The organism is Arthrobacter flavus, assembly GCF_039526005.1.
In the GTDB taxonomy this organism is placed as follows: Bacteria; Actinomycetota; Actinomycetes; order Actinomycetales; family Micrococcaceae; genus Arthrobacter_D; species Arthrobacter_D flavus.
Map to the genome: position 1 here is coordinate 216,133 of NZ_BAAAIJ010000047.1, position 56,376 is coordinate 272,508.

Annotated in this window: 57 protein-coding genes (2 of these 57 cut by a window edge); 21 read left to right on the plus strand and 36 right to left on the minus strand. The window is 63.5% G+C overall.

All coding sequences use genetic code 11. The features are described 5' to 3' along the window. Nucleotides 1-346 carry the 3' portion of a VOC family protein gene (locus ABD059_RS11085; protein WP_343879968.1) on the plus strand. It extends 92 nt beyond the left edge of the window, so 346 of the gene's 438 nt are visible here — the last part of the coding sequence; its start codon lies beyond the left edge, outside the window; its stop codon occupies nucleotides 344-346. A gap of 6 nt (nucleotides 347-352) precedes the next feature. On the opposite strand, the gene ABD059_RS11090 is transcribed toward ABD059_RS11085, so the two are convergent. Beyond that, complete coding sequence (locus ABD059_RS11090; RefSeq protein ID WP_343879970.1) at nucleotides 353-784, minus strand: hypothetical protein; 432 nt, start codon at nucleotides 782-784, stop codon at nucleotides 353-355. 156 nt (nucleotides 785-940) lie between these two features. Here ABD059_RS11090 and ABD059_RS11095 point away from each other — a divergent pair, with 156 nt between their 5' ends. The 3 genes from ABD059_RS11095 to ABD059_RS11105 are packed head-to-tail and all read left to right on the plus strand — an operon-like array spanning nucleotide 941 to nucleotide 3,949. After that, complete coding sequence (locus ABD059_RS11095) at nucleotides 941-1,891, plus strand: 1,4-dihydroxy-2-naphthoyl-CoA synthase (RefSeq protein WP_343879972.1); 951 nt, start codon at nucleotides 941-943, stop codon at nucleotides 1,889-1,891. A 7-nt stretch (nucleotides 1,892-1,898) separates the two neighbouring features. Then, nucleotides 1,899-3,032 (plus strand): AMP-binding protein, encoded by a 1,134-nt coding sequence (locus ABD059_RS11100; RefSeq protein ID WP_343879974.1) that lies wholly within the window; start codon nucleotides 1,899-1,901, stop codon nucleotides 3,030-3,032. A gap of 32 nt (nucleotides 3,033-3,064) precedes the next feature. After that, entirely contained in the window at nucleotides 3,065-3,949 is an 885-nt protein-coding gene (locus ABD059_RS11105; protein WP_343879976.1) for a 1,4-dihydroxy-2-naphthoate polyprenyltransferase, read from the plus strand. A 52-nt stretch (nucleotides 3,950-4,001) separates the two neighbouring features. On the opposite strand, the gene ABD059_RS11110 is transcribed toward ABD059_RS11105, so the two are convergent. Further along, entirely contained in the window at nucleotides 4,002-4,298 is a 297-nt protein-coding gene (locus ABD059_RS11110; protein WP_343879978.1) for a DUF4229 domain-containing protein, read from the minus strand. A 30-nt stretch (nucleotides 4,299-4,328) separates the two neighbouring features. Here ABD059_RS11110 and ABD059_RS11115 point away from each other — a divergent pair, with 30 nt between their 5' ends. Continuing rightward, nucleotides 4,329-4,742, plus strand: a complete 414-nt coding sequence (locus ABD059_RS11115; protein ID WP_343879980.1) for a PLD nuclease N-terminal domain-containing protein — start codon at nucleotides 4,329-4,331, stop codon at nucleotides 4,740-4,742. A gap of 114 nt (nucleotides 4,743-4,856) precedes the next feature. Here ABD059_RS11115 and ccsB read toward each other — a convergent pair whose 3' ends face one another. From ccsB to ABD059_RS11140, 5 genes are all read right to left on the minus strand, one after another. After that, nucleotides 4,857-5,882 (minus strand): c-type cytochrome biogenesis protein CcsB, encoded by a 1,026-nt coding sequence (gene ccsB / locus ABD059_RS11120; protein ID WP_343879982.1) that lies wholly within the window; start codon nucleotides 5,880-5,882, stop codon nucleotides 4,857-4,859. Beyond that, nucleotides 5,882-7,615, minus strand: coding sequence for a cytochrome c biogenesis protein ResB (gene resB, locus ABD059_RS11125; protein ID WP_343879984.1), 1,734 nt, complete (start codon nucleotides 7,613-7,615; stop codon nucleotides 5,882-5,884). Before resB ends, ccsB begins: the two co-directional genes overlap by 1 nt. Nucleotides 7,616-7,647: 32 nt before the next feature. Then, entirely contained in the window at nucleotides 7,648-8,361 is a 714-nt protein-coding gene (locus ABD059_RS11130; RefSeq protein ID WP_343880557.1) for a cytochrome c biogenesis CcdA family protein, read from the minus strand. A 99-nt stretch (nucleotides 8,362-8,460) separates the two neighbouring features. Beyond that, entirely contained in the window at nucleotides 8,461-9,075 is a 615-nt protein-coding gene (locus ABD059_RS11135; protein ID WP_343879986.1) for a TlpA family protein disulfide reductase, read from the minus strand. Nucleotides 9,076-9,112: 37 nt separating this feature from the next. Continuing rightward, complete coding sequence (locus ABD059_RS11140) at nucleotides 9,113-9,790, minus strand: histidine phosphatase family protein (protein ID WP_343879988.1); 678 nt, start codon at nucleotides 9,788-9,790, stop codon at nucleotides 9,113-9,115. A gap of 183 nt (nucleotides 9,791-9,973) precedes the next feature. Between ABD059_RS11140 and ABD059_RS11145 the strand changes: the two genes are divergently transcribed. Continuing rightward, on the plus strand, nucleotides 9,974-10,522 hold the full coding sequence (locus tag ABD059_RS11145; RefSeq protein ID WP_343879990.1) for a YceI family protein: 549 nt from the start codon (nucleotides 9,974-9,976) through the stop codon (nucleotides 10,520-10,522). A gap of 147 nt (nucleotides 10,523-10,669) precedes the next feature. Further along, complete coding sequence (locus ABD059_RS11150) at nucleotides 10,670-11,311, plus strand: hypothetical protein (RefSeq protein WP_343879992.1); 642 nt, start codon at nucleotides 10,670-10,672, stop codon at nucleotides 11,309-11,311. Nucleotides 11,312-11,346: 35 nt separating this feature from the next. Here the strand turns inward: ABD059_RS11150 and ABD059_RS11155 are convergent, their stop codons facing one another. Next, nucleotides 11,347-12,063: a redox-sensing transcriptional repressor Rex gene (locus ABD059_RS11155; RefSeq protein ID WP_343879994.1), complete on the minus strand. Its 717-nt coding sequence runs from the start codon at nucleotides 12,061-12,063 to the stop codon at nucleotides 11,347-11,349. A 130-nt stretch (nucleotides 12,064-12,193) separates the two neighbouring features. After that, nucleotides 12,194-12,451: a glutaredoxin family protein gene (locus ABD059_RS11160; RefSeq protein WP_343879996.1), complete on the minus strand. Its 258-nt coding sequence runs from the start codon at nucleotides 12,449-12,451 to the stop codon at nucleotides 12,194-12,196. Between the two features lie 103 nt (nucleotides 12,452-12,554). Here ABD059_RS11160 and ABD059_RS11165 point away from each other — a divergent pair, with 103 nt between their 5' ends. Continuing rightward, a complete protein-coding gene (locus tag ABD059_RS11165; RefSeq protein ID WP_343879998.1) occupies nucleotides 12,555-13,379 on the plus strand; it encodes an HAD family hydrolase in 825 nt (274 codons plus the stop codon). Between the two features lie 63 nt (nucleotides 13,380-13,442). Here ABD059_RS11165 and ABD059_RS11170 read toward each other — a convergent pair whose 3' ends face one another. The 4 genes from ABD059_RS11170 to ABD059_RS11185 form a co-directional block, all read right to left on the minus strand. Continuing rightward, complete coding sequence (locus ABD059_RS11170; protein ID WP_003792170.1) at nucleotides 13,443-13,541, minus strand: 30S ribosomal protein bS22; 99 nt, start codon at nucleotides 13,539-13,541, stop codon at nucleotides 13,443-13,445. Nucleotides 13,542-13,730: 189 nt separating this feature from the next. Then, nucleotides 13,731-13,943, minus strand: a complete 213-nt coding sequence (locus tag ABD059_RS11175) for a helix-turn-helix domain-containing protein (RefSeq protein WP_343880000.1) — start codon at nucleotides 13,941-13,943, stop codon at nucleotides 13,731-13,733. Between the two features lie 184 nt (nucleotides 13,944-14,127). Further along, nucleotides 14,128-14,589: an ArsR/SmtB family transcription factor gene (locus ABD059_RS11180; protein ID WP_343880002.1), complete on the minus strand. Its 462-nt coding sequence runs from the start codon at nucleotides 14,587-14,589 to the stop codon at nucleotides 14,128-14,130. A 33-nt stretch (nucleotides 14,590-14,622) separates the two neighbouring features. Then, on the minus strand, nucleotides 14,623-15,822 hold the full coding sequence (locus ABD059_RS11185) for an acetoin utilization protein AcuC (RefSeq protein ID WP_343880004.1): 1,200 nt from the start codon (nucleotides 15,820-15,822) through the stop codon (nucleotides 14,623-14,625). Between the two features lie 129 nt (nucleotides 15,823-15,951). On the opposite strand from ABD059_RS11185, the gene ABD059_RS11190 reads away from it, so the two are divergent. Further along, entirely contained in the window at nucleotides 15,952-17,364 is a 1,413-nt protein-coding gene (locus ABD059_RS11190; RefSeq protein WP_343880006.1) for a TrkH family potassium uptake protein, read from the plus strand. After that, complete coding sequence (locus tag ABD059_RS11195) at nucleotides 17,357-18,025, plus strand: potassium channel family protein (protein WP_343880008.1); 669 nt, start codon at nucleotides 17,357-17,359, stop codon at nucleotides 18,023-18,025. The genes ABD059_RS11190 and ABD059_RS11195 overlap by 8 nt, the downstream gene beginning before the upstream one ends. 16 nt (nucleotides 18,026-18,041) lie before the next feature. On the opposite strand, the gene proC is transcribed toward ABD059_RS11195, so the two are convergent. From proC to trhO, 6 genes are all read right to left on the minus strand, one after another. Then, nucleotides 18,042-18,887, minus strand: coding sequence for a pyrroline-5-carboxylate reductase (proC, locus tag ABD059_RS11200; protein WP_343880010.1), 846 nt, complete (start codon nucleotides 18,885-18,887; stop codon nucleotides 18,042-18,044). Nucleotides 18,888-19,214: 327 nt separating this feature from the next. Then, nucleotides 19,215-20,054, minus strand: a complete 840-nt coding sequence (locus ABD059_RS11205; protein ID WP_343880559.1) for a sugar phosphate isomerase/epimerase family protein — start codon at nucleotides 20,052-20,054, stop codon at nucleotides 19,215-19,217. Continuing rightward, nucleotides 20,042-21,052, minus strand: coding sequence for a Ppx/GppA phosphatase family protein (locus ABD059_RS11210; RefSeq protein WP_343880012.1), 1,011 nt, complete (start codon nucleotides 21,050-21,052; stop codon nucleotides 20,042-20,044). Before ABD059_RS11210 ends, ABD059_RS11205 begins: the two co-directional genes overlap by 13 nt. Nucleotides 21,053-21,142: 90 nt before the next feature. Continuing rightward, nucleotides 21,143-23,905 carry a type I DNA topoisomerase gene (topA, locus tag ABD059_RS11215; protein WP_343880014.1) on the minus strand — a complete coding sequence of 921 codons (2,763 nt, stop codon included), beginning with the start codon at nucleotides 23,903-23,905 and terminating at the stop codon, nucleotides 21,143-21,145. A gap of 232 nt (nucleotides 23,906-24,137) precedes the next feature. After that, entirely contained in the window at nucleotides 24,138-25,775 is a 1,638-nt protein-coding gene (locus tag ABD059_RS11220) for a DUF7059 domain-containing protein (protein ID WP_343880016.1), read from the minus strand. Next, nucleotides 25,772-26,698 carry an oxygen-dependent tRNA uridine(34) hydroxylase TrhO gene (gene trhO / locus ABD059_RS11225; RefSeq protein ID WP_343880018.1) on the minus strand — a complete coding sequence of 309 codons (927 nt, stop codon included), beginning with the start codon at nucleotides 26,696-26,698 and terminating at the stop codon, nucleotides 25,772-25,774. The genes ABD059_RS11220 and trhO overlap by 4 nt, the downstream gene beginning before the upstream one ends. 98 nt (nucleotides 26,699-26,796) lie before the next feature. Here trhO and ABD059_RS11230 point away from each other — a divergent pair, with 98 nt between their 5' ends. Both ABD059_RS11230 and ABD059_RS11235 read left to right on the plus strand, forming a co-directional pair. After that, nucleotides 26,797-27,447 carry a GNAT family N-acetyltransferase gene (locus ABD059_RS11230; RefSeq protein WP_343880019.1) on the plus strand — a complete coding sequence of 217 codons (651 nt, stop codon included), beginning with the start codon at nucleotides 26,797-26,799 and terminating at the stop codon, nucleotides 27,445-27,447. A 48-nt stretch (nucleotides 27,448-27,495) separates the two neighbouring features. Beyond that, on the plus strand, nucleotides 27,496-29,829 hold the full coding sequence (locus ABD059_RS11235; RefSeq protein ID WP_343880021.1) for a DEAD/DEAH box helicase: 2,334 nt from the start codon (nucleotides 27,496-27,498) through the stop codon (nucleotides 29,827-29,829). Nucleotides 29,830-29,892: 63 nt separating this feature from the next. Here ABD059_RS11235 and ABD059_RS11240 read toward each other — a convergent pair whose 3' ends face one another. The 7 genes from ABD059_RS11240 to ssd form a co-directional block, all read right to left on the minus strand. Further along, nucleotides 29,893-30,285: an Rv3654c family TadE-like protein gene (locus ABD059_RS11240; protein ID WP_343880023.1), complete on the minus strand. Its 393-nt coding sequence runs from the start codon at nucleotides 30,283-30,285 to the stop codon at nucleotides 29,893-29,895. Then, the gene (locus ABD059_RS11245; protein WP_343880025.1) at nucleotides 30,282-30,770 is read right to left on the minus strand and encodes a TadE family type IV pilus minor pilin; all 489 of its coding nucleotides are present in this window, start codon (nucleotides 30,768-30,770) and stop codon (nucleotides 30,282-30,284) included. Before ABD059_RS11245 ends, ABD059_RS11240 begins: the two co-directional genes overlap by 4 nt. Before the next feature lie 7 nt (nucleotides 30,771-30,777). Continuing rightward, nucleotides 30,778-30,996 (minus strand): DUF4244 domain-containing protein, encoded by a 219-nt coding sequence (locus tag ABD059_RS11250; protein ID WP_343880027.1) that lies wholly within the window; start codon nucleotides 30,994-30,996, stop codon nucleotides 30,778-30,780. A gap of 187 nt (nucleotides 30,997-31,183) precedes the next feature. Next, entirely contained in the window at nucleotides 31,184-31,609 is a 426-nt protein-coding gene (locus tag ABD059_RS11255; RefSeq protein ID WP_343880029.1) for a type II secretion system F family protein, read from the minus strand. A gap of 193 nt (nucleotides 31,610-31,802) precedes the next feature. Next, entirely contained in the window at nucleotides 31,803-32,594 is a 792-nt protein-coding gene (locus ABD059_RS11260; protein WP_343880031.1) for a type II secretion system F family protein, read from the minus strand. Continuing rightward, complete coding sequence (locus ABD059_RS11265) at nucleotides 32,591-33,802, minus strand: TadA family conjugal transfer-associated ATPase (protein WP_377959548.1); 1,212 nt, start codon at nucleotides 33,800-33,802, stop codon at nucleotides 32,591-32,593. Before ABD059_RS11265 ends, ABD059_RS11260 begins: the two co-directional genes overlap by 4 nt. Then, nucleotides 33,799-34,878: a septum site-determining protein Ssd gene (gene ssd, locus ABD059_RS11270; protein WP_343880033.1), complete on the minus strand. Its 1,080-nt coding sequence runs from the start codon at nucleotides 34,876-34,878 to the stop codon at nucleotides 33,799-33,801. Before ssd ends, ABD059_RS11265 begins: the two co-directional genes overlap by 4 nt. Nucleotides 34,879-35,042: 164 nt before the next feature. Here ssd and ABD059_RS11275 point away from each other — a divergent pair, with 164 nt between their 5' ends. After that, nucleotides 35,043-36,758, plus strand: coding sequence for a bifunctional 3'-5' exonuclease/DNA polymerase (locus ABD059_RS11275; protein WP_343880036.1), 1,716 nt, complete (start codon nucleotides 35,043-35,045; stop codon nucleotides 36,756-36,758). Between the two features lie 172 nt (nucleotides 36,759-36,930). Continuing rightward, entirely contained in the window at nucleotides 36,931-38,274 is a 1,344-nt protein-coding gene (locus ABD059_RS11280) for an NAD(P)-binding domain-containing protein (RefSeq protein ID WP_343880038.1), read from the plus strand. Here the strand turns inward: ABD059_RS11280 and ABD059_RS11285 are convergent. Genes ABD059_RS11285 through ABD059_RS11295 form a run of 3 tightly spaced genes read right to left on the minus strand, consistent with a single transcriptional unit; the run spans nucleotide 38,271 to nucleotide 41,119 of the window. Further along, nucleotides 38,271-38,930 (minus strand): NUDIX hydrolase, encoded by a 660-nt coding sequence (locus ABD059_RS11285; RefSeq protein WP_343880040.1) that lies wholly within the window; start codon nucleotides 38,928-38,930, stop codon nucleotides 38,271-38,273. The two genes, ABD059_RS11280 and ABD059_RS11285, sit on opposite strands and share 4 nt — an antisense overlap. Beyond that, a complete protein-coding gene (nth, locus tag ABD059_RS11290) occupies nucleotides 38,927-39,733 on the minus strand; it encodes an endonuclease III (protein ID WP_343880042.1) in 807 nt (268 codons plus the stop codon). The genes ABD059_RS11285 and nth overlap by 4 nt, the downstream gene beginning before the upstream one ends. A gap of 9 nt (nucleotides 39,734-39,742) precedes the next feature. Continuing rightward, the gene (locus ABD059_RS11295; RefSeq protein ID WP_343880044.1) at nucleotides 39,743-41,119 is read right to left on the minus strand and encodes a hypothetical protein; all 1,377 of its coding nucleotides are present in this window, start codon (nucleotides 41,117-41,119) and stop codon (nucleotides 39,743-39,745) included. A gap of 289 nt (nucleotides 41,120-41,408) precedes the next feature. Here ABD059_RS11295 and acs point away from each other — a divergent pair, with 289 nt between their 5' ends. From acs to ABD059_RS11315, 4 genes are all read left to right on the plus strand, one after another. Further along, nucleotides 41,409-43,373: an acetate--CoA ligase gene (gene acs / locus ABD059_RS11300; RefSeq protein WP_343880046.1), complete on the plus strand. Its 1,965-nt coding sequence runs from the start codon at nucleotides 41,409-41,411 to the stop codon at nucleotides 43,371-43,373. A 151-nt stretch (nucleotides 43,374-43,524) separates the two neighbouring features. Further along, complete coding sequence (locus tag ABD059_RS11305) at nucleotides 43,525-44,871, plus strand: MFS transporter (protein ID WP_343880048.1); 1,347 nt, start codon at nucleotides 43,525-43,527, stop codon at nucleotides 44,869-44,871. Between the two features lie 63 nt (nucleotides 44,872-44,934). Then, nucleotides 44,935-45,405 carry a type II 3-dehydroquinate dehydratase gene (gene aroQ, locus ABD059_RS11310; RefSeq protein WP_343880050.1) on the plus strand — a complete coding sequence of 157 codons (471 nt, stop codon included), beginning with the start codon at nucleotides 44,935-44,937 and terminating at the stop codon, nucleotides 45,403-45,405. 14 nt (nucleotides 45,406-45,419) lie between these two features. Beyond that, the gene (locus tag ABD059_RS11315; protein WP_343880052.1) at nucleotides 45,420-47,150 is read left to right on the plus strand and encodes an ABC transporter ATP-binding protein; all 1,731 of its coding nucleotides are present in this window, start codon (nucleotides 45,420-45,422) and stop codon (nucleotides 47,148-47,150) included. A gap of 68 nt (nucleotides 47,151-47,218) precedes the next feature. On the opposite strand, the gene ABD059_RS11320 is transcribed toward ABD059_RS11315, so the two are convergent. The 4 genes from ABD059_RS11320 to ABD059_RS11335 form a co-directional block, all read right to left on the minus strand. Next, nucleotides 47,219-48,160 (minus strand): ABC transporter permease, encoded by a 942-nt coding sequence (locus ABD059_RS11320; RefSeq protein ID WP_343880054.1) that lies wholly within the window; start codon nucleotides 48,158-48,160, stop codon nucleotides 47,219-47,221. Further along, nucleotides 48,157-49,161 carry an ABC transporter permease gene (locus ABD059_RS11325; protein WP_343880056.1) on the minus strand — a complete coding sequence of 335 codons (1,005 nt, stop codon included), beginning with the start codon at nucleotides 49,159-49,161 and terminating at the stop codon, nucleotides 48,157-48,159. The genes ABD059_RS11320 and ABD059_RS11325 overlap by 4 nt, the downstream gene beginning before the upstream one ends. Before the next feature lie 89 nt (nucleotides 49,162-49,250). After that, entirely contained in the window at nucleotides 49,251-50,948 is a 1,698-nt protein-coding gene (locus ABD059_RS11330; protein ID WP_343880058.1) for an ABC transporter substrate-binding protein, read from the minus strand. Between the two features lie 349 nt (nucleotides 50,949-51,297). Beyond that, the gene (locus tag ABD059_RS11335; protein ID WP_343880060.1) at nucleotides 51,298-52,482 is read right to left on the minus strand and encodes a MarP family serine protease; all 1,185 of its coding nucleotides are present in this window, start codon (nucleotides 52,480-52,482) and stop codon (nucleotides 51,298-51,300) included. 247 nt (nucleotides 52,483-52,729) lie between these two features. Here ABD059_RS11335 and ABD059_RS11340 point away from each other — a divergent pair, with 247 nt between their 5' ends. After that, entirely contained in the window at nucleotides 52,730-53,407 is a 678-nt protein-coding gene (locus tag ABD059_RS11340) for a Crp/Fnr family transcriptional regulator (protein WP_019483148.1), read from the plus strand. Nucleotides 53,408-53,638: 231 nt separating this feature from the next. Continuing rightward, the gene (locus ABD059_RS11345; protein ID WP_343880062.1) at nucleotides 53,639-54,472 is read left to right on the plus strand and encodes a bacteriorhodopsin-like; all 834 of its coding nucleotides are present in this window, start codon (nucleotides 53,639-53,641) and stop codon (nucleotides 54,470-54,472) included. 43 nt (nucleotides 54,473-54,515) lie between these two features. Here the strand turns inward: ABD059_RS11345 and ABD059_RS11350 are convergent, their stop codons facing one another. From ABD059_RS11350 to sp36, 3 genes are read right to left on the minus strand one after another with little or no spacing between them, the layout of a single operon-like run. Next, nucleotides 54,516-55,436 (minus strand): NUDIX hydrolase, encoded by a 921-nt coding sequence (locus ABD059_RS11350; protein ID WP_343880064.1) that lies wholly within the window; start codon nucleotides 55,434-55,436, stop codon nucleotides 54,516-54,518. A gap of 5 nt (nucleotides 55,437-55,441) precedes the next feature. Further along, nucleotides 55,442-55,924, minus strand: a complete 483-nt coding sequence (locus tag ABD059_RS11355; RefSeq protein WP_343880066.1) for a RidA family protein — start codon at nucleotides 55,922-55,924, stop codon at nucleotides 55,442-55,444. Beyond that, nucleotides 55,921-56,082, minus strand: a complete 162-nt coding sequence (gene sp36 / locus ABD059_RS11360) for a Sp36 family protein (protein ID WP_343880068.1) — start codon at nucleotides 56,080-56,082, stop codon at nucleotides 55,921-55,923. Before sp36 ends, ABD059_RS11355 begins: the two co-directional genes overlap by 4 nt. 36 nt (nucleotides 56,083-56,118) lie before the next feature. Here sp36 and ABD059_RS11365 point away from each other — a divergent pair, with 36 nt between their 5' ends. After that, nucleotides 56,119-56,376: the 5' end (the start) of a transglycosylase domain-containing protein gene (locus ABD059_RS11365; RefSeq protein ID WP_343880070.1), read on the plus strand. The gene runs 2,037 nt beyond the window's last position; the window shows 258 of its 2,295 coding nt (coding positions 1-258); it begins with the start codon at nucleotides 56,119-56,121; its stop codon lies beyond the right edge, outside the window.

Genomic DNA, 56,376 nt, shown 5'->3' on the forward strand with positions numbered 1-56,376 from the left:
CACTGATCAGACCTTCATCGACGACGTGCTGGCCAAGGGCTGGGCCCAGCCGGACGAGCTCATCGTGCACAAGGGGGTGCGCGTGTGGCGCGACGGCGCAGCCATCTGCCGTCCCGGGGAGGACCGGAACAAGGGCAGGCTACGGATGCTCTTTCAGCCTGTACCTGAACCGAAGACTGTCAAGAACCGCTGCCACCTGGACATCAACCTCGACGGTGACGATAAGGACGAGCTCAGGGCTCGGCTTGAGAGCCGGGGCGCCCAGTTCCTCTACCAGGCGAACCAAGGCCCCCATGTTTGGTACACGATGGCCGATCCTGAAGGCAATGAGTTCTGCATCGGGTGAGGGGTCCTAGCCTCGAACGGCGCGCTGGCGCAACAACATGATGGCGGCCGCGAGACCACCGACAGCAGCGACGCCCGCCGCAACAGGGGTTGCCGCGTCCGGCCGACCGGTAGGCGTGACCACTCCGGTGTCGACTCCGCCCACCGGCAGCTGGCCCACCTGAGGTGCGGGCGCCGGGTCAGGGGATCGAAAATCTATAAAGCAGGGGTACGTTCCATCGGGAAACACGATGGACCCTGGGTTCACGGCGCATAGGTTGGTTCCGTCAGCGGCGATCACGCCACCGGTAACAAAGGTGACGGTGTCCGGGTCTACTACCGTCGCCTGGTCGAACGGGACGAACACGGTGTCGTCCGTTGCTGTCGCCGCGCTCGACGTGCCAAGGACCATTGCCGACGACGAGACTGCAACGATTGTCAGCATCTTGGTGAGTTTCACGGCGCTCCCTTCGGCGGCTACCCCCTCCGGCCAGCCATCATGCGCCTAGCTAACCAAACCCCGAAAAAATGCGCCAGCACCCCGGATAAAGAGACCACAGGCCCGCCTGCGGATTCTCTTCACGCCAAGGGCTCGGCACAAAGCTAGACTCGACGGGTGACTATCGACCTTCCCCCTCAGGTTTCTGACCTCTTTGACCCTGCCCGCTGGCGACTTGTCTCCGGGTTCGGCGATCTGGAGGACATCACCTACCACCGACAGGTCGAGCGAAGCGCGGGTGGCGAGGTCAGCGACCTGCCGACCGTCAGGATCGCCTTCAACCGGCCAGAGGTGCGCAACGCGTTCCGCCCCGGGACCGTCGATGAGCTGTACCGGACGATGGACCATGCGCGCATGACCTCCGACGTCGCCACCGTGCTGCTCACCGGTAACGGGCCGTCCCCGAAGGACGGCGGCCATTCGTTCTGCTCGGGCGGTGACCAGCGGATCCGCGGCCGCGATGGCTACCGGTACGCCGACGGCGAGACCAGCGAAAGTGTCGATCCGGCCCGGGCCGGCCGGCTCCACATTTTGGAGGTGCAGCGGCTGATGCGAACCATGCCGAAGGTGGTCATCGCCGTCGTCAATGGGTGGGCGGCCGGCGGCGGGCACAGTCTGCACGTAGTGGCTGACCTGACCATCGCCTCGCGCGAGCACGGAAAATTCAAGCAGACGGATGCCACGGTGGGAAGTTTCGACGCCGGTTACGGCTCAGCGTTGCTGGCCCGCCAGATCGGGCAGAAGAAGGCTCGCGAAATCTTTTTCCTCGCCCGCGAGTACTCGGCCGAGGAGATGGTCGCGATGGGCGCGGTCAACGAGGCCGTAGACCACCATCAGCTGGAGAACACGGCACTGCAGTACGCTGCGGACATTGCGCGCCAAAGCCCGCAGGCGATCCGCATGCTGAAATTCGCGTTCAACCTGGCCGACGACGGCCTCGCAGGCCAGCAGGTTTTTGCCGGCGAAGCGACGCGGATGGCGTACATGACCAACGAAGCCGTCGAGGGTAAGGAAGCCTTCCTGGAAAAACGGGCCCCCGACTGGTCCGCTTACCCCTACTACTTCTAGGCCAATCATGGAACTGCTACCGATCCACACCCCGCCGGAGGCTGACCCCCAGGCCCTCCTCACCCCGCTGGCCGCCGCGCTAGCCGGCGAAGGCCCTGCCATCGCGCCCCACGCGGACCCGGGCCAGCGCTTCGACGGTGAGCTACCGAACGATGAGATCGCTGCCGTGCTCAGCACGTCGGGTTCGACCGGCATCCCGAAGCAGACGATGCTCAGCGTCGATGCGTTGGCCGCGTCGGCGATGGGCACAGCGCTCGCGCTGAAGGCAGAGGGACAGTGGCTCCTCACCCTGCCCGTGCACTATGTGGCAGGCTTCCAGGTGCTGGTCCGGTCGCTGTACGCCGGCACCCGTCCGTGGGCGATGGACCTCAGCGCGCCGTTCAGCGCGGAGGCTTTCACTGCGGCCGCCGGCGAGCTCACCGACAAGGTCCGGTTCACGTCGCTGGTCCCTACCCAGCTGCACCGTCTGCTCCAGGACCCACGTCCTGAAACGCTTCAGGTGCTGCGCCGTTTCAACGCCATCCTGCTGGGCGGCGCCCCCGCGTCCGGTACTCTCCGCAGCGAAGCGCGCAAGCACGGGCTGAACCTGGTGCTCACGTATGGCATGAGTGAAACCTGCGGTGGTTGCGTGTACGACGGCGTCCCCTTGGAAGGCGTGGACCTCCTCTCCGAGGATGGCCGGCTGTGGATCAGCGGACCGGTACTCGCCGATGGCTACCTGGGGCAGTCCGAGCTCAGCGCCGACCGGTTCCAGTTCAATTCCGGCCGCCGCTGGTTCAAGACCGACGACGCCGGCAGCCTCACCGATGGTGTCCTGAGCCTCACCGGACGCGTGGATGATGTCATTGTCACCGGCGGGCTAAAGGTCTCAGCCGAAGCCGTCGCGTCGGCGATCGAAGGGTTCCCAGGCGTTCAGGAAGCACTGGTGCTGGGCATCGAAAGCGCCGAGTGGGGCACTGAAGTGGCCGCCGTCGTCGTCGGCCACGTGAACCCGGATGAGGTGCGCCAACATGCGAAAGCAGCCCTCGGGTCGCACGCGGCGCCCCGGATCATTCTGACCCTCGGGTCGCTCCCTCTCCTTCCCAACGGCAAACCTGACCGGCTGGCGGTTCGAGCTTTGCTCGAACGCGCCGGCGCCTGACCCACCACTCCCCAGACGAAAAGGACTGCATTGTGGCTACTGCCGCACAATGGCTTGAGGGCGCACGCCCGCGAACCCTCCCCATGGCGATTGCCCCGGTAATCGTCGGTTGCGCTGCGGCGTTCGACCTTGAGGCCTTCAAACCAGTCAACGCCCTGCTGGCGGCAGTGGTCGCTGTGATGCTGCAGATCGGGGTCAACTACGCCAACGATTACTCCGACGGCGTCAGAGGCACCGACGCCGACCGGGTGGGCCCCCTGCGGCTCACCGGTTCCGGCGCCGCCCGTCCCGGGCAAGTGAAGTGGGCTGCCTTTGCCTGCTTTGCGCTGGCCATGGTCGCTGGAACAAGCCTGATTGTGCTCTCGCAGACCTGGTTCCTGCTGCTGGTGGGAGTGGGCTGCGTGGCTGCTGCCTGGGGCTACACGGGCGGACGCAACCCCTACGGGTACATGGGACTGGGCGATGTGTTCGTGTTTGTCTTCTTCGGTCTGGTCGCAACGCTCGGAACCACCTACACGCAGGCGGGCCAACTGAGCGCTGTGGCCTGGATTGGGGCCATCAGCACCGGAATCATTGCCATGGCACTCCTGATGGCCAACAACGTTCGAGACATCCCCACAGACCGTGAAGCCGGGAAAATCACGCTCGCCGTCCGGCTGGGCGATACCCCGGCACGAATCACCTACGTGATGATGCTCGCCGTGGCGCTCCTCCTGCCCCTGTTCCTGGTGTACGACTACCCGTGGGTGCTCCTGGTGCTTTTACTCGTCCCCGCCTGCCTGATGCCGAGCTGGCTGATGCTCAAGGGCAAGAAACGTCGAAGCCTGATCCCGGTCCTGAAGATGACCGGGCTGATCAACCTAGGGTTCAGCGTGCTTTTCGGGGCCGGAGTGGTCCTGACCACCGTACTGGCCTGACCACTGTACCGGCAGGCGTAAGTGCCCGCTAGGCGCCCGGTAGCGGTTTCCCTCAGGGGCGGGGTTTGCGGTCTGCGTTAACCGTGGCGTTGGGGTCGTAGGAGTCCTCGGCGGCGGCGTCGTCGAGCTCGGAAAGGTTGCGCTGCGGTGGCGCACCGTCCCTGAACCGGCGTTGCAGCGACGCCGACGCGGCGTCGCGCATCTCCCTGAAGAACAGGTAGGTCACGCACCAGGCCAGGATCGCCGCGATCACTGCGGAGAAGATGGCGCCAAGGCCGAGCCAGTAGGAAATGACGAAGAAAACCACGACGAGGCCGAGGCGGAGGGCAGTGAATTTGAAGAAGGGCACTCATCAAGTTTACTCGCCTACAATTGATAGATGCCTCGCCTGTTGTTGTTTCTCATCCTCGTTGCAGTTGCCGTCATCGTCTACGCACTGATCGACTGCATCATGACCAAGGCGCACTCAGTGCGCAGCCTGTCCAAACCCGCGTGGATCGTCACGATCGTCCTGGTTCCCCTGCTCGGTGCAGGGCTCTGGTTCCTGTTCGGTCGCTCCCGCCCCGCCAGCCCCCGTGGGCGGCCCCGTCCCGCCCCCAGGCATCCCACCGCCCCGGATGACGATCCCCAGTTCCTTCGGAACCTTGAGGCGAAGCGGCGGCAGGACGCCCGCGAGAAGGAGCTGCGCCGAAAGGAGCAGGAACTCCGCGCGGCGCAGGAGAAGAAGGCCCACGAAGACAAGCAGAAGAACGACGGCGACACCGACTCCGAACCGGGTAGCCAGACCGCCTGACTCCGGGGTTACCCACCACCACAGCCCCGCGACCGGCGGGGCACACAAAAAAAGTGCAGCCACGCCGTCGGCGTGGCTGCACTTTTGTCCTGGTTGAACTGTTCCGGACCCGGTCTAGGCGTAGCTGTGCAGGCCCGAGAAGTAGATGTTCACGATCGTGAAGTTGAAGACGATGCACAGATACCCGATGATGCAGAGCCAGGCTGCTCGGGTTCCGGTCCAGCCGCGGGTTGCCCGCGCGTGCAGGTAGCCGGCGAATACCACCCAGATGACGAAGGTCCACACTTCCTTGACGTCCCAGCCCCAGTACCGGCCCCAGGCCTCTTCGGCCCAGATCGCCCCAGCCATCAGGGTGAAGGTCCACATCACGAAGGCGATGGCATTGATCCGGTAGGACAGGTTCTCCAGGCTGAGCGCCGACGGGACCAGGCGCATAAACGGGGCGCGGTCGGTGCCCCCAGCGGAAAGCCTGCGGATCCTGCTGGTCTGGATAAGCTGCAACACCGACATGGCGAACGTCAGGGTGAACAGCGCAGAAGCCACCACCGCGACCGATACGTGGATGACGAGCCAGTAGCTCTGCAGGGCAGGAACCACGTTGCCTGCCGGTGTGAAGAATCCGATCGTCGCCGCGCACAGCATCACCAGGGTGAGGCCGACGACGAAGGTCCCGAGGAAACGAAGGTCCTTACGGATCAGGACCAGCAGAAAGACCACCACGACAACGAGTGCTCCGGTGGTACAAAACTCGTACATGTTGCCCCAGGGCACCCGGTTCGTTGCAAGGCCCCGCGAGATGACACCGGCAGCGTGGATCAGTGCCGCAATCACCGTCAGCACGACGGCGATTCTCGCGAGCTTCCTCCGGCCCGCGTAGTCCATGGTGTCGTCGGCGGTAGCGTCACCGGCAACGCCGGTTGAACCTGCACGGGCGCCTGGGCGGCTACTCCGGTCTGCGCCTACCAGAACCATCTGGTCAGCTTCCTGCGCGGCGGCGAGGTTTTCCTCGACCGCTCGGATCCGCTTGCTGCTCTTCACCAGGTCAAGCGTGAAGACAATGAAAGCGACAGTGTAGGTCAGGGCCGCGAGCAGCATGAAACGCTCGCTGAACTCACCCAGAGCCTGGTTGATGGTTTGCATTAGCTGTCCTTACCGTTTCCTACCTGGTGTGATGCGTGTTCGGTGGCCGTACTGTCTGTGGCGTCGGTGGTGGTTTCGCCATTGCCTGCTGGCTGATCGATTCCATTTTGCTCCTCGGCCGGCTCATCCACCAGCCATTGCGCGCGGAGCGCCTTCTCGATCGCGGCGCCCTCGCCGGTCAGGCGGTGATCTTCGCCGCGGGCCAGCAGCCCGTACTCGACCATGGTGCGCCCGTCCTCGTGGGTGCCGGTCCGCACCCAGACCCGGCGGCGTCCGATGAACAGCGACGCGCTTAGGCCCGCAAGTGCCAGTGAGGAGAAGACCAAGGCTCCCAGCTGGCCCGGATCGTGGCGGATATCGACCGCAATGTAGCGGTCCAGGCCGTCAAAGGAGACGGACCCCTTACCGTCTGGCAAGTCATAAGTCTGACCGGCACCGAGGACGATTCCGCCTTCGTCGCTGGTGCGGCTGTTGAGCTCCGTCAGGCCCTCCGTGTCGAGCACGTACACGCTGCGCGGTTCGCCGTCGTCGAGGCCAAGGTCTCCGTAGTAGGAGTTGAGGTTGAGCTGGGGGTTGAACGGATCCGGGTCGCGGGAGAAGGCAACGCCGTCCTCGCCGACAAAAGCGGTGGGGAGGAAGAACCCGACAAATCCCAGCTGGTCTGGGGCGGCGTCGGGAGCCTTGATCACTATGAGGGAGGTGAAGAGCCCGTCCTGCGGGATGGTGACAACCGGACCCTGCATGGCGATGTCGCCGTTGCCGTCACGGACCGTCACTATCGGTGCGTACCCGTTGCCGACCAGGTAGACGCCCGTGCCACCGATCTTCAGGGGTGAGTTGACCTTCAGGACCTGCTCGACCTCGTCGGCCTCCGGCCCATCCTTGGTGGTGACGTTGGCGGTGAAGTCAAGCGGCTGGCCGTAGTGGGTTTCCTGCCGGTCGAACTGGACGTCAAAATTGTCGAGTCGCAGCGAATATGGTTCAAGCTGGTCAGCGCTGAAATTGGCCCCGGGGGTGAACGCGTCGTACCCCACCAATGTGTTTACGAAGCTGTCGCCTTCGACGATGATCTTTTGCCCGCTGTAGCCAAAAAGGCCGCCGACGGCGACTGACACCAGAACACCGATGAGCGAGAAGTGGAAGATGAGGTTGCCGACCTCCTTGAGGAAACCACGTTCGGCTCCCACTGAGGGCTGGGCCGACTCGGCGTCCCGGAGGTCGACCCGATAACCGCGCTTCTTCAGTAAGGCAGCGGCGTCGGCGGCTGCGGACGCCGCAGTGAGCCGGGAGCCGTGGGCTTGCGCTCCGGCGGGGAGCACGATGGTGCCGTAGATCGGCATCCGGGAGAGTTTCCGGGGCGTTCGGGGCGGTTTCGACCTCATGGCGCGGCCATGAACCAAAGTCCGCGGGATGACGCAGCCAATCAGGGACACGAAGAGCAGCAGGTAAATCGCCGAGAACCAGACCGAGCTGTAGACATCGAACAGCTGGAACCAGTCGAGGATCGGCCCGGTGTCCGGGTTGTCCTGAATGTACTGGGTGACCACTGCCGGGTTGGCTGGACGCTGCGGGAACAGCGATCCGGGCACAGCGGCGACGGCGAGGAGCAGTAACAGGAACAGGGCAGTGCGCATGCTGGTGAGCTGGGTCCAGCCCCACCGCAGGCTGCCGAGGAGGCCGAGGGCCGGGAGAGCGACGTCGGGTTTGCCGCCGTCGGGAGTGTCGGGGGTCATTGTCTGCCCCCTTTCGTTGGGATCAGTTGTCATTAGATGGGGAGGGTCACCCCGCCGAGCCAGTTCTGCAGTTCATTGATCCACAGGGTCCAGACACCGGTAGCCATGAGCAGGCCAACGACCACCAGCATCCCGCCGCCGAACCGTTGCAGGGACAGCCGGTGTTTCCTGAAGAAGGCCATCGCTCCCATTCCCCGTCGCACGCCGAGGGCAATCAGCAGGAAGGGAACCCCTAGCCCCAGGCAGTACACGAAGGTCAGCGCTGCGCCCTTGGCCGCGCTGGCGTCGTCGTTGGAGAACGCCAGCAGCTGCACCGCTGAGAGGGTGGGACCGATGCAGGGCGCCCAGCCCAGCCCGAAGGTCAGGCCCAGCAGCGGTGCACCCCAGAGACCGGTCGGCACTTTGGTGTGGAGCTTCTTCTCGGTCTGAAACCAGGAGAAGCCGCCCATGAAGATCAGGCCCATCAGCACGACCACCACGCCCATCACGGGGATGAGCCAGCTCTCAGAGCCCACCATCCAGGCACCCAACTGGCCAAACAGAGCGCCGTACGCCATGAAGACCACCGAGAATCCGAGTACAAACAGCGCGATTCCGGTCAGCATCCGTCCGCGCTTCTGCTGCTCAAGGTCAACCCCGGTCAATCCCGTGACATAGCCCAGGTACCCGGGTACCAGCGGGAGGACACAGGGCGATGCGAAGGACACCAGTCCCGCAAGGAGCGCGACCGGCAGTGCAAGCAGCATTGAGCCGTTCAACACCGTGTCGGCGAAGGCGTTGCTGGTGGCAAGCGGAAGGGGTCCGCCAGCGACGGCGCTCAGATGGAGGGGAAGATTCACTGTCAGTTACTCGGCCAGTGCTGTTTCGATGAGAGCCCCGAGTGTGGTCTTGTCGGCGAGCCCGAGGATCCGCGCTGACACCCGACCTTCCTTGTCGATCACCAGCGTAGTGGGCACTGCCTGGGGCGGAACATAGCTGGTCATCGCCAGGAGCACTCCGCCGTCCTGGTCATCGAGGCTCGGGTAAGGGATCTCGAACCGCCGCTCAAAAGCCTCGGCGGTCTGCTCCGTGTCCCGAATATTGACGCCGAAGAACTGGGCGCCCGCCGACTCGTACTCGTCGTGTAGCGCCACCAGGTCCGGAGCTTCCTCGCGGCAGGGCGCACAGGCGGCGTACCAGAAGTTCACCACCGTCACCTCCCCCGCCCAGTCCGCCGAGTCGACAACGGTTCCGTCGTATTTCGTGCCGGTAACCGTGAGAGGCTCACCCCGGTCGCCCGCAGCGTACTCGGTGACCGAGCCGTCTCCGGCGATGTAGTTCTTGTTGTCACCCACGGCCGCTTGCTGAGCCAACGGATCGTCAGCGGCGCACGCTGAAAGGGCAATCGCGGCGGACAGCCCGATAGCCAGGGCTGTGCCGCGCCTTCTCGGGCGGCGGGCGGATCGATCAGAGTTTTTCACAGCTTCTTCCACAGTTCTACAACGTGTAGTAATACTATTATGCTCCCGGCAGGTTTGCCGCACCGGGCAGGAGGTCAGCGCTTGGCTCTTCGTAGCGCACCCCGATCAGGCGCCGGCCGTCGAAGTCCAGGGATGTGATGGAACTCAACGTGCACTCACGCTCTCGGGGGTCATGCCAGAGCCGCCGGTTCTCCGCGGCAAGGCGGGACACCCAGATGGGCAGTTGGTGGCCCACCAGGATTACTTCGGCTGGCCCCGCCGACCCGTTGGCTTCAGCGAGCGCGACGGCGGCGCGCCGGGCATCATCCACCGCGGCCATCATGCGCTCCACCTGCTGACTGTATGGCTCGCCCCAGGATGGTCGGAAGGGGTTGGCTAGCAGGGGCCAGTGTCGAGGGTTCCGCAGCTGCTGGGCTACCTGCGACATGCCCTCGAAGCGACTGTAGGCCTCAATAATCCTGTCGTCCGTCACAATGTCAAGGCCGAGCTGCTCGGCCACCGGAGCGGCAGTTTCCTGAGCTCGGGTGAGTGGGGACACCACCAACCGGACGATACTCGCCCCGCCGGCGGCGCGGGCCGCGAAATGACCTGCAACGCGTCGGGCCATCTGCTGGCCCAGCTCGGAGAGGTGAAAATCCGGCAGTCGCCCGTAAAGTACACGCTCTGGATTGTGGACCTCGCCATGGCGGACAAGATGGACGGTAGCTAGGGACATAGGTCCAGTTTCTCAGAGTTCGGTCGGTCAGCTAAATCCGCCGGAGCCGATCCAGCGCAGATTCATTTGAACATTTAACTAACTTCGGGAATAATCGATGCAAATGCATGTTTATTATTGGTGACGGCCTTTCGGTCGCCACCTGCTCATCACCCAGACGGCACCATCATCAGGAGATCCACCATGGCAATTCCTACAGGACTGAACAACGGCACCTGGACCCTCGACAGCTCACACAGCGAGGTCGGCTTCACCGTGCGCCACGCTGGCATCAGCAAGGTACGCGGCAACTTCGACACCGTCGATGCAGCACTTCATGTCGGGTCCTCACTCAGCGATTCCAAGGTCACCGCGACCATCAAGACTGCGTCCTTCAACTCCAATGACGCCAACCGCGACGGCCACGTCCGCGGCGAGGACTTCTTCGACGTCGAGCGATTCCCCGAAATGACTTTCGAGTCAACCTCGATCGACGGATCCGGTGAAACCTACCAGCTCTCAGGCAACCTGACGATCCGCGACGTAACCCTCCCGGTGGTCTTCAACACCGAATTCAACGGGGTGGCAGTTGACCCCTTCGGCGCAACCCGCGCCGGGTTCTCCGGTCAAACCGTCATTTCCCGCAAGGACTTCGGCCTGACCTGGAACGCCGCCCTCGAAGCCGGCGGCGTGCTGGTAGGCGACAAAGTCACCATCAACCTCGATGCAGCGTTCGTAGCTCCAGCAAAGTAGATACCCGGCCAGCGGCTGCCGCACTCCGTCCTGGAGTTCGGCAGCCGCTGTTGTTTAATCCCCCAGTTGCACAAAACTCCGCGCTAGGGTTGGCCATGTGGCCCCCAGGGCCTGTATCAGTCAGTCTCAAGTGAAGAGGAAACGGCAATGAGCACACCTCCCAATGACCCCCATCCCGGCCAGGACCAGCCATCAGGCGATAGTGCGGGGGCACAGCAGCCGGGCGCAGGGCAAAACCCCACCGGCGGACAGCCAGCCCCTTACGGATACCAGAATGCACAGCCGTCCGGTTATAGCTACCCGGGGAACATGAGCCAGGTGTCGGTCACCGAGAAAGGACCTGCGCCGAAAGAGGTGGAGCGGGCCTTCTGGCTGATCATTGCCGCCGGCGTGCTCAGTTTCCTCTCCAGCATCCTCAGCGTGATGACCACACCAGTGGAAGGCCCCGGGGGCGGCGTTGCAACTGCAGTCGCGCTCGTTTTCGCAGCGGTACTCACGGGCGTCTACATTCTCCTCGCGATCTTCATCCGCAAGGGACATAACTGGGCCAGGATCACAGCGACCGTGTTGGCTGCCCTCTCCGTCCTGTCCTACCTGTTCAGCCTGCTATCGGTGTCGATGCTTGAGGGTAGTGACCTGTTGCAAGGCCAGGAGCTGGTGACAACCGGGCCAGTGGAGACCATCATCGGCATTGTTGTCCTCGTGCTCGGCATTGCCGGCGTTGCCATGACTTTCCTGAAGCCTGCCCGCCCGTACTTCCAAAAGCAGATTGTCCCCGGCCAGTTCTAGGCCCCGGCCCCAGGCGCTCAAAGCGCCTATCTAACCTACTGCGCCGAACGGGTGCGGGAGTCGGCATCGAGATCCGGTTCCTGCGCCCGTTGTGCGTGGTAGGCAAGAATCTGCAGTTCGGTTGCCATATCCACCTTCCGGAGCTGGACACTTTCAGGCACCTGCAGCACGACCGGCGCAAAGCTCAGGATGCTGGTGATTCCCGCATCAACCAGACGGTCACACAGTGACTGCGCTACTGCTGCGGGAACAGCGAGCACCGCCATATTGGCCCGGGTCCGTTCCAGGACCGTTTCCAGCTCAGTGATTGGGCTCACCCGCAGCCACCCCACCTCCGCTCCGACCACCAATTGGTCGGCGTCGAACAGCGAAACAATCTCGAATCCCCTGGATTCGAAACCGGAGTAGCCAGCCAGTGCGCGCCCCAGGTTGCCCGCACCGATGATGGCGACCCGCCAGTCGAGTGTCAGTCCAAGTGCTGCCGAGATCTGCCGGTTCAGGTATTGCACGTCATACCCGACCCCCCGGGTGCCATAGGACCCCAGATAGGACAGGTCTTTGCGCAGGATGGGCGAATTGACACCGGCCGCTTCAGCCAGTCGGTCAGACGACACCCGTTCGGTACCATCCGCCAGCAACGAATTCAGGGCACGCAGATAGATGGTCAAGCGCGTCAGCGACGCGCTGGGGATCTGCCGTGCTGCAGCGCCAGCCCCTGACAGGTGTAGCTCTGGTAGTTCAGGCGTCGTCACTGTCTATCACTCCGTCTGCTGTCCGCCAGCCGCTGTACGGCAGGTCTGCACGACGCCGGACCGGCCGACACCGTGAGTATCTTCACCTTAGGGTGCACTGCCCGCGACACAAAGCTGGCTTCCCTGCCGATCATGGAGCCAGGAGCCTCCGCAGACGCGCCTCGTCGATCTTCCAGAAATCGCGCTGCACCCCGTCGATGAGCAGGACAGGGATTTCCTCGGCAAACCGCTCCACCAAGTCGGGTGCATCGGCTGTCGACACTTCGCGCCAGGGCACTCCCAGTTCTTCGCAGACCGCAGCAACCACTGTGCGCGCATCAGCGCACAGGTGGCAGTGCGGTTTAGTCAATAATTCGACGACAGGGCTCACCACACGATCTGTCGGCATTTCTGGCCGGGGAGGAGGAACCATGTCATCCAAGCTACCTTCTCCCCCGGTGCGGCTCGGTATCGGGGGGCACGCCACGACGCAATTGATTTAGACTCACACTATGTCCGCTGCCAGTACCGGGCCCTTGCATATCGTTCCAGGGGTAACCGCCACCCTTCCCGGCCCGGGAGGGGACGCCGCCTTTTTCGACGTCGACAACACGATGATGCGTGGCGCGAGCCTATTCCATGTGGCCCGGAAAATGTACCAGCGAAAAGCGTTCACTCTGAGGTTCGCCAGTGGCCTCGCCTGGAAACAACTACGGTTCGTCATGCGCGGCGAAAATATGACCGACATCAACTCGGTGCGCGACGCAGCACTGGCCTTCGCGATCGGCATCGCGCACGAGGACGTCAAAGCGCTCGGCGAGGAAGTCTACGACGAGATGATCGCGTCCAAGATCTGGCCAGGTGCTCGTGCCTTGGCCGAGCAACACCTGAAATCGGGTCGCCGGGTATGGCTGGTCACCGGAACTCCCGTGGAGGTGGCAAGCGTGATTGCCAACCGCCTCGGACTCACCGGCGCCCTTGGCACGGTTGGCGAGGTCTCTGACGGCCTGTACACCGGGAAGCTGGTGGGCGAGTTCCTGCATGGACCCGCGAAAGCCGTTGCAGTGCGTGCTCTTGCCGAGAAGGAGGGTCTCAACCTGCAACGATGCTGGGGCTACAGCGACTCCTATAACGACATCCCCCTGCTGACTATCGTGGGGCACCCCGTGGCGATCAACCCGGACCGCAAACTCCGGCATCATGCACGGGACAACAACTGGCCGATCTACGATTTCCGCAGCGGCCGGCGGGCGGCGACCCTTGGACTCAAGGCAGCCACCGGGGCGGGCGCTGTGTACGGGCTTTGGCGTGGCTTCACCCGGATGCGCGGAAGCTGATCAGCCCCCGTTAACGCTGTTGGGCCCGCCACAGAGGTGGCGGGCCCAACAGTGAAACTGTGTCTACTTTTTGTTGCGACGCTGGTGACGAGTCTTGCGAAGCAGCTTGCGGTGCTTCTTCTTGGCCATACGCTTGCGGCGCTTCTTAATTACTGAACCCATAAAGTCCTCACAAACTGATCTTCGGTGTCCGATACACGGCCCAGGTGGGCGCGACGATCGGATGCTGACAATAACGCAACTACCTACGCGGATCGGCTTCCTCACCCTGGGGCGCACAGCCGATAGCGCGTAAAACGCTCCTTAACAGGGTACCGCTATTTAGCCGCGCCCCCGACCGGCCCCGTCAGGCTATCCAGTTTCGGGCTGACCCTCTACCGCCGCGCCCCGAACGAACTGTTCAACAGCCGACTCGGGAACCCGGTAAGAACGACCAAAGCGCACAGCTGGCATCTCGCCCGCATGAACCAGGCGGTACACGGTCATCTTGGAAACTCTCATCATGTCGGCCACTTCGGCGACGGTCAGAAATCTGACATCTGAGAAATTGCTCGCGTCTACCATCCCACATTGCTCCTTACACTGAGGTCTGCACCCCCAACGTGTGCAATCTGAGGCCTGCCACTCGGCAGTCACGCGGCGTGCCGCCTTGCAATCCGAAGGTTTTCCGCCTACCCACACTGTAGTGGCTGCTGTGGCTTAAGTGAAAGTGCTGCCGGCCTGAGATCCTGCCGCACCACCACAGCCGCTAGTCCCGGCGTCGTCGCAGCTTCGGCAACTGAGCGAAGAGGTCTGCTGCCCGCTGGCCCGCACGCCCGACTGTCCGCCCAAAAGCCTGCTGGCCCGCAGGGTCGATGGCCGGATCGCCAGCGGGATCCACGGCTGCTGCGAGGACTCCGGACGGGCGAGGCGGAACGACCGCCAGTTCCGGGGCTACCGATGACTGGTCCGGAAGGTCAAATGACCCGAGCCACAGCCCTATTTCTCGCAGCGGAGCCGGGTTGAGGGAGTAATAGCGGCGTTGCCCCTGCGCCCGCATTGAGACCAAGCCCGCTTCACGAAGGACTTTCAGGTGCTTCGACACCGTGGGCTGGCTGACTTCAAGCTCACCTACCAGTTCACCGACCGCTTTGTCTCCGGCGCGCAGTGACCCGAGAATCTCGCGGCGGGTACCTTCAGCCACGACTGCGAACACATCCTCGATTGCCATTTCATTACCCTAACGACATATACGCAATCGGTGCTAGTCAAACCACGGATCAAGTCCATGGAGTGGGAAAACCGCCTTACGGGTCGCCATCACGGTACGGTCGAGGTCATCATTCGGGTCGTAGCCAACCTCCCAGGACCGCCACCAGGTGTCGGCGCCGTCGCCCATCAGCAGGGGCGCTTCGGCGCCGTAGTGCTCCAGCACATAGGAACGCCAGGATTCCGGAACGACAGTCTGGGACCCTATCGGCGCTCCAGCAGCAACGGCGATGAGAGTTGACCATGCCCGGGGCACGACACTGGTGAGGTTGTATCCACCTCCCCCCGTGGCAATCCACCGCCCTTCACAGATTCGGGACGCCAGGTCACGGATGCTGACTGCCATCTCGCGTTGCGCATCGATACTGATCCTGAGATTGGTCAGCGGGTCATCCACGTGGCTGTCACAACCGTGCTGGCTCAGGATAACCTCCGGTTGGAAAGCCTCGGCGAGGGGCGGGACCACCGAGTGGAAAGCTCTGAGTAGCCCACCGTCCCCGGCAAGAGTCGGAAGCGCCACGTTTACCGCATAGCCCTCCGCACCTATGCCGCCCGTTTCATTGGCGAACCCGGTCCCCGGGAACAGGCTCATCCCCGTCTCGTGAAGAGAAATGGTCATGACACGAGCGTCGTCGTAGAAGATGCTCTGCGTGCCGTCACCATGGTGGGCGTCAACGTCGATGTACAGGACCCGCTGCGTGCCCGCGTCGAGCAGGCGTTGGATCGCCGCGGCGGCGTCGTTGTAGATGCAAAACCCGCTGGCCATCGACCTGCTCGCGTGGTGCATACCCCCACCGAAATTGACTGCATGCACGGTCCGCCCGGACAGCACAGCGTCGGCGGCTGCCAGCGACCCGCCGACCAGACGCGCGCTCGCGTCGTGCATTCCTGGGAATGCCGGGTTGTCTGAGGTTCCCAGACCCACTGCCTGATCGGCAAGGTCCGGACTGGTGCCAGCAGTTCGGACAGCGTTGATGTAATGGGAGCTGTGAACGGTTCCCAGCTCCCCATCGGTCGCCACGAATGGTTCAGCGATAGTTATCTCTTGCCGATCGAACAGACCCAGATCGGACGCGAGGCGCGCCGTAAGAGCCAGCCGCTGTGGGTTCATCGGATGCGTGGGGCCAAAGTTGTACGCCAGCATGGATTCGTCCCAGACAACACTGGTGGGGAACGACGCGGATTCGCTACTCATCACTCACAGGCTACGTGATTTAGTGGGTGCTTGGACACGCTGGCCCGATGAAAGTGGTTTACTACTCGGAGGACATCTGGAGCGATCCATCCGAAGTCGAGACCGCGGAACCGGGGCAAAACGAGCGCAATGGCAAGATCACAGCCATCCTGGCTGCGGGAAGAGCAGAGCGTATACCTGAGGGTGCTGGCTCGTATCCGGGATTTCATCGATGGAGTGGCCAACAGCTCCCCCGCTCGCGTGGCACTGATCATCTTCTTTAGCGTTATCCTCATCTTCACCGCCCTGCTCAGTTTGCCGGTCGCTTCCAGTAACGGTGTCGCCGCCCCGCTGCACGATGCCTTGTTCACCGCTGTTTCGGCGGTGTGCGTGGTCGGCCTGACAGTGGTTTCCACGGCAGCCTATTGGTCCTTCTTCGGGCAACTGGTGATCCTGATCGCCATCTTTGTCGGCGGCCTCGGCACCCTCACTCTCGCATCGCTGCTCGCGCTGATGGTGAGCAAGCGGCTCGGGGTGCGCGGGAAGCTGCTGGCCCAGTCCGCGATGAACAACGCCAGCCGCCTCGGCGAGGTGGGAACACTGCTGCGCATCGTCATCACCACCTCGGTGGTTGTGGAGATTGTGCTCGCCCTGATGCTGATCCCCCGGTTCATGGTGCTTGGCGAACCGTTCTGGCTCGCCGTATGGCATGGGGTGTTCTATTCGATCTCCGCTTTCAACAACGCCGGGTTTACGCCACACTCGGATGGTCTGGTCCCGTACGAGACCGATCTTTTTATCCTGATACCCCTCATGATCGGCGTGTTCTTGGGCAGCCTCGGCTTTCCCGTCATCCTGGTCCTGATCCAGTACCGTCTCAGGGTCCGTAAATGGAGTCTGCACACCAAGCTGACCGTCAACGTCTCCCTGATCCTCCTGGTAACCGGAGCGATTGCCTGGGGCGCACTGGAATGGTCCAACAGCCAGACTATTGCCGGATTCAGCAACGGCGACAAGGTGATTCATGCCCTGTTCGCTTCAGTGATGACGAGATCGGGCGGGTTCAACCTGGTGGACCAGGCCGAAATGGGGTCAGCCACCATGCTGCTGACCGATGCGCTCATGTTTGCCGGTGGCGGGTCAGCGTCCACGGCTGGCGGTATCAAGGTCACGACGATCGCCGTCATGTTTCTCGCCATCGTGGCTGAGGCACGCGGCAACTCGGACGTGAAGGCCTACGGGCGAAAGATTCCCGAAGGCGTCATGCGGGTGGCCATCTCTGTGATCTTCATGGGCGCAACCCTCGTGCTCGTTGCCACGGGCGTTCTGCTGTGGATGACCGAGGAAGACCTTAACCGGGTGCTCTTCGAAGTGATTTCGGCGTTCGCCACCTGCGGCCTCAGCACCAACCTCAGTGCTGAATTGCCACCGGAAGGCAAGTATGTCCTATCCGCGCTGATGTTTGCCGGCCGCATGGGAACCATCACCCTCGCATCTGCGCTGGCCCTCCGGCAGCGCAGCACCCTGTACCACTACCCTGAAGAGAGGCCCATCATTGGCTGAGAGACCAGCACATAACGCACCGGTTCTGGTGATTGGCTTGGGCCGTTTCGGCTCCGCAACGGCCGACCAGCTGGTGAAGCAAGGCCGGGAGGTTCTGGCGATTGAGCGCGACTCCCAGCTTGTCCAGAAGTGGTCGGGGGTGCTTACCCACGTCGTCGAGGCAGACGCCACCAACATCGATGCCCTCCGTCAGCTCGGCGCGCAGGAGTTTACCGCCGCCGTCGTCGGCGTTGGCACGTCGATCGAATCGAGCGTACTGATCACCGCCAACCTCGTGGACCTCGGTATCGACCACCTGTGGGTCAAGGCGATCACCCCGGCGCACGGCAAGATCCTCAAGAGAATTGGCGCTAACCACGTCATCTACCCCGAGGCCGACGCCGGGGTGCGTGCCGCCCACCTGGTCGGCGGGCGCATGCTCGACTTCATCGAGTTCGACGACGGCTTCGCGATCGTCAAAATGTACCCGCCGAAGGAAACCCAGGGGTTCACGCTGGGCGAATCGGCGGTGCGCTCGAAGTATGGCGTCACCGTGGTCGGCGTGAAGTCGCCCGGCGAGGACTTCACCTACGCCCGGCCAGACACCAAGGTAACCAGCCGGGACATGCTGATCGTTTCGGGCCACGTCGACCTGCTGGAACGGTTCGCGGCCCGCCCGTAGGCCCGGCCCGGGCTTGCTAGGAGTCCAGCTCCTCAGTGATGGCCTGAGCGCGGTTGCTCGCGGCCAGGGCTCCGGCGGCGATGATCACCGGTAGATCCAACCGGTCGAAAGTCGCGATGGCCTGCTCCGTGGTGCCGTTGGGGCTGGTGACGGCTCGCCGCAGGGCAGTGGGGTCCGCGTCCCGTTCTGCGAGCATGTACCCGGCGCCGGCCACCGTTTCTGTGGCCAGAATTTTCGCCAACCCCGGGTCGAGCCCCAGTTCCACACCCGCTGCGGCCATAGCCTCCGCCAGATAGAACACATAGGCCGGACCCGAGCCACTGACGGCTGACAACGCATCCACCTGTTTCTCAGGGATATCGACGACGGTCCCCGCGGAGCCGAGGATGTCCCGCGCCTGCGCCATCAGTGAGGCGTCCGCGTGGGTTCCAGCCGAGATGGAGAGCACTCCCCTGCCCAGGCGGGATGGGGTGTTGGGCATCGAACGGATCACCGGCTGCCCCTCGGGCAGCGCAGCTTCGAGCATCGCCAGGGAGATGGCTGCCGCAACGCTGATGACCGTCGTGGTCGGCCGCAACACCGATGCGATTTCCCGGGCCAGGGCGATCGTTCCGACCGGCTTGACACCCATGATGACGACGTCGGCCCCCGCGGCTGCAATGCGGTTGGCGTCGGCGTCCTCAGCGGTCGCCAACACGGTGATGCCATGCACACGTCGCAGCTCAGCAGCACGTTCGGCACTCCTGACGGTTGCCGTCACCTGCGCCGGTGATATGCCACCGGCCAGCAGGCCGCCGAGGATGGCCTCGTTCATAGAGCCACAGCCGAGGAAGGAAATCGTTGGTTCAGTCGCGTTGGTCATGATGCCATCCTGCCACGGACAAATTCCCAGCGTTATCCCAGCTAACGGCAGGACCTTTTCAGCGAAATATCAGTACACTCGTTATTACCTCATAAAGGTGCGAGAGATGACGACCGGACTTCCTTGGTCTGGTCTTCAGGTGCCGGTGAGCAACACAGGTTGGCCCCCCACTTTCCTGGACAGCTCGCCGGCACCGTTCGTTAAGTTGACCCTCACCTGATGCCGGATTCGCCGTCCACACACCCGGCTACCAGCCACCTCCCGGCTAACTCACAATTAGCGGGCCTAGTGTTGGTAACACCTCCTAGAGGTGCGAGTGATAAATCGTCAGGTTTCCTTGGCCTGACCTAGGTGCCGTCGAGCGAAAGCAAGTGTTTCCCCCAACCACTTGTCCCGCTCGTCGGCACCTTTCGCTTTTCTTGTGCTTACCTCGACTGCAACCACTCCGCTGAAACCTGAAGTAACCAGAAATTCCAGTGATTCGGCGCAGCGTTGAGTCCCTTGGCCGGGCAACAGATGCTCGTCTCTCCCGTTCGTGGTGCCGTCGGTCAAATGGACATGCGACAGCCGGTCGCCGAGCGTCCGCATTTCCTCCAACGAGTCCATCCCGGCTATTGCAGCGTGTGAGAAGTCCCAGGTAATCGCCTCATAGGATTGCGGTACCGGATTCCAGTGCGGCAGATACGCTTTCGCTTCACGGCCACGGACCCGCCACGGATACATATTTTCCACGGCAACAGTGACACCATACTCAGCTGTGATGCGCTGCACCCCCTCGGCGAAGTTTTCCGCGTAGCCACTCTGCCATCGGAAGGGCGGGTGCACCACCACGGTCCCAGCACCCACCTCGGCTGCCATTGCCGCTGACATTTCCACCTTCGTCCAGGCCTTGCCCCACACCTGCTGGGTCAGCAGCAGGGTTGGAGCGTGAATGGCAACGATTGGCTGGCCATACTGCTGACTGAGTGCGCTGAGCTTGTCGGGGTTCTGACTCACATGGTTGTTGGTGACCATCACCTCAACCCCGTCATATCCGAGACTGCGGGACACCGCGAAGGCCTCATGGACGGCCAGTGGATACACCGACGCGCTGGACAGTGCGACGCGCACCCCAGCGTTCCCCTCCGGTGCGGTCCCCTCGCTCACAGCACCGCTCACCCTGCCCAGGGTTCGTCCTGCAGGGCAGAACTGAGTTGGACGTGCCCGACCCCGACCGCAGGCATGGGTTCCTGCGCCTCGAACATCAGGGTGTCGAACCGTCGCAGCAGCAGACCCTCGCGCAGGGCCCACGGGCAGATCTTGACGCTATTGACCTTGAACACCTCCAGGGCTGCCTCGGCCACCAGGGCGCCCGCGAGGACCTGCGGCGCCCTGGTCTCCGAGACGCCGTCGAGGTTCACCCGGTCCTTCACCGACATGGCCGCCAGTCTCTTGGTCCAGAGGGACAGGTCTTCCAGTCGCAGTTCGCGCTGGACGAACGGTCCGGCCGCCGAGGGGGCGGCCCCGGCCAGACGGGCGAGTGACCTGAACGTCTTCGAGGTGCCCGCCACCAGTTGCGGTTCTCCGAGGAACGCGAATTCGGCCGCGGCATCCTTCATGGTTGAGCGGATGTAGCGGCGAAGGTTCTTCACACTTTTGGCGGTCGGTGGGTCTTCGTTGAGCCAGTCGCGGGTCAGGCGACCAGCTCCCAGGGGTACGGAGATCGCCACCTCGGGCAGCTCGTCCTCGCCCATCGCCATTTCGAATGACCCGCCGCCAATGTCAAGGTTGAGGATGGACCCGGGGCTCCAGCCATACCAGCGGCGAACCGCCTGGAAGGTCATTGCCGCTTCCTGATCGCCGGTGAGTTCCTGGAGTACCACAGCGGTTTCCGCTTTGACCCGCTGGAGGACGGCCTCGCCATTTGCGGACTCTCGGATTGCTGAGGTACAGAACGCGAGGAAGTCCTGAGCGTCATGTCGGCTCGCGAACTGCCGTGCCTCCTTGACGAAACTGATCAGCTCGCGTTGACCGCGATCGCTGATCGCGCCCTCGCTGTCGAGGTGAGCGACCAGCTGCAGCGGTCTCTTGTGGGACGCGAAAGGCACCGGGCGTGCCCCGGCGTGGGCATCCACCAGGAGCAGATGCACGGTATTTGATCCGATATCCAAGACGCCTAGACGCATGATTCCATTATTCTCGTCGATACTTTCGTTGACGACGCGCCCCACGGCGTCCTATCACTGGTAGCGGGCCCGGGGGTCCGCTACCAGGCCCTACTTCCGTGCAGCGACCTTGCGTTTGGCGGGCGCGCGGCTGGCAGTCTTTTTCGGAGCCGGCCCCTTGGCCCGCTTGTCCGCCAACAACTCGAGCGCCAGTTCGCGGGTCAGTTCCTCAATAGCCATCGACCGTGGAACGGTGATGTTGGTGACCCCGTCGGTGATGTAGGGACCGAACCGGCCGTCTTTGACCACGACGGGCTTCTCGGACACCGGATCATCGCCGAACTCGGCCAGCGGCGGCGCAGCAGTCCTCCCGCCGCGCTGTTTGGGCTGGGAGTAGATCTCCAGCGCCTGCTCCAACGTGATGGTGAAGATCTCCTCCTCCGACCCGATGGACCGCGAGTCAGTCCCCTTCTTCAGGTACGGACCGAACCGACCGTTCTGGACGGTGATCTCCTTCCCCTCGGCGTCGACGCCGAGCACCCGCGGAAGATTCATGAGTTTCAGGGCATCCTCAAGGGTCACCGTGTCCAGCGACATTGAAGCGAACAGGGACCCTGTCCGGGGCTTCTCCTTGGTCGGCTTTTTCGGCGGCTTCGGCTTGCCGTTCTTGTAATACTCCACCGGTTGTTTGGCCAGTTCCTCTTCGGTGACCTCCGGGATCAGCTCAATCACGTAGGGCCCATAGCGGCCGTCCCGTGCCGCGATGGAGCGCCCCGTCACCGGATCCTCGCCGAGGATCCGTTCCTCGGTGCCGGAGGTGTTCATCAGCTCGATGGCCTTCTCGACAGTCAATTCGTCGGGGGCCAGGTCTTCAGGAACGTTGGCCCGCTGAGGTTCGGTTCCTTCTTCAGCATCAGCGGGGAGCGGCTTCTCAAGGTAAGGCCCGAACTTGCCGACGCGCAGAGTGATGCCTTCGGCGATCTCAATGGAGTTGATCTTGCGTGCGTCAATCTCGCCGAGGTCGTTCACGATGGTGTGAAGCCCGGTGACCTTACGGTCCCCGTAGTAGAAGTGGTTCAGCCAGTCGACCCGGCCAGCTTCCCCGCGGGCAATGCGGTCCAGATCCTCCTCCAGCTCCGCAGTGAAGTCGTAGTCGACGTAGTCGTGGAAGTGCTCCTCCAGCAGCCGGACCACTGAGAAAGCGATCCAGCTGGGGACCAGCGCCTGGCCTCGGGTCCGCACATACCCACGATCCATGATCGTGGAGATGGTCGCCGCGTAGGTTGACGGCCGGCCAATACCCAGCTCCTCCAGGACCTTGACGAGCGAAGCTTCAGTGAAACGCGGCGGCGGCGAGGTTTCATGCCCGACGGCGTTGACCTCCTTCGCGCCCAGCTTGTCCCCCGCGGCAAGGTTGGGAAGCCGGGCTTCCTGCCCGCCATCGGCCGAGGCATCCTGCTCATTGCGCCCGGCATCCTTACCTTCCTCATAGGCAGCCATGAAGCCGCGGAAGGTGATAACGGTGCCGGAGGCCGAGAACTCAGCGTCGCGAGTCTTTCCGTCCGGACCAGCTGCGAGGGCACCCAACCGGAGGGTCGCCGTCGAACCCTTGGCATCAGCCATCTGGGAAGCGACCGTCCGCTTCCAGATGAGTTCATACAGCCGGAACTCTTCGCCGCGAAGTTGTCCGGCGACCTGCGCCGGCGTGCGGAAGGAGTCACCGGCGGGGCGGATCGCCTCATGGGCTTCCTGGGCATTCTTGGACTTGCCTTTGTACACACGGCGGGCGTCCGGGACGTATTCAGCACCGTACAGTTCGGATGCCTGACGGCGGGCGGCGTTGACGGCCTGATCCGAGAGGGCCGGTGAATCGGTTCGCATATACGTGATGTAGCCGTTTTCATACAGGCGCTGGGCAACCTGCATGGTGACCCTGGAGGAGAATCGCAGTTTACGGGCTGCTTCCTGCTGCAGGGTCGAGGTGGTGAACGGCGCTGCAGGCCGGCGGGTGTAGGGCTTGGTGTCGACCGAGCGGACAGCAAACTCGGCGTCCTGCAGTTCGGCCGCCAACGATTCAGCGGTTTCGGCGTCGAGTCGCGCCACCGTCGATGACTTCAGCTCTCCGAGGTCGGTGAAATCCTTGCCCGTCGCCACACGTGAACCGTCGAGGCTGACGAGTTTTGCCGCGAAGGACTGACGCTCGTCACCGCTCAGCGGCGAGAAGGTGCCGGTGAGATCCCAGTAGGACGCTGCGCGGAAGGCCATCCGTTCGCGCTCGCGTTCGACCACTAGCCGGGTGGCAACCGACTGCACGCGGCCTGCTGAGAGGCCCCGAGCCACTTTGCGCCACAGTACTGGTGAGATTTCGTAGCCGTACAACCGGTCCAGGATCCGTCGGGTCTCCTGGGCGTCGACCATCGGGATGTCGAGTTCGCGCATTTCCAGCAGCGCCCGCTGAATAGCTTCCTTGGTGATTTCGGGGAAGGTCAGGCGGTAGACCGGGACCTTGGGTTTGAGCACCTCAAGCAGGTGCCAGGCGATTGCCTCACCCTCGCGGTCACCGTCAGTTGCGAGGTAGAGGGCTTCGGCGCCCTTGAGCGCCGCCTTCAGCTCAGCGACTGTCTTCTTCTTGTTGGCGGACACCACGTAGTAGGGCTCGAAGTCATTGTCGAGATCCACCGCGAATTTGCCCACACCGGTCTTCTTCAGCTCGGCGGGCAGGTCTGAGGGCTGGGGAAGGTCCCGGATGTGCCCCATGGACGCCGTGACCTCAAAGCCCTCGCCCAGATAACCAGCAATGGTCTTGCTTTTTGCGGGTGACTCAACAATGACGAGCTTGCGGCCGGGCTTCTTGTCCGTTGCCTTAGTGGGCACTTCTCTCCTATATATAGGTCCGCTGAGCTGATGGCGTTTCAGCGGTCTTCGTAACGGGGCGACTCGGGCCATTAGCCCTTACACCCTTCACAGTATGCGGTATGCCTTCTTGCAATAGGGTAACGGCTTCGGTGTACCGCTGGTCACAAAAGGGGGATAACTGTGCAGAACCTCTCCTCGCCGGGGCCGCCCGATGCCCGGTCAGGCGGCCGGGATCGGTGGCCTGCCGACGTCAGCTGGCTGCTGCCGGAATCAGGAATCCGTCCAGGACAAGCCTCCGCACATCGGACAGCAGGGCAGACCGGAAGGCGTCGTCGTCCTGGCCAAGGAGCGCGCTGAGAGCCATCACGATCTGACCGGCCGAGAGGTCACCGTCGCAGGCGGACACGAAGCCTGCCAACTCGGTGCTCAGGAGATTGGTGCGACGAAAACCGGCACCCTGCCGGAGCAGGATCACTCCAGGGTGTTCTGCGCCCGGGCGCTGGTGGCGTTCCTCGGTGACGTCGTCGGCCACCAGTAAATGCTGTTCGGACAGGCCCTCGGCGTGCTTGACGACCCAGTCGTACCTGCCGACGCCGGCAGCGAAGTGCGGGGCGATCGGTTGCTCCAGCGGGTGCGTGATCTCCTCGAACCGACGAAGCGGGACCTCCGGTGTTGGGGCGGCCTGCTGGCTGGCGGGGTGTCCGGTGTGCGGCACTTCGTGTGTGCGAAGCAGCACCGCGCCGAAGCCGACTGAGTCAACGTTGCGGGACCGGAAGTCGTCGATGTAGGCCGCGTACCGGTCGACGAACGCGTCCGGATCGCGGGTTTCGGCGGCATCCCGCAGCCAGGTCAGCGCGTACGCCGAGGGAGTCAGCTGTTCCCGCTGCAGAACCCAGCAGTCCACAGTGGCGGGAATCCAGGACTGGATCCGATCGTGCCACGGCGCGCTGGAGGAGATTTCCCAGTTACCCAACAGCTGGGCCGTGCCGCCCGGGGTCAGGACGCCTGGTAGTTCCTTGAACAGCGTCGAGACAATATCGTCGCCGGGCAGCCCGCCATCACGGTAGGTGAACTGGCTTTCAGCGGTTTCCGCCGGGTGGCGGGGGGTGATGACGAACGGCGGGTTGGAAACCGCCAGATCGAATGTTTCGCCAGCTACCGGGTCAAGGAGGTTTCCTTGTCTGAGGGTTACCCTGTTTCCCAGGTCATCGGGGTCCAGCCCCAAACGTTCGAAATTCAGTAGCAGGTTGAAGCGGGTGAACGCGAGCGCTCGGGCCGAGATATCGGTGGCGGTGACATGTCGGACATGACCAAGGAGGTGAAGGGTCTGGATGCCGCACCCGGTGCCCAGATCAAGGGCACGGTCCACGGCAGGCCGGACCGTCAATTGGGCCAAAGTGCGAGAAGCCTGACCAATACCGAGGACGTGATCGCGGCGGAGCACCCCGGGCCGCTGATGCTGGCCTAGATCGCTGGCCACCCACACATCGCCTCCGGCGTCTGAGGAGTAGGGGCGGAGGGCGACAAGCGCCCGCCAACCGTCCGCACCATGCCGTTCAGCCAGCCCCAGTCGACCGAGCCCGCCCGGTGTGGTGCCGGCGAAAGCCCTACTGAGGTGGGCTTCGGGTACCGTTTCGCCGAGCAGCCACAGCATCACCGCAGCAGTGGGTTGGTTCCCGGCTAGAGCGTCCGCTTGCCGGCAGGCGAGGAGCGCGGGGATCAGCTGGTCGTTTTCGAGCGACTCCCAGGCTTCGACACCGATGAGCCCGGCGACGCCGTCGGCCGTGTAATTCAGTGATTGAAGGTCGGCGGCGAGGGCCGCCAGAAGCGTTTTGTCGCTGCTGAACGGTGCATCAGGGACATCGCTGGCGAATTCGGCATGCCTCACGCAGCACCCGCGGCAGTTGCCTCGGCCTCATCGGCTTCGCAGCCCTGAGGGCACCGCAGCGTCGCTGGGGAAGCGGCGCAGTCCGCGCAGTACAGGGTGAGATTGCGGCAGACGAGGTTGGAACAGTTCTCGAACTTGTTCGTCGGTGTTTCACAGCGAACGCACTTGCCAATAGTTTTTGCATCCTGTGAAAACTCGATGTGCATGCGCTTGTCGAAGACGTACAGCGACCCCTCCCAGAGGCCCGCGTCACCGTACTCCTCCCCGTACCGCACGATTCCGCCATCCAACTGGTACACCTCGGTGAAACCGCGGTTGATCATCAGGCTGGACAGGACTTCGCAGCGGATCCCCCCGGTGCAGTAGGTGACCACCGGTTTGTCTTTCAGGTCGTCATACCGGCCAGAGTCGAGTTCATTGACGAAGTCCTGGGTGGTCGCGACATTGGGGACGATTGCGTTCTTGAACCGGCCGATCTGCGCCTCCAGTGCGTTACGCCCGTCGAAAAAGACCACTTCTTCACCGCTGGCCTTTTTGGCATCCACCAGCCGGTGCAGTTCCGCGGGTTTCAGGTGCGTGCCGCCTCCCAGAACGCCGTCCTCGTTGACTTTGAGCTCCGCGGGGGCGCCGAAGGACACAATCTCGTCCCGTACCTTGACGCTGAGCCGGGGAAAGTCAGCGGCTCCGCCCTCGGACCACTTGATGTCCATCTTCTTGAAGGCGGGATACTCGCGGGTTGCCTTCACATATTGCTTGATGGCGTTCAATTCGCCGCCGACGGTTCCGTTGATCCCGTCTTTCGACAGCAGGATGCGGCCCCGGAGCCCGAGCTTCTCGCAGAGTGCCCGCTGCCAGAGTCGGACGGCCTCCGGATCGGGTAGCGGGGTGAAAGCGTAATACAACACAATGCGGTTCATGGACACGCATTCAAGCATAACGGTCCGCCTTCGGAGAGGTCTCGAATCGACTACGGCTTCGGTGTCCTATGTTCAATACCAGCCACACAGCCTATGGTCATTTCATGAATGCACATCTCTCCGAAAAATTGTTGAAGACGTGGATCTCCGGCTGGTCTTCCTGCCGGAGTTATCAGCCGCACGACGACGGCCGCACGGTATCCGTGTCACTTACGGATCACGGCAATCAGCAGGAGCACTTCGTGTATGAACCTACCGACGAGTTGATTCTCTCGCTCGCAACCGAAACACGAGCCGACCCGAACCGTCTTCTCACCGTGGCGACCACCCGGATGGACGAACTACTCGACCTGCTCAGCCCATTGGGCTTGAGGGTAATTGACAACCACCAGGCGCTGATGACCGTGAACATGGATGGTCAGGACGTCGAGGACCCGCGCCCTCCTGATGAGGTGTTCTCCATTACCCACCTGCATGAGCCGACCTGTCGCCGGGTCATCGTGACCGCCGACGGTGAGGAGGCGGCGCGCGGATCAGTCGCCGTAGAACAGGGCTTTGCCGTTTATGACCGCATCCTGACGAGTGAAAAGTTCCGTCGTCGCGGGCTCGGCAGCTACGTCATGCGCGCGCTCACCTCGGCGGTGCTGCAGGACGATGTGGAACATGGGCTGCTCATGGCGTCGGCTGATGGTCAGCAGTTGTATCAGTACCTGGGCTGGGAGCACCTCGCCGATGTCTTCGTGGTTCGCGCCTAACCTACTGCTCCAGGTTTTCAGCGCTCGCCGGAGTGACACAATGGCAAGGTGGCCCTTCATGACTCCCTAATTCCCCTGCTTGGTGGGGGCACCGACCCGGAGCAACTGGTCCACGTTCGGGAGATTCCCGCCCGACAGGCCGTCACCGCCCCGTGGCCGGAGTGGGCCCACCCGGATATTGTCTCCGCCTATGCCTCGATGGGGGTGACGACCCCATGGCGGCATCAGGTGATAGCAGCAAATACCGCGCATAGCGGTCGGCACACGATTGTGGCCACCGGCACGGCATCCGGAAAATCGCTGGCGTACCAACTGCCGGTGCTCGACGAGATTCACCGGACCGCGTTAGGGGACCGGACGTCGTTGGAGCCCACCGGTTCGGTAGCTCTCTACCTCGCGCCGACCAAGGCACTCGCAGCAGATCAGTTGGCGGCCGTAAAGGCCATGAGTATTCCGACGGTCCGTGCGGAAACGTACGACGGCGACACCGATCCAACAGCCCGACGGTGGATCCGCGACCACGCAAACCTGGTGCTGGCGAACCCCGACATGCTGCATTACGGGATCCTGCCCAACCATTCCTGGTGGGCCAGGTTTTTTCGTCGGCTGAAGTACGTGATTATCGATGAAGCCCACAGCTACCGTGGAGTGTTCGGGTCCCACGTGGCGAACCTGCTGCGTCGTCTGCGGCGAGTCTGTGACTATTACGGCGTCTCCCCTGTTTTCATTGGCGCCTCGGCCACGTCGGCCGATCCTGGTGTCTCCTTCGGGAAACTGATTGGCAGTGGGGCGACACCGGTAGTGGAGGACACTTCCCCGCATGGGTCAACGACCGTAGCTTTCTGGGAACCGGAACTCACTGATCTGCGGGGAGAGAACGGGGCCCCCAAACGCCGGACCGTCATCGCTGAGACGGCTGACCTGCTGACCAATCTGGTCTCCGCGCAGGTCCGGACGATCGCATTTATCAAGTCGCGGCGGGGAGCGGAGAGCATCGCCGCAATGTCAAAGCGGCTGCTCCATGAGGTTCATCCCAGCCTGCCCGGCAGGGTTGCCGCGTACCGGTCGGGTTACCTTCCCGAGGAGCGCCGGGAACTGGAATCAGCGCTGCGCAGCGGGCAGCTGCTCGGTATTGCCAGCACGCCCGCACTCGAACTCGGGATCGATATCTCAGGGCTGGACGCCGTTCTGGTTGCAGGGTGGCCCGGCACCCGGGCCTCCCTCCTGCAGCAGATCGGCAGGGCCGGACGGTCGGGCCAGGACGCGCTCGCAGCCTTCATCGCCAGCGATGATCCACTCGACACGTATCTGGTGCATCATCCGGAAGCAGTGTTCGACGTCGGAGTGGAAGCTACAGTTTTCGACCCCACCAATCCCTACGTGCTTGGCCCACACCTTTGCGCGGCCGCCGCTGAGTTGCCCCTGACATCGGCTGACCTCGGGCTCTTCGGGTCCGGGGTTGAAGACCTGTTGACGAAATTGGTCAGCCAGGGCTTCCTCCGCCAGCGGCCCGCCGGATGGTTCTGGACGCACCCGCAAAGCGCTGCGGGGATGGTGAGTCTGCGCGCCGACGGTGGCGGCCCGATCAGCATTGTCGAGACCGGGACCGGAACCATGCTCGGCACCATGGATTCGCCGCAAAGCCACTACCAGGCGCATGCCGGTGCGGTCTATGTCCACCAAGGGCAGACCTACGTGGTCGACGAGCTCAAAGAACAGGACCATTGCGCCATGGTGACCCGGTCCAACCCGGATTACTACACCCAGGCCAGGGATATCACCGAGATTGACGTGGTCAGCGCCAGCCGCACCCAGGACTGGGGTGGCGTACAGATCCGGTTCGGCGAGGTTATGGTCACCACGCAGGTGGTCTCGTTCCAACGGAAGGCCTTCGTCTCCAACGAAATCCTTGGTGAAGAGCCGCTCGAACTCGGGGCCCGGGATCTTCACACGAAGGGCGTCTGGTTCGAGTTCGACCAGAAACTTCTGGAAGCCAGCGGTCTGACCGCCGCTGATCTGCCGGGCGCGCTCCACGCGGCGGAGCATGCCGCCATCGGTTTGCTTCCCCTCGTGGCGTCCAGCGATCGATGGGATATCGGTGGAGTCTCAACCGCGCTACATGCTGACACGATGCTCCCTACCATCTTCGTTTATGACGGCCACCCTGGTGGGGCCGGGTTTGCCGAGCGAGGCTATGATGCCGTCCGGATCTGGGTCAAGGCCACCCTCGATGCTATTGACGCGTGCGAGTGCGACACGGGCTGCCCGTCGTGTGTGCAGTCGCCTAAGTGCGGCAACCGGAACAACCCGCTGAGTAAATCCGGTGCCGCCACTCTGTTGGCATTGATCCTGGCACAGGACCCCAACCTGTCACACCGCTAAGGCTGCTGGGCAAGCTTAGCGACCGACGCTGCCCGGTTCCTGTTCCGGAACCGGTTTTTGGTTTTAGGGCGGCGGTCCGGCACGTGCCCGTCCTGAAGCATCCGGTAGCAGCGGGTACCCGGCGATCACCACATTGACGGTCAACGAAGTGCGCACCTCCACGATGGTGCCACCGGGGCCCTCCCGGGCGCAGGACTGCAGGGATACGCCATGGGCCGCAGCGGTTTCCATCGCGACAGTGCAGGGATCTCCCGCCGCCAATCCACGCGCCGCGTCCGCCGCGGCCAGGGCCGCGAGATCAGCGGCCGTAGCTGCCCGTGCCGCTGCAGTGCCGACCTGGGCCAACAAGACCACTGCCGTCATCAGGGTGAGAACCACCAGCGCGAACCCGCAGATCAGAGCGGTCCCGGCTCCGGCTTCAGGGTGGGGAATCCTGACGACGCGCAGGTTCCTCATGTCCACTCTGCTGTCGATACTGGACCCAATCGGCTCACCAGCGAGGCGTTTGGCCGGATCGGACCCTCAGGTTCCTGGTGATACCGTCCTGCCGTCCCGGTCAAGCTGGGGGCAGGCCCCTCGCTGTCCAGCTCGGAGCGCGCCGATGCTGACGCTGACAGCTCCCACCCCAGCTGGTCCAACAACGGGACAGCCAGACGCGAGGTGACGGTCACCGTTGACCAGCCACCGTCGTCCACTAGGTCGAGTTGCACGTTCCCTCCCGCGAGGCGCCGCACAGTCGTTTGCACCTGAACCATCGGCTCGCCGCGCACGACTTCCCGGGCCCCCGCGCGGGCTGCCTCCTCCAACCGCAGCTGCGTCAGTCCCGCGGTTACAGTGCCCAGGAGGAGCGCGAGGAGTAAGACCAGTGACGGCAGCGCAATTGCGATCTCTGCCGTCACCGCACCGCGCTGACGGACCTTCCCCAACGCGATCCGTGCCATTAGCCAGCTACCCGAAACTCAGGGCCGAGCTGATGAGGGACATCAGCATCCCCCTGACCTCCCCACTCGACAGGATCGCCACGAGGAGGGCAGCGAATCCCACCGCGGCGAGCGTGGCAATCGCGTACTCGGCGGTAGCCATACCCGCCTCCGATGTGGCGAGGCGGTGCCACCGGGCGGCAAGCCGATGTCTTAGTTGCGAACCTGGCTCTCTTACTGACGACATATCTCTCTCCTTACTAGGCGTTTGCTGCAGCACCGGCGAACCGCGCTGCCCTCTCAGGCTGGGCGTCTGAGAGCTTTCTGGTTGGGTGGCATGGCACCCTCACCTCACTCTGCCCGGGGGTACCTGGCCGTTGGGCACCGCAACCGGGTTAAGTGGACAAGTCTCATGAGCTAGCTGCCCACTGGCATCACCACTCGGGAACCAGGGCGAAGACCACCGGAAGCACCCCGAAGCAGATGAACGCTGGGAGGTAACATAGGCCCAGCGGCACCACGAGCCGGACACCGAGTGTGGCCGCCCGTTGCTCTGCTTCGCTGTTCCTGCGGCGCCGGAGCTGGGATGCATGGGTATGGACAAGTCCGGCCGACGAGGCGCCGGTGAGTGCAGCAAAGCGCAAAGCGCTGCTAAGCATCAGGAGGGTCTCCCCCGTGCGGCCATCCGAGCGGGCAACTGCTGAGTTCCAGGCCACGTCCCAATCAGCCCCTAGTGAGAGGGCACCCGCCACGGCTCGCAGTCCATGTGCCAACGACGGTGGGCAGGAGCCCGCGAGCGCCGTGAGAGCAACTCCGATTGGCGCACCGGCGGTCAGCGTTGCGCCAAGGAGATCAATCATCAATGCAGTGTCGAGGACTTCTGCGTCCTGAATCGTGGCGTGCGCACTATCGCGGCGCCACCGCCACGGCGGTGCGCCTGTCCGGCGCCCGGGAACCTCCCGGTCACCCCACCTCACTCCAGCCGGCCCTTGGGAAGCCGTCAACAGGAGAAAAGCAGCTCCCAGCAGGCTAAAAACCAGTAGCCCGGTCACCTCAGCCATCCCGGGCCGCAGCGGCAACAAGCCGATAGGACCAGACTCGTCCACCCACCATGAGGAGGCTCCCTGCACCCAGCAACATGAGCCCGGGGAGCGACCCAAATAGGATAGCGAGGGGCTGAGCGCCGGTCAGGTAGCCCAACCCAAGTCCGAAGATCGGGAGCCAGCCGAGGAGACGCGCGGTGGCGGCCGGCCCGGCCAGTGCCGTTGCCCGTGACGCGGCGGCGCCGAGGGATTGCTCCAACTGGGCGGCATACCGGCCCAGCACCTCGACCAGCGGCGCGCCGCTTCGCTCAGATAATTCCAGGCATACCGCCAGGTCCCGCCACATGCCCGAGCAGTCTGCTGGGGGGATCCTGGCTCGGCCCAAGCGCCAACGTTCGCGTTCGTGCGGATCAGCTGCTGCGCGCCGGAGGACCTCCGGGACCCCAGCCCCGAGTACTGCCGCCTGCTGGGCGGCGCGAACAACTGGCAGCGCAACCTGGTCGAACCCGGGAGCGGTTCCCGGGTTCCGCTCCCCGCTGGCCGCCGAGTACACCACGGTCATGTCCTGCCATAGCTGGTGCGGTGCCCTTCCAGCCTCCAGCAGCGCTGTCAGCTGGTACACGAACAGGGGCAGCTCGGACGGGGCAACTTCGACGGGTCGGACCAGTTTGCGTATCGCTGCGATCCGGTACCGGAACCGGGATGGCTCCCGAGCGTTCTTCAGATCTCGCCTCCAGGTCTCCGGTACGGCGAGGATGAGAAAGGCCGCAACCAGCAACGCACCAACGGCGATGCCTATCATGACAGCGGTCCAATCCTGAGTAGATCCTGCAACCGGGCCCAGCCCGACGCCGCCTCACATCCCCCGCCGCACCGGACAAGAGCGGGACGAACTCGCAGCGCGCCGGCGTTGTCGAGTTCCATCAGGCCAATCACCGCTACCTGTCGTCCCCCTGAGCTGCGCACCAGGTGCACCACGATGTCCAGCGCACTGGCGGCTTGCAGGGTGATTGCTTCACGGTTCAGGCCGGCCAGCGCGCCCAGGGCCATCAACCGTGCGGGGACGGTTTCAGCTGAGTTGGAGTGGATCGTGCCGCCGGCACCGGAGTGACCAGTGTTCATCGCTGCGAGCAGTTCCCGGACTTCCGCGCCACGGCACTCCCCCACGATCAGCCGGTCGGGACGCATGCGCATCGCCTGTCGTACCAGTTCCGCCAAGTCGATTGCACCGGAGTTTTCCGCATTATTGTGGCGGCATTGCAGGGAAACTGCGTGGGGATGCCGCGGGGTCAACTCCGCCGCATCCTCAACCGTCACCAGGCGTTCAGAGGAAGCGCTCAGAGCTAGCAGCGTCGACAGGAGCGTCGTCTTGCCGGTGCCAGTTGCACCGCTGACCAGAAAGTTCAGCCGTCGCACCACTACAGCGTGCAATACCTCGGCCATGAGCGGATCAAGAGTCCCCGACTCGATCAGCTCAGCCATGGTGAACTCACGATGACGTTGAACGCGGATAGACAGCAGAGTGCCCCGGTTGGACACCGGCGGCAGGACAGCATGGACGCGAAATGCGGCCAAGCGGACGTCGACGCACGGGTTGCCGTCGTCGAGGCGTCTACCAGCGGCGGAAATGAGCCGGGTCGCCAAGGCGCGCACCTCGGCATCGGTGCTGAAACGATGGGAGGTTCGCCGTAATCCGGCGCCCCCGTCCACCCACACCTCATCGGGCCCGTTAACCAGGATGTCTGTCACGGTGAGGTCCTCAAGCAGGTGTTGCAGTGGCCCCAGCCCCTGCAGCTCGGCGTGCACCTGGTCAACGGTGCGGAGCATTCCGGTGGCCCCCAGTAGCTTGCCTGTCGATTGGACGGCGGCAGCCAGCCGAGCCCCGCTGAGCGGCAGCTGGTCGGCGAGAACCGCCAGGCGGACTTCGCTCACCATCGCCGCCGCGCCATCATGGTTCCCGCTGTCAGTGCCCGCACTAGCTCGGCGGCGACTGCGTGTCAGATCGCTCACGGTCTGGGTTCCGCAGTACGGAAAGGCACCGTCGCCAACGCCTGGGCGGTGAGGACCCGCACCGGGCGCTGCTTGCCCATGGCCAGGAGTCGTCCTTGCCGTTCAGCCGTGGCGACGCCCCGCAGCTGAGGAAGATGCCCAGTCAGGGGCCCACCCACCAGTTCGGCCACCCGGTGCGAATCCAGGCCTTCGCCGAATGGGCCGCGGGCCACGAGACCGACGGGGAGGAACTGGGTCTGCTGCACGATCGAATGGGCCACCGCGATGGGGCGACGGCGTCCCGGGACCAGCAGTACCAACTCGTCGCAGAAGGAAAGCAGCGGTCCGCCCCAGGGCCAGCCGGATGGAAGGTCAGCGATGGTCAGGTCAAAACCGCTGCGGACCGCGTCTAGCACTGACTTCACAGCTGAAGAGCCAAGTATCCCTGCCTCAGTCGCTGGCGACCCTCCCATGGCCAGGACTGACACACCACTGACCACGGGGAGTGCATCCATGAGTTGATCTGGGTTGAGCGTGCCGCTGACCTCACCGAGATCTTCCCATCGGATACCCGACAGTGATTCAGATAGGGCGAGGTCCAGTCCCCCGCCCGCACAATCACCGTCGAGGAGCAGACACGACCGACCGGACCGGGCGGCGGCAAGTGCGAGCCAACAGCTCAGCGAGCTGGCTCCGACCCCGCCTGAGCAGCCCATCACGCCGAGGACGTGACCACGCGGGCCTCTTGCCCGAAGACCAGCGAGGCGTTCCACCAGCCAGCCAGCAGCAGCGGGTAGCAGGGCAACCTGGGAGGCGTTGAACCGGGTTGCCGTCTGCCACACCGCGCTGTCCTCCCCCGATAGGCCCACCAGGATCAGCTCGCCGTCAGCTACTGAGCCATGTGCTGCACTGTCGCTGCCCACGAGCAGCGCAGCGGGATGCAGCTGGCGGGCTTCGGGGAGCGTTGTCGCCACAGTCAGCTCAAGCCCTGCCGCAGCGGCGACCCGCGCTGTTTCATCGCGAATGCGTTGCGAACTGGTCACCAACGCTAAGCCTGCCCGCCCGGACACCGGGAGCCAGGGACGTCCTTCTGTCATGGGTTAAGCGTGTGCCGCGGGGATGCTCCCCTGGCTGTTTGACTGGCGTATGTGGACAGGCTTCCGGGAACTCCAGCTGTGGAGGGCTGGTGCCTTCACAGGAAAGGGGCACCTGGCCGCCGGGCCCGACCAGGAGTGTCGTTGGGCCGGGAGACAATGGAGCCATGTATGTTGTCGTGTCCTCACCGCAAGCCCCAGGCAGCTCCGCCTGGCCTGCTGAGGGGTTGGCAGACGACGCTGTCGCTGTGCTGCAGCCCGCGGATGCCTCAGGATCGGCCACTGGGGCAGCCGTCGTCGTCGGGCGCGACGAACTTCCCGCGGCCGTCCGCCACTTTGAGGCGCAGAAGGCGCGTTGGGTGTGGGATTCCACCCGCACCTGGTACCCGCAGCTCCTGCACCAAAAGGTCAGTATCGAGCGGTGCCACGACCTGAGCCTGTGCCGGGACATCCTTCGGCATTCTCGTTTCGCAGCTGACCTGCCCTACATCACCCGGCTGCAGGGCAGTGCTGGCCCACAGGACCAGGCGCCCGCGAGGCAGCTTCCCCCGGTTGCCGCATCGCCAGGGCAGTTCAGCCTGTTCGAGACTCCTTCCACCACCGGCGGGCCCGGGCCGGATGATGTTCTCGCCGAGTTTCGCCACCAGCAGCGGGCTGTTGCGGAGGGGCGGTTTCCCCAACGGCTGTCGCTCCTGCTTGCTGCTGAATCGGCCGGTGCCCTCCTGGCCGCCGAGATGGAGGCCGCAGGAATACCGTGGCGTCGTGACCTCCATGAGGAGCTGCTGGAATCGCAGCTGGGTCCGCGCCCCCGGGAAGGCGTACGGCCTGCTGAGCTTGAGCGGATAGCCGGCGAGCTACGGGTGCACCTAAATAACCCCGGTTTCAACCCTGACTCACCGCAGGACCTGCTGCGAGCGCTGCACCGGGCAGGCATCGAGGTGACCAGCACACGGTCCTGGGAGCTGGAGCAGCACAGTCACCCGGGGATTGAGCCCCTGCTGCGCTACAGGAAGCTCTCCCGGTTGCTGACCGCCAATGGGTGGACCTGGTTGGATGCCTGGGTGCAGGGCGGCCGCTTCAGGCCCGAGTATGTGGTGGGAGGGGTGGTATCGGGACGGTGGGCTTCGCGGGGTGGCGGCGCCCTCCAGATCCCCCGGCAAATCCGTGACGCGGTGCGCCCCGATCCGGGATACCGGTTTGTGGTGGCCGACGCCGCGCAGTTGGAACCCCGGGTGCTCGCCGCGCTGGGCCGCGATTCGGCGCTGGCCACTGCGGCACGGGGAAGAGACTTGTACCAAGGGATTGCTGAACAGGGCTTCGGAGACCGCGCCAAGGCAAAACTCGCCATGCTGGGTGCGATGTACGGCGCCACCACTGGTGAATCCGGCCGGTTGCTGCCGCAGCTGGCCCGCACCTATCCGCAGGCTATTGCGGTGGTGGAAAGTGCTGCCCGTACGGGCGAAGCAGGAGGCGTGGTGAGCAGCTATCTCGGGCGCGGTTGTCCTCCGGTGACTGACTCGTGGCGGGCGTCGCAGCAAAGCTCCACTGCTGACGAGCAGCGGCGGGCGGACAATCTGGCCAGATCGCGCGGCCGGTTCACCCGCAACTTCGTGGTCCAGTCGACGGCAGCCGAATGGGCGCTCTGTTGGCTCGCCGAGCTGCGGCGCCAGTTGCGTACGAAGGTGGTTCCAGCTCCCGTTGATCTGCTGGTGTTCTTCCTGCACGACGAGGTCATGCTTCATGTTCCGGAGTCCCAGGTCGACGACGTCTGCCGCGTGGTCACCGAGGCGGCACAGTCGGCAACCCGGCTGATGTTCGGGGACATCCCCATCGAATTTGCGGTCAATGTGATGGTCGTGGATTCCTACGCAGACGCTAAATAACAAGAAATGTAAACATTTGCGTGACGGATAGTCATCGTAAAATGTCAACTTTGACTTATCCAAACAATCTACGTTTAGTTGGCAAAACAGTCTATTAAATCCAGACACGAATTATCGCCTGAGAATCCCACAGTGTTGGCATCACGACTGGGCACCAACGTTGAGGAGAGTCATGAGATTACGGGTCGGAATCATCGGAGCGGGCCCCAGCGGACTCGCCCAATTGCGGGCTTTCGAGGCCGCGAGAACTCTTGGCGGCGAGATGCCGGACATTACCTGCTTTGAGAAACAGTCCGAGTGGGGCGGACAGTGGAATTACAGCTGGCGGACAGGGCTGGACAGACGTGGGGAACCAGTACACGGCAGTATGTACCGGCATCTTTGGTCGAACGGCCCTAAAGAATGCCTTGAGTTTGCTGACTACACCTTTGATGAACATTTTGGGCGCCCCATTTCATCCTTTCCGCCGCGCGCAGTACTTTTTGATTATATAAAGGGACGGGTCGAAAAAAGCGATGTCCGCAAATACGTCCAGTTCAATACGGTGGCACGTTGGGTTGACTACAGTGATGCCACCGGCGAGTTCACGGTAATCGTCGAAGATCTCACCAACGGCATCACCACCAGCCATGTCTTCGACCGTCTAGTGGTCGCCAGCGGGCACTTTTCCACGCCGAATGTCCCGCACTTTGAGGGTATCGAGACGTTCCCCGGCACACTGCTGCACGCCCATGACTTCCGCGGCGCGGAGGCCCTGGCAGGCAAGAACGTCCTCCTGGTGGGCAGCAGCTACTCCGCGGAAGACATCGGCATGCAGGCCTATAAAATGGGTGCCGGATCGGTGACCTTCAGTTATCGCACGGCTCCGATGGGATTCGCCTGGCCCGAGGGCGTCCGGGAACGCCCGCTCGTGACGCAGTTCGAAGGAAGCACCACCCACTTTTCCGATGGGTCACAGTCGGACTTCGACGCCGTCATTCTCTGCACCGGCTATCAACACAAGTTTCCGTTCCTGCCCACCGGGCTGGCGCTGCACACCCCGAACGTGCTGTATCCGGAAAACCTCTACAAGGGGGTCCTGTGGCATGACAACCCGCGCCTGACGTATCTCGGCATGCAGGATCAATACTTCACCTTCAACATGTTTGATGCCCAGGCCTGGTTTGCCCGGGACGTGATCCTGGGACTCATCCCGGTGCCGACGGCTGCCGAGCGCCTTGATGATATGCAGACCTGGCTTGCCCGCCAGAACACCATCGATTCCCATTTCGATGATGTTGATTTCCAGACCGACTACCTCCGGGAACTCATCGCGGCGACAGATTACCCTGCGTTTGATCTGGACCGGGTCGCTGACCTCTTCAAGCAGTGGCTCAAGGACAAGGAAAACAACATCCTGGGTTATCGCGATGACACCCATACTTCGGTCATGACGGGGACCGAAGCGTCGCCCCATCACACCCCGTGGTTGCGGGCGATGGACGACTCCCTGGACCGGTTCCTCGGCGCACGCTAGGTCGGGATCAGGATCTCAGCGGACCGGTCCCAGGGCAGGGTCCACCCCAGGTCATCAAAGAGGGCATCCAGAAGCATCGCAGTGAATCCCCAGACCGTGACGTCCCGGACCAGGAACGCCGGGGTGGTCCAGGTGACGCCGTTGCGTTGCCCACTCACAGACCGTCGCCCCGCCGGGTTGAGCAGATCCGCCACGGGCACCCGGAAGACGTGTTCGGACTCCGCTTCGTCGACCACCGTTACCGGTGACTGGTCTGCCCACCAGGCGAGCACGGGTGTGACCAGGAAGTTGCTGACCGGAAGCCCTGACTCAGGGAGTGGTCCCAGCACCTCGATCCCCGCGGTATCGACGCCGGTCTCCTCCCACGCCTCGCGGAGCGCCGCAGCTACCGGGCCATCGTCGCCGTCGTCGATCCGGCCGCCAGGGAACGCCACCTGACCTGGATGGTCAGTCAGCGACCCGGAACGTAGCACCAGCAGGATGTCCAGATCATCGGGCACGGCGCCCGCATGGAACTCAGCTGGCCGGTCATCGAGGATACCGAAGAGGATCAAGACCGCGGCGTGGCGCGCCTCTGCTGGGTCGATGCCGCGCAGCGTCCCCGGCCGCGACCCGGACCGCTTCGCCAGCTCCAGCAACTGTTCACGGGCGCTCATGCTCCGAGGCTGTATCCGGCGGCCTGCAGTTCACGCCGTGTGGCGCCGCCCCGCATCAGCGCCAGCAACTCTTCCCGGCCAGGTGCCAGCTCGTACTTCAGCAGCTTTGCGGCTTTGACCGGGTCCACCTCTCCGTCACCATAGGCGGGGCAGAGGTCCGACAGGGGGCAGGCACCGCAGGCCGGCTTGCGTGCGTGGCAGACCCGTCGGCCGTGGAACACCACATGGTGCGAGAGCATGGTCCAATCCTTTGGGTCGAACAAACGGGCGACGTCGGCTTCCACCTTGACTGCGTCGTCGGACTCGGTCCATCGGAAGCGCCGCGCGAGCCGACCGAAGTGGGTGTCGACTGTGATCCCGGGGATACCAAACGCGTTACCGAGCACCACGTTGGCGGTTTTGCGGCCCACTCCGGGGAGGGTGACAAGGTCTTCAAGGCGGGCTGGTACCACCCCATCGAACTCGTCGACGAGACGGTTGGACAAGGCCAGCAGGCTCTTCGACTTGGCACGGAAAAATCCGGTGGGCCGGATCAGGTCCTGCAGTTCCGTTTCGTCGGCTTCAGCAAGACGGCGGGCGTCCGGGTATCTGGCGAACAGTGCCGGGGTGGTGAGGTTGACCCGGACATCGGTGGTCTGGGCCGACAGGACGGTCGCTACCAGAAGCTCAAACGGAGTGGTGAAGTCGAGCTCAGCAACAGCGTAGGGGTATTCCTCGGCCAGCCTTCGATGAATCCTGCGGGCCCGCCGCGTGATGGCGAGCGGCGACGGATCCTGGGAACCCGCGGAAACCGTACCGGCCACTGGCGGCGCCTACCCGTCGCTCGGAGCGCGCTCGATGTTGGTGAGATCCCGCATGACACCAATCCGCCCCGTGCGCTTGTCCTGCACCAGAAATTCCTCGCCTCGGTCCTCGATGCCCACTTCCCAGTCACCTGGACGCAGGACGAAGAGCTCGACACCGGAGGCCTCGTCGACTACCGGACGGGGTGAACCGACAGCGAACCAGAAAGCTTCCACCACCGGGGCGTTGTCGTCCGCGTCCTTGGTCGCTGAGATGGAGTCTTGTGACTCACTGGGCTGGGATTCGACGACCGGCTGGGAAGTTGTTGCAGCAGCGGTTGCAGCAGGTTCTGCGGCGGATGCTGTGGTCGACGATGTTTCGGGACCAGTGGCTTCCCGGGGTGCAGTTGCCTGCTGGCCGGTGGCCACCGACGTCGGGGCCGCGGTCGGTGAGCTGACATCGGTGTCGGAGTTGCCCTCGGGGGACGGCTCGGGGGACGGCTTGGAACCGGAAGACTGTGCCGAGTCGGGCGACGTGCCATATGGGGCAAAATCCTCATCGGCGAACCGCGGGTAGCCTGATGAATCGGCGTCGGCCAGTTCCTTGTCCTGAACCCCCGCTGCTGCCCCCACCCCGCTGCTCAGGTGAGCATCGGATGCGCTCGGGGCCCGGTGGTCCGAAGAAGACTTCGCTGCGGCGCCGAATCCCAGCTTGCCGGCAATGCCTGCGCTCTTCTTCTGCGCGACAGGCTGCGACGTCGTTCCGGCGTGACCCGCCTGCACCCCCGCCGCTGTTGAGCTGGCACCTGCCGCCGCCGTCGCGCCTGACTGGGGGGTGAACTCGGTGACCTGCTCGGCCGCAACTGGCTGGGAGGCTTTGGGATTTTTCGGTGCGGCTGGCAGGATCCTACGGGCCACCAGATGGGCGTTCGAGCTGGGCCGGCCGGCAAAGTCCTGCGCGAACATCGGCAGGTGCGGGCCTCCGACAGTTGCGGCCAGCATGCCAATCCCGCCGATAAGGCAGACCAGCGGCCCAAGGTGGAAGGAGGTGACCGTCTGCAGGAAGAAGAAGGTCGCGGCAAGCACTGCCACCACTGACGCGAACTGGTCAACCGACAGCGAACCGATTCGCAGGTCGGTCCCGAGTCGCCGGGCGGCAATCAACCCGGCAGTTGCTACCGGGAGGATGATGCCGATTCCCAGAAAAAAGAGAGAGGACGCGTTCCACAGGTTCCCCAACCAGTTGCTGGCCTCAAAGAAGGGAAGCATCGAGCCGATGAAGATCAGCAGCACCGAACCGCCGATCACCGCTTCGCGGAGAGTGAATGGGCCAAGAACCGCCTCGCTGGCGCGGTGTGAACTGTCGCTACTGCTGCCAGCGAACCGATCGGTGTGTGGGTGTGTCATTTCGGGATTCCAATCGTCGCAGCGGCCGGGCGGGCCGCAGTGGCCAGCCTTGCTTCCTGTCACCAGAGTAGTCAACCCGCCCCTCCTCCACTAGCCATCCGGGTCCGCTCGCGCCCTTCTCACCGCCACTCACCGCAGAAATTCGACCATTCACATGTGCAAGTGTGAGCGCCCCCACACAAAGTCGGTGCGCGCGGTTAGTCTGGTCAGCAGTATCGCGGTGCTGCGTGCCGGTTTCGAACCGGGTGGCTCGCCGCCTAACGCTATCCGGCACGATGAAGGGTTGAACATGACTGAGAACACCCAGACCACTCAAGGCGACGCATTTGAGAACCTGCTTCTGGAGGAGCGCAGCTTTCCTCCCACTGAAGAGTTCGCGGCACATGCCGTAGCACAGCCCTCCCTCTATGAAGAGGGCAAGGCCGGGCCGGAGTTCTGGGCCGCTCAGGCACGCGACCTGCTCACCTGGGACGAAGACTTCACCCAGGCCCTCGATTTCTCCGACGCTCCCTTCGCGAAATGGTTTGTTGGAGGCCGCGTGAACGCCGCCTATAACGCGCTTGACCGTCACGTTGAGGCCGGCCGAGGGGATCGGGTGGCCATCCACTTCGAAGGCGAGCCCGGCGACACCCGCTCCTACACCTATGCGGAGCTCACGGAAGAGGTCAAGAAGGCATCAAACGCGTTTCTCTCGCTCGGCGTCGAGAAGGGTGACCGTGTGGCGGTATACCTGCCGATGATCCCCGAAGCGGTGATCACCATGCTCGCCTGCGCCCGGATTGGCGCCGTACACTCGGTGGTCTTCGGCGGCTTCTCCGCCGAGGCTCTGCGCAACCGGATCGACGACGCTGAAGCCAAGCTCGTCGTCACCGCGGACGGCACCTACCGTCGCGGCAAGCCCAGCGCGTTGAAGCCAGCGGTCGACGGCGCCCTGGAACGCGAGGGGCACACCGTCACGAACGTCGTGGTGGTCAAGCGCAACGGCGAGCCGGTCGAGTGGACCGAGGGTCGGGACGTGTGGTGGAGTGACGCCGTCGGCACCGCTTCCGCTGAGCACACGGCCGTCGGACACGACTCGGAACACCCGCTGTTCATCCTGTACACCTCGGGCACCACAGGGAAGCCCAAGGGCATTCTGCACACCACCGGCGGCTATCTGACGCAAACGGCCTTCACCCACAAGAACACGTTCGACCTACGACCGGAGAGCGATGTGTTCTGGTGCACGGCCGACGTCGGCTGGGTGACCGGGCACAGCTACGTCGCCTATGCGCCGCTCGTCAACGGCGCCACCCAACTGATGTACGAGGGCACCCCCGACACCCCGCACCAGGGCCGGTGGTGGGAACTGGTGGAAAAGTACAAGGTGTCCATCCTGTACACCGCGCCGACGGCGATCCGGACGTTCATGAAGTGGGGCCGGGACATCCCCAAGAAGTACGACCTCAGCTCCATCAGGGTCCTCGGTTCCGTGGGCGAACCGATCAACCCTGAGGCGTGGATGTGGTACCGGGAAATGATCGGTGGGGGCAGTGCGCCGATCGTGGATACCTGGTGGCAGACCGAGACCGGTGCGCACATGATCGCCCCGATGCCGGGCGTCACTCACACCAAACCAGGCTCCGCGCAGGTGGCAGTACCGGGCATCTCGGTGGATGTCGTGGATGAAATGGGCGAGTCGGTGACCAACGGTTCAGGCGGGTACCTGGTGGTCCGCGAACCGTGGCCATCCATGCTCCGCGGCATCTGGGGTGACCCGCAGCGTTTCAAGGACACGTACTGGTCCCGCTTTGACAACATGTACTTCGCCGGCGACGGCGCCAAGCGTGACAAGGACGGTGACATCTGGCTACTCGGCCGCGTGGACGACGTGATGAACATTTCCGGGCACCGACTGTCGACCACCGAGATCGAATCGGCGCTGGTGAGCCACCCATCGGTGGCGGAAGCCGCCGTCGTCGGTGCCTCCGATGAAACGACCGGCGAGGCGGTGGTGGCGTTTGTCATCCTGCGTGGGTCGGCCGTCGACGACGACGACATCGTCACCACTCTGCGCAACCACGTGGGCAAGGAGATCGGGCCGATCGCGAAGCCGCGCAACATCCTGGTGGTGCCGGAACTGCCGAAGACCCGCTCCGGCAAGATCATGCGCCGCCTGCTCAAGGATGTAGCCGAGGGACGTGAAGTCGGCGACTCGTCGACCCTGTCCGATCCGACCATCATGGCTCAGATCGCCCAGTCCCTGAGGAAGTGACACAGGCTGGGTCCCGGGCGCCCGCCCGGGACCCAGCCTGTCCACGGGGCCACCCTGGCTGGCCCCCTCCTGTGACGTGGCTCCCGTGGGGTTGTGATGTTGTCCGCAATTGGTGGCGCCCTGGCCGTCGGCCCGAGGACAATTTCCAAACGTGTCTACTACCACCGCTTCCGCGACCACTGGCCCGTCTCCGGCTGCCAACCGCAAGATGGCCCGCAAGTCCGCTGCCGCCTCGTTTGTAGGCACCACGCTCGAGTCCTACGACTTCTACGTCTTCGGAACCGCCGCCGCACTGGTCTTCAACCAGGTGTTCTTCGCCGCCCAGGATCCCCTTGCGGGCACCCTCTCAGCGTTCCTGATCTTCGCGATGGGCTTCGTCGCCCGCCCCCTGGGTGCCATCCTATTTGGCCACCTCGGCGATCGGATCGGCCGCAAAAAAACCCTCATCTGGACGATCGTGCTCATGGGCCTGGCCACCGGATCGGTCGGCCTGCTCCCGGATTACAGCGTGATTGGTGTCTGGGCGCCCATCCTGCTGACCGTACTTCGCCTCCTCCAGGGTCTGTCGCTCGGCGGTGAGTGGGGCGGATCCATCCTGATCGCCACCGAGCACGCGGAGCCACGCAAGCGGGCGCTCTACGCCTCGATTCCCCAGCTCGGCTCCCCCGTTGGCACCATGCTCATCTCGCTGGTGTTCCTAATCCTTGCTGTTGTTGCGCCGGACGTCATGACCACCTGGGGCTGGCGCATCCCCTTCCTGCTGGCATTCCCGTTCCTGGGCATCGCCCTTTACCTCCGGCTCGCCATCGACGAGACACCGGTGTTCAAGGAGACTGTCCAGACCCAGTCGCGCGCCAGCATTCCGTTCTTCGAGGTCATCCGCCGTCAGCCGGCCGCAATCGCCGTCGCGGCCGCCGCTGCGGTGCTCGGTATCGGCTCCTACTTCCTCATGGTGTCCTACACCCAGGCCTACGGTACCCAGCGTCTGGGACTCAGCCAGGAGACCGTGCTCAACGCCGCCCTGATCGGTTCGCTTCTGCAACTGCTGACCATCCCCGCATTCGGCTATCTGGCCATGAGGATTGGCTCGGCCAAGGTGGTCGCGGGCGGAGCTATCGGTACGGCCCTGATCGCGTTCCCGCTGTACTGGGTCATCAGCATTGCCGATGCACCCACCTATGTGGCCGCCATCCTGTTGGGCGGCATCCTGCCGACCGCGAGCTGGGCAGCGCTCGGCGGATTGATGGCTGACATCTTCGACCCACGCACCGGGTTCACTGCACTGTCCTTCGCCTATAGCCTGGCAGCGATTGTCGCCGGATTCGCCCCCTCCATCACCCAGGTCCTCGGTACAGCTACCGACGGCGCCTGGTGGCACCCCGGAATTGTCCTTGCGGTGATGAGCCTGGTGACAGTCGCTGGGGCGCTCGCCGCTGTTCGCCTCCGCAGGACGGCCAACGTCACCCAGCCAGCCGACGTCACTCCGATGTCAGCCTAAGTACCGCAACACCACCTTCCCCGACGCGTTTTGGCGCGCCCGGGGGTGGGGCATAGTTAAGCCATGCCGAAGACCACCACGCTCCTGATCATCAACGGACCGAACCTCAACCTCCTGGGCACCCGCGAACCAGCCACCTACGGCACCGGAACCCTCGCCGACGTCGAGGCTCTCGCCGCCGACGCTGCCGCGCGTCACGGCTGGGCTGTCACGTGCCTGCAGTCCAACCATGAGGGCGAACTGGTCGACGCCATCCAGGCTGCCGCGGGGGCAGCCGACGGTATCGTCATCAACGCGGGCGCCTACACCCACACCTCAGTCGCCCTCCGCGACGCGATTGCCGCCGTCGGCCTTCCCACGGTAGAGGTGCATATCAGCAACGTGCACCGGCGGGAAGAATTCCGGCACCAGTCCTACCTGTCGGCCGTGGCGGAGGCCGTGATTGTGGGCGCCGGGATCAGCGGCTACCGGTACGCCGTCGACTTCCTGATCGAAAAACTCTCCCCCGGATCCGCCGGTTACGACCCCACATGAGGGACGATAGAAGCATGATCGACATCACACCCGTTGACGGCGTCCCCAGCGATGCTCCGCTTCTCGAGGTCAAGGACCTCGCCGTAACCTTCAGCACCTCCTACGGCGATGTGGTCGCCGTCGAGAATGCGAGCTTCGCCCTGCGACGCGGGAAGACCCTCGCGATCGTGGGCGAGTCCGGCTCAGGAAAGTCGACGACGGCGATGTCCTGCATCGGCCTGCTGCCCTCCAACGGCCGAATCACCGGCGGCAGCATCCTGTTCGAGGGCCAGGACCTTGCCACCCTCTCCGAAGCGAAAATGCGCGATATCCGGGGCCGGGCGATTGGCCTGGTACCCCAGGATCCGATGTCCAACCTCAACCCGGTCTCGAAGATCGGCACGCAGGTTGCCGAGACCCTGCTGGTCCACGGGATGGCCACTAGGAAGAACGTTAAAGAGCGCGTCATCGAGGTGCTCACCGCCGCCGGACTGCCCGATGCCGGTGAGCGGGCGAAACAGTACCCTCACGAGTTTTCGGGAGGCATGCGGCAGCGTGCTTTGATCGCCATCGGTATGGCCTGCCAGCCGCGGTTGTTGATCGCCGACGAACCAACGAGTGCCCTTGATGTCACAGTGCAGCGGACCATCCTCGACCAGATCGACCAGATGACCGAGCAGCTCGGCACCTCGGTGCTGCTGATCACCCATGATCTGGGCCTCGCGGCCGAACGCGCGTCGGATCTGGTGGTGATGCACCGCGGCCGGGTAGTCGAGGCCGGACCGGCGCAACAGCTCCTCAACGACCCCCAGCACCCGTACACCCAATCCCTCGTCCGCGCGGCCCCCAGTGTGGCTGCCGTCCGCTTGCGGCCCGGCGCCTACACCGCGGACGCAGGCAAGCGCGCGGAAGCTGCCGAGGCGGCCTTTGCCGAGCACCAGGGCGAGACCGCCTCGGCTGTCCCCGCCGCCTCCGAGGCGGGCAAGAATATCGTCGAGATCCGGGATCTGACCAAGGTCTACAAGCGTCGCGGCAGCTCGGAAGATTTCTATGCTGCGAAAAATGTCACCCTCGACGTGCCGCGGGGGCAGACCGTCGCCATCGTGGGTGAGTCCGGTTCAGGGAAAACCACCACCGCGCGGATGCTCCTGAAGCTGATCGAACCGACGTCGGGCACCATGACGTTCGATGGGATGGATGTCGGCACCCTGGACAAGGCGCAGCTGGCCGACTTCCGGCAGCGGGTCCAACCGGTGTTCCAGGACCCGTACTCATCGCTGAACCCCATGTTCACCATTGAACGGATCATCGAGGAACCGCTGAACGCCTACAAGCGGGGCTCGAAGAGTCAACGGCGCGCCCGGGTCCGCGAGCTGATGGACCAGGTGTCCCTCCCGCACACCGCCCTGCGCCGGTACCCCTCGGAGCTTTCCGGTGGGCAACGGCAGCGGGTGGCGATCGCCCGCGCTCTGGCACTGAAGCCAGAGCTCATCATTTGCGACGAGCCGGTGTCTGCCCTGGACGTCCTGGTTCAGGCTCAGATCCTGAAGCTGCTCGGCGATCTGCAGTCCGAACTCGGCCTGAGCTACCTGTTCATCTCGCACGACCTCGCGGTGGTCCGCCTGATCTCCGACTACGTCTGCGTGATGAAGGACGGTGAGCTGGTCGAGGCCGCCAGTTCCGAAGAGGTTTTCCAGAACCCGCGCCACCCGTACACGCGGAAGCTGCTGGCGTCGATTCCCGGCAACGAATTGAACATCGCCTAGCACAGCAGTAACGCAAAAGATCCCGGCACCTGTGGTGCCGGGATCTTTTGCGTTGTGGTTGAGGCTACCTACTTCTTGCGGGTCTTGGGATCCAGCGACTCGCGCAGCGACTCGCCCAGCAGGGTGAAGCCCAGAGCCGTCACCGCGATACAAATACCTGGCAGGAACGCCAGCTGCGGCGAGTTGGCCAACTCGCTTTGGGCGTAGGTCAGCATCCTGCCCCACTCGGCGGTCTGCGGCAGGCCGCCGCCCAGCCCGAGGAACGACAGTGCTGCAGCATCAATCACTGCGGTGGCGAGCGTCAGGGTGGCCTGGACAATAACCGGTCCCACACTGTTCGGCAGCAGGTGGCTCAGCGTGATGGTCGAGCGGCTGAGCCCCAGCGTCTGCGCGGCAAGGATGTAGTCCGAGCCCCGCTGGGACAGCATCGACGCACGAAGAAGCCGCGCGAAGATCGGTATCTGGGAGACACCAATGGCGATCATCACCGCGTACGGGCCCTGCCCAAGAATCGCAGCGATACTCACGGCGAGCAGGAGGTTCGGCACCGAGAGGAGGATGTCGACAAACCGCATGATGAGGCTGTCAACCCATCCGCCGAGCCCCCCAGCCAGCAGCCCCAGCACCATACCGCCGATCAGGCCGAGCGCAGTCGAAACGACACCGATCAGAAGTGACGCCTGCGCGCCCCAGATGAGCTTGCTCAGCAGGTCCCCGCCGAAGCGATCCAAACCGAGCGGGTAAGCATCGATCTCGCCCGGCCCCGGAATGTTGGTGGGCGTGATTTCGGTTCGACCAGGAAGCTCGTTCCCACCGTAGGGTGCCAGCACCGGGGCGAGAATCGCCACCAGAAGGAACAATCCCACGATGATGGCCCCGGCTATGGCCTGCGGGTTCTTCCTGAGCCGACGGAACGCTTCCTTCCACAGTCCGGTGCCGGCGCCGTCGGGAATGCTTGGCTCAGTGGGGGTCGGCCCGCCGCCAGCGGCCGGAGGCAATGTTGTACTCAACTCACACGCACCCTTGGGTCGATGATGCTATAGGAAATGTCAACGATGAGGTTGATCACTGCATACAGGATGGCAATGATGATGATGAACCCCTGGAGCACTGGATAGTCGAGCCCAAAGATCGCATCACGCAGGAACCTGCCGATCCCGTTGAACGCGAAGACTGTCTCAGTCAGCACCGCACCGGAGATGAGCAGGCCCACCTGGAGCCCGATGGTGGTGACCACGGGGAGCATCGCGTTGCGAAGGATGAAACGGTTCCGGATGGTCTTCTCCAGCAAACCCTTGGCGCGGGCGGTCCGGACATAGTCGGCGTTCTGGACTTCGAGCACCGATGCCCTGGTGATCCTCACAATGATGGCCAGTGGGATGGTGCCCAGCGCGATGCCGGGGAGGATCAGATGCTGGAACGCATCCCAGGCGGCGTCCCATTCACCAGTGAGAATGCCATCAAGGACATAAAAGTCGGTCACATGGGTGGCGTCCATCCTCGGATCTTGTCGGCCGTCCGGAGGCAGGATCGGCCATTGGATGGCGAACAGGTATTTGAGGATGAAGGCCAGGAAGAAGACAGGCACGGTGATGCCGAGGAGGCTCAACACGACCGAACCGTGGTCCACGAATCGCCCGTAATAGCGGGCGGCCAGGTAGCCGAGGGGAATACCGATCCCGATGGCGAAGATCAAGGCGACGATCGTAAGTTCAACGGTCCCGGGGAACCGGGTGGCGAACTCTTCAAGCACCGGACGACCGGTGTTGATCGAGGTGCCGAAGTCACCCTGCAGGAGCTTGCCCATGTAGGTGAAGTATTGGGAGACGATCGGCTCATTGAAGCCGTAGAGCTCGTTGACCCTCGCCACCGCTTCGGGGGTGGCTCGCTCGCCCAGCAGGGCGGTGGCCGGGCCGCCGGGTAGATTGCGCACCCACAGGAACAACAGAATCGACAAGCCGATCAACGTGGGTACCAGCAGCGCGAGGCGCTTACCTATGACGCGTAGCACGGGGTCCTTTCAGGAACGGATCAAACACTGTCCAACGAACAACAGGAGAGCCGGGCCACCTGGCCAGGCTCTCCTGTCAGCTGATGCTCTTACTCGTTGAGTTCGATCATATTGAAGACCTCGTCATTGACGGGGCTTGCCGGATAGGACGCGACACGCTCGGCGAAGGCCAGCGACGGCGCCGGGTGAGCCAACGGGATGGCCGGGTTGAACTCGGCAATCTGTTCGTTGATGTCCACGTAGGCTGCAGTCTGCTCGTCACGGTCAGTCATGCCGCGGGCTTCGCTCAGGGCGTCGAACAGCTCAGGATTATCGAAGCCGAATTCGAGCTTCTCCTGGCCGAAGAACACACCGAGGAAGTTGTCGGTGTCGTTGTAGTCACCGGTCCAGCCGAGCAGGTGAATCCCATGGTCGGCTGTTCCCTGGATCTTGTCCAGGTAATCAGGCGTCCAGACGTCAGGCGCTGGCGTTGCGGTGATGCCCACGGCGGCCAGCTGATCGGTCAGGTTGGTGAAGACCTGCTCGGGCGTTGGCATGTACGGCCGTGAAACGTTGGTCGGGTAGTTGAACTCGACCTCAAAACCGTCCGCGTAGCCAGCTTCCTCCAGCAATTCCATGGCCCGTTCGGGGTCATAGTCATAGGTGGTGACATCTTCGTTGTAGCCGTCGACGACGTCGGGGATGAACTGGGTAGCCAGTTGTGTTCCTTCGGGAAGCGTCTGGTCAATCAGTGCCTGCTTGTCGATGGCGTGGTGGATCGCTTCGCGCACCAGGGGATCGCTGAGCTCCTCAACCTCGTGGTTCAGACCCAGGTAGAGGATGGTAAACGGATCACGAGGCACAATCATGAATCCCTCGTCCTCAAGGGTGGGGATATCGGCCGGCGACACCAGGTCAAACCCGTCGACAGTGCCAGCCTGCAGGGCCTGCGTGCGCGCCTGCGGGTCGTCAATGACGCGGAAGATGATGGTTTCCACGTCGCCCTGCTCGCCCCAGTAGTCCTCATAGGTGGATAGCTGCAACTGCTCACCCACCGACCAGGAGTCGAACTTGAACGGGCCGGTACCTACCGGGTTGCCCTCGGCATAGGCGCTCAGCGCGGGTGCTTCGGCGGAGCCACCAATGTCATCGGCAGCGAACTCTTCGAGCGCCGTCGGGCTCTGCATGGCGAAGGCCGGCAGCGACAGGGCGGGAATGAACCCGGCGAATGGCTGCGCCAGGGTGACGGTCGCCTCGAGGTCCCCGTTCACTTCACAGGATTCGTAGACAGCTGCGTCGGGTGAATCGGCGAACCCGCGGAACAGGTTGTTGTAGTAGTAGGACACGGATGGCGCCTGCGCGACACCGGTCCAGTTGTACCAACGCTCAAAGTTGAAGCAGACGGCTTCGGCGTTGAACTCGGTGCCATCGTGGAACGTGACACCTTCCGTCAGCGCGAAGGTGGTGGAAAGGCCGTCCTCAGTGGTCTCCCACGACTCGGCGAGCAGCGGAGCAGGGTCGGCGGTGCCGGGCTCTACTCCGACGAGACCCTCAAACATCTGGCGGCTGACCCGGAAGGTCTCGCCGTCGCTGGCAAAGGCGGGGTCAAGGGACGCAGGGTCCGACGACGCCGCGAAAACGAACGTCGAATCGACCGTCGCTTCACCCCCGTCGGCGGTGCCTTCGTCCCGCTGGCTTTCGACGCAGCCGGAAAGCAACAGCGCACCGATTGCCAATCCTGCCGTGACCACAGCGGCCCGCTTCTTTGCGGGGCGTGAGCTGCGCGGCGGTGTGGCGCTTTCTTGCATGTTGTGCTCCTCATGTACGAGTGGGAGGCAGTGCACGTAACGTGATGCCCTGATGGCTTCGCCGGAGCGGAGCATCTGTGGAACGAGCCTAACCCCGAGGATGGGCTCAGATGGGATTTACCTCACAGATGTGGTTACGATTTGGTTACGCGTTGCCGACCGCCTACCTCTTCAGTCACGGGCTAGGGAGACGGTTTAGCCATCGTGGTGGAGGGATTGGCATGGCTGAGCGGCTCGACACAGCCGGGTGGTACCGTCGGTTCGCGCTCGTCGAAGCCCGCTGTTATTCGCCCACGCAGGACCAGTGGTACCTCGGCATCAGTGATAACCCGCAACTTCTGCTAAAGGGCTAGCGGCTGTTGCATTGACCGGCAGACACGGTGTCAGTGAAGACACCCGCCTGCTCGGCGATGGGCTGTAGTTCGGCCAACGTCAGTGCATACCCGACCGGCGCATCCTGGGTGGACTTCGCAAAAATTACGCCCGCTACCCGACCCTGCATGTCCAGCAGCGGGCCGCCCGAGTTACCCTGCTGTACGTTCGCCGCGAGGCTATACACGTTGACTGACGATGGATCGGCGCCGTAAATGTTGGCTACCAGGACATCACTGCGATTCTGGATGCTGGCGGGCTGGATTTGGAACGGGCCGCCGGCGGGGTACCCGGCGAACGCCGCTGTGTCCCCGATGGCGAGATCCTCGCCGAGCGGCAGCGGTGCACGGTCCAACCCGTCAACGGCGAGCACTGCGATGTCCCGAACTGCGTCGAAGTGGACGATCCGGCCGGGGAGCGCTCCTCCGCCGGGAACCTCCACCACCGGTTCGTTGACCCCCGCGACCACGTGAGCGTTCGTCACCACCCGTCCCGGAGCAATGATGAAGCCCGACCCAGTTTGGTTCTGGCCGCACTGGAACGCGGTGCCCGCAATTCGCAGAACCGATTGCGAAGCCGCCGCCAGCTCGGGGGTATCGACTGCAGCATCCGGCACCGGCATCGGGGAAGCAGGCGCCACGCTTTCCAGAATGGTGGGGATGCCGTCGTCGACAGCGATGGTCCGCAACTGCGCCATCCAGGTGCGCACTGGGGCGGGCGTCAGATTGTCGATCCCCCTGATCACCTGCGAGGAGGCGATCGACTGGGAAATCACCGGCATGCCGAGCGTGCCAATGCTGAACGCCAGCATCGACATCACCAAAGCTGCGACGACCACGTTCACCGCTCCACCCAACAGCCGGTCAACCAGTCGCACCGGCCGGAAATCCAGGGCGCGGCGGATACCTCCGCCAAGCCGTGACCCGAGCGCCTGGCCAACAACCACCAGGACGAGGGCGGTCAGGATGATGGCCGGCAGCCGCCAGGCGTCGTCGGGGACCCATTGGCTGACAAGCGGAATGGCGAAAAAAGCTGCCACCGCTCCGGCAACGAAACCGGCGATCCCGCCGAGGGTCACGAGGAAGCCGTTGCGAAGGCCGGCAACGAGATAAGCGACCAGTGCCAGCACCAGCAGGATGTCCAAAATGGTGAAGTCCGGCACGTGCGCTCTCCCTGATCCTCGGGAGGCGCGACGCCTCCGTTATCCACGTGAGTCTATCCGGCGGTACTGACAATCCCCTGAGCGCTCACCGACTCCTCATTTCGGGCCGTCGCACGGGCTTTTCCGGCGTTTCCGCTCAAATGGGAGGCAAATCGGCTATTCCGACGGCGAACACGCGTGTAGCAGGTGTCACAAGTTCGTTATGTACGGCAAGATGGAATGAGCCGACAATTTATCAGGAGAATTCATGGACATCGAGGTACTGCGCCGCGCGCCACTCTTCGCTTCGCTGGGCGACGACGTCTTCGCCGCACTCACCGACGAGCTGACCGAAGTGGATCTCTCGCGGGGAGCGTCTGTCTTCCGCGAGGGCGATCAGGGCGACCAGCTGTATTTCATCGTGTCCGGCAAGATCAAGCTCGGTCGCACCGCGCAGGACGGCCGCGAGAATCTGTTGGCCATCCTCGGCCCGGGTGAGCTGTTCGGTGAAATGGCATTGTTCGACCCCAGCCCCCGGACGGCTACGGCCACCGCCGTTTCTGAGACGCGCCTCGCCGGGCTGAAGAACGAGAACCTGCGCACTCTGCTGGAGACCCGCCCCGAGGTGTCCGCCCAGCTGCTGCAGGCTTTGGCCCGCCGGTTGCGCCGCACCAATGAGTCGCTGGCTGATCTGGTGTTCTCCGACGTACCGGGCCGTGTAGCGAAGGCCCTGCTGGATCTGGCCGACCGGTTCGGCCGTCCGGCCACCGACGGCATCCTGGTTGCGCATGAGCTGACGCAGGAAGAGCTTGCCCAGCTGGTCGGCGCTTCCCGTGAGACCGTCAATAAGGCTCTCGCCGAATTCGTGCAGCGCGGGTGGCTGCGCCTTGAAGCACGCGCTGTCGTCATCCTCGACATCCAGCGGTTGCGTCAGCGCAGCCGCTAGCGTCACACCCTCATCAGTCCATAGAAAAAGGCCGGGAGCACCATGCTCCCGGTCTTTTTCTATGGCTCCTCAAGAATTGGTGATGTAGACGCCCACTTTTGCTTGAACAAAAGCCTTGGCTGGGGATTCTACACAGCGTAGAATTTCTTTCACGCATCGAGCGGGACGGGATGAATCCCATCATCCGCCGCCATGCAGGGTTCGTTTTGTTCTGTGCAAAGGAGCACAACCATGATTCCTGAGGATCTGACCCAGAGTCAGTTCGACACTGTCTACAACCTGCTTTCACTGGTTATCGCTTCACAACTGTTTACGGCCGTTTTCCTCGTCCTGGTTCTCCCGCGCGTCCTTCCACGGTATCGGCAGGCACTTGTCATCGCAGCGGTGGTCTGCGGCATTGCCGCCTACCACTACTTCCGGATCTTTGACTCGTTCAAGGACGCATTCGTCACGGACGCCGTCGGCGGACGGGGGACGTATACGCAGGCCGAGGGCGCGTCGTTTAATGAGGGGTACCGGTATGTCGACTGGTTGCTAACCGTGCCATTGCTACTGGTCGAGCTCATCGCAGTGCTGGCCCTCGCGCGAAAAGTGCAAACCAGCCTCCTGTGGAAACTGGTTCCCGCTGCGACACTGATGATCCTGCTCGGATACCCCGGAGAGATTAGTACCTCAGACAATGTTCGGGTCCTGTGGGGAGTCCTCTCCACAATTCCGTTTATCTTTATCCTGTATGTATTGTTCGTCGAACTGACGAAATCGCTAGATCGTCAGCCGGCGCAGGTCCGCACGCTTATTAGCCGCCTTCGGATCCTGCTTCTCGCAAGTTGGCTGGTCTATCCGATCGCCTATGCCCTGCCGCTACTTGGCATTTCAGGCGCCGACGCATGGGTCCTGAAACAAGGCGGCTATTCCATCGCCGATATTGCAGCCAAAGCAGTCTACGCTTTGATTATTTATCGCATCGCTAGGCTGAAGTCCTACGCCGACGATCCCGCCTTCGCGCGGATCGAGGAAGGACATGAGCCCTTGGAGGAAGCGAAGGTACCCCGGAAGCCACGTTAGAGCATCCGGTCCTGAGTCAACCGGGTGAGCGGGTCTGGCCAGGCTAGCGACCGCGCTGGCCGGATCCGCCCTCGGTGGCTACGGAACAAGCGACTTCGAGCATCGGATCCGCCTCCTCGGCGGGGGTCACCAGGTGTGGGTAGTAGACCTTCATGGGCCGTTTATGGGTCAGATAGGCCACGCACCCCTTCGAGGATCCAATCTTCTCCAGGATCAGACGCACCGCTGGTACGGTCAGCTCATCAAGCGCACGGCCCACCGTGTTGGGCTGACCCACTTCATCGCCCAAGGTGGTGGCATCGGCCTTCGCGATTTCCCTCGAGGCGCAGCGCCATTCACCCCACAGGCCCTTACTCGCGAGCGCTGTAGCTTCCTGGCCGGTCGGCTGGGCCGCCGCAAAATAGTGGGTGTCGAACCGGCGGTGGGCATAATCGGGGCTAAGCCAGTGCGCTAGCGGTTTCAGCAGGTCGGTACGGAGCCCCAGACCCCGGCGGGCCAGGATGTCCGAAAACGACCGTTCCTGGGTGGCAATGTCCTCACGGGCCTTCATCCATTCGGGACTCCTGCTGCCGTCCACAAGGGACACGGCATCCGGCCCCGCCAGCAGCACGCCGGTTTCCTCGAACAGTTCCCGGATGGCTCCCACCACGTGGCGGCGCGCCACAGACAGGTCATCGATCCCCATCGCCTTGGCCCACTGGGCGGGAGCGGGGCCAAACCAGGCGACGTCGTCGTCGTCGGACTCCTCGATACTGCCGCCGGGAAACGCGACGATCCCCAGTGGGGATTCGCCACGCCGGTACGAAAGGTACGTTTCAGTCCCCGGAGGAGCATCGCGGATCAGGATGACCGACGAGGCCAGACGCGGTTTGACCGGTGTCCGCTCGCCGTGTTCGACCCAGCTTCGCGCGGCGCCGAGCTGGTCTTCGGGAACTGGGAAAAGACGGTTACTAATGTGGCCCACAGGAATCAGACGAACTCCGCGATAATCTCGACTTCCACCGGCGCATCGCGGGGAAGCACTGCGACGCCGACAGCCGAGCGGGCATGGGCACCGGCATCGCCGAGTACCTGTCCCAGGAGGTCGGACGCACCATTGATCACCTGAGGCTGACCCGTGAAACTGGGATCGGAGGCGACAAACCCGACCACTTTCACGATCCGGCTGATCCGGTCCAAATCACCGATCTGGGATTTGATTGCGGCCAAGGCGTTCACCGCGCAGGTCGCTGCATACTCTTTTGCGGCCTCGGGTGTCACCTCGGCACCGACTTTGCCCAAAGCTGGGAGTTCACCGTTAATAAGTGGCAGTTGCCCGGCGGTGAAAACGTAGTTGCCCGTCACCACTGCCGGCACGTAGGAAGCCAGTGGCTGCACAACGTCCGGGAGAGTGATTCCGAGGTCCAGCAGCCGCTGTTCGACAGCTGATGTTGGGTTGTCGGCGCTGGTCACGACTGGTTCTTCTCTCGTTTCAGGTAGGCGACGAGGCCCTTGCCGTCCGGTCCGGGAACGACCTGCACCAGCTCCCAGCCGTCGTCTCCCCACTGATCCAGGATCTGCTTCGTGGCGTGGATGATGAGCGGAATTGTGGAGTACTCCCATTTGGTCATGGTTCACAGACTAGCGCGTGCTTGTAAACTGGAGTAATGGCTGCTCGTAAATCACCGATCTTTGACACAGCAACCACCCTGGGGAAGATGATTGCGTTTCTCGGAATCAGTGCTTTGAGCGGGGTGCTTGCTGCGGGTCTACTGGTCCCAGTCGCTGCGGCGGCGGGTACCGGCGCTTCCGCGTCGATTCAGTTCTTCGAAGAGCTGCCGGCGGAACTGGAGCGCGGGGCTCTGGCCCAGCCGTCCAGGATTCTCGCCTCGGATGGGTCGCTCATCGCGACCCTGTATGAGGAG

Excerpts from the sequence above, each read along its gene's own strand:
- ABD059_RS11170 (WP_003792170.1), bottom strand. The coding sequence starts at position 13,541 with ATGGGTTCAGTAATTAAGAAGCGCCGCAAGCGTATGGCCAAGAAGAAG.
- acs (WP_343880046.1), top strand. The coding sequence starts at position 41,409 with ATGACTGAGAACACCCAGACCACTCAAGGCGACGCATTTGAGAACCTG.
- ABD059_RS11285 (WP_343880040.1), bottom strand. The coding sequence starts at position 38,930 with ATGAGCGCCCGTGAACAGTTGCTGGAGCTGGCGAAGCGGTCCGGGTCG.
- ABD059_RS11230 (WP_343880019.1), top strand. The coding sequence starts at position 26,797 with ATGAATGCACATCTCTCCGAAAAATTGTTGAAGACGTGGATCTCCGGC.
- ABD059_RS11315 (WP_343880052.1), top strand. The coding sequence starts at position 45,420 with ATGATCGACATCACACCCGTTGACGGCGTCCCCAGCGATGCTCCGCTT.
- ABD059_RS11250 (WP_343880027.1), bottom strand. The coding sequence starts at position 30,996 with ATGTCGTCAGTAAGAGAGCCAGGTTCGCAACTAAGACATCGGCTTGCC.
- proC (WP_343880010.1), bottom strand. The coding sequence starts at position 18,887 with ATGACCAACGCGACTGAACCAACGATTTCCTTCCTCGGCTGTGGCTCT.
- ABD059_RS11185 (WP_343880004.1), bottom strand. The coding sequence starts at position 15,822 with ATGAGTAGCGAATCCGCGTCGTTCCCCACCAGTGTTGTCTGGGACGAA.
- ABD059_RS11245 (WP_343880025.1), bottom strand. The coding sequence starts at position 30,770 with ATGGCACGGATCGCGTTGGGGAAGGTCCGTCAGCGCGGTGCGGTGACG.
- ssd (WP_343880033.1), bottom strand. The coding sequence starts at position 34,878 with ATGACAGAAGGACGTCCCTGGCTCCCGGTGTCCGGGCGGGCAGGCTTA.
- ccsB (WP_343879982.1), bottom strand. The coding sequence starts at position 5,882 with ATGCAAACCATCAACCAGGCTCTGGGTGAGTTCAGCGAGCGTTTCATG.
- ABD059_RS11345 (WP_343880062.1), top strand. The coding sequence starts at position 53,639 with ATGATTCCTGAGGATCTGACCCAGAGTCAGTTCGACACTGTCTACAAC.
- ABD059_RS11145 (WP_343879990.1), top strand. The coding sequence starts at position 9,974 with ATGGCAATTCCTACAGGACTGAACAACGGCACCTGGACCCTCGACAGC.
- ABD059_RS11100 (WP_343879974.1), top strand. The coding sequence starts at position 1,899 with ATGGAACTGCTACCGATCCACACCCCGCCGGAGGCTGACCCCCAGGCC.
- ABD059_RS11190 (WP_343880006.1), top strand. The coding sequence starts at position 15,952 with ATGGCAAGATCACAGCCATCCTGGCTGCGGGAAGAGCAGAGCGTATAC.
- ABD059_RS11255 (WP_343880029.1), bottom strand. The coding sequence starts at position 31,609 with ATGATTGATCTCCTTGGCGCAACGCTGACCGCCGGTGCGCCAATCGGA.
- ABD059_RS11260 (WP_343880031.1), bottom strand. The coding sequence starts at position 32,594 with ATGATAGGCATCGCCGTTGGTGCGTTGCTGGTTGCGGCCTTTCTCATC.
- ABD059_RS11165 (WP_343879998.1), top strand. The coding sequence starts at position 12,555 with ATGTCCGCTGCCAGTACCGGGCCCTTGCATATCGTTCCAGGGGTAACC.
- ABD059_RS11295 (WP_343880044.1), bottom strand. The coding sequence starts at position 41,119 with ATGACACACCCACACACCGATCGGTTCGCTGGCAGCAGTAGCGACAGT.
- ABD059_RS11280 (WP_343880038.1), top strand. The coding sequence starts at position 36,931 with ATGAGATTACGGGTCGGAATCATCGGAGCGGGCCCCAGCGGACTCGCC.
- ABD059_RS11275 (WP_343880036.1), top strand. The coding sequence starts at position 35,043 with ATGTATGTTGTCGTGTCCTCACCGCAAGCCCCAGGCAGCTCCGCCTGG.
- ABD059_RS11180 (WP_343880002.1), bottom strand. The coding sequence starts at position 14,589 with ATGGCAATCGAGGATGTGTTCGCAGTCGTGGCTGAAGGTACCCGCCGC.
- ABD059_RS11340 (WP_019483148.1), top strand. The coding sequence starts at position 52,730 with ATGGACATCGAGGTACTGCGCCGCGCGCCACTCTTCGCTTCGCTGGGC.
- sp36 (WP_343880068.1), bottom strand. The coding sequence starts at position 56,082 with ATGACCAAATGGGAGTACTCCACAATTCCGCTCATCATCCACGCCACG.
- ABD059_RS11330 (WP_343880058.1), bottom strand. The coding sequence starts at position 50,948 with ATGCAAGAAAGCGCCACACCGCCGCGCAGCTCACGCCCCGCAAAGAAG.
- ABD059_RS11115 (WP_343879980.1), top strand. The coding sequence starts at position 4,329 with ATGCCTCGCCTGTTGTTGTTTCTCATCCTCGTTGCAGTTGCCGTCATC.
- aroQ (WP_343880050.1), top strand. The coding sequence starts at position 44,935 with ATGCCGAAGACCACCACGCTCCTGATCATCAACGGACCGAACCTCAAC.
- ABD059_RS11240 (WP_343880023.1), bottom strand. The coding sequence starts at position 30,285 with ATGAGGAACCTGCGCGTCGTCAGGATTCCCCACCCTGAAGCCGGAGCC.
- resB (WP_343879984.1), bottom strand. The coding sequence starts at position 7,615 with ATGACCCCCGACACTCCCGACGGCGGCAAACCCGACGTCGCTCTCCCG.
- ABD059_RS11210 (WP_343880012.1), bottom strand. The coding sequence starts at position 21,052 with ATGCGTCTAGGCGTCTTGGATATCGGATCAAATACCGTGCATCTGCTC.
- ABD059_RS11130 (WP_343880557.1), bottom strand. The coding sequence starts at position 8,361 with ATGCTGCTTGCACTGCCGGTCGCGCTCCTTGCGGGACTGGTGTCCTTC.
- ABD059_RS11160 (WP_343879996.1), bottom strand. The coding sequence starts at position 12,451 with ATGCCGACAGATCGTGTGGTGAGCCCTGTCGTCGAATTATTGACTAAA.
- ABD059_RS11175 (WP_343880000.1), bottom strand. The coding sequence starts at position 13,943 with ATGGTAGACGCGAGCAATTTCTCAGATGTCAGATTTCTGACCGTCGCC.
- ABD059_RS11140 (WP_343879988.1), bottom strand. The coding sequence starts at position 9,790 with ATGTCCCTAGCTACCGTCCATCTTGTCCGCCATGGCGAGGTCCACAAT.
- ABD059_RS11150 (WP_343879992.1), top strand. The coding sequence starts at position 10,670 with ATGAGCACACCTCCCAATGACCCCCATCCCGGCCAGGACCAGCCATCA.